Origin of the sequence: Micromonospora sp. KC721 (genome assembly GCF_004348355.1) — a bacterium.
GTDB lineage: Bacteria > Actinomycetota > Actinomycetes > Mycobacteriales > Micromonosporaceae > Micromonospora.
Map to the genome: position 1 here is coordinate 1 of NZ_SMJY01000025.1, position 45,089 is coordinate 45,089.

Genomic DNA, 45,089 nt, shown 5'->3' on the forward strand with positions numbered 1-45,089 from the left:
GGGGTCAGAGGTCGAGGAGGAGGGTGCGGGGGCCCACGTTGACGCTCTCGACCAGCATGTGGGCGCGGAAGCGGCCGGTCTCGACCCGGGTGCCGCGGGCGCGTAGCGCGTCGACGACCGCGGTCACCAGGGGCTCGGCGAGCTCCGCGGGGGCGGCGGCGGTCCAGCTCGGACGCCGGCCCCGGCGGGCGTCGCCGTACAGGGTGAACTGGCTGACCAGCAGAATCGGGGCGCCGGTGTCGGCGACGCTGCGCTCGTCGTCCAGAATACGCAGTTCGTGGATCTTGCGGGCCATGCTCTGCGCGATCTCCGGGGTGTCCGAACGGGCCACCCCGAGCAGCACCAGCAGCCCGTCGGCGATCTCCCCGACCACCTGGCCGTCGACCGTGACGCTCGCCCGGGACACCGTCTGCAGCAGCGCACGCATCAGGTCGTCACCGGTTCGATGATGCCGCGTTCGACCAGGTGCGCCACGATCGGCCCGGCCGCCTCGGCCAACTCCTGCGGCGGCACGTCGTGCGCGGCGGCCAGCAGCGCGAGCTGGGCCAGCACCAGCGGGTCGATCTCCTCGGTCCAGCGCAGCCCGTGCGGCATGGCCAGCGTCTGCCGGTCCACCGCCCAGCCGTCGTCGCCCATGGTGGCCTCCTGACGCAGTTGCAGCCCCTCGGCGGCCCGGTAGCGCTCGGCGAGCAGCGCGTCGGTGTCGCGTACCCGCAGGAAGTCCTGGCGGTCGAACCAGGCGGCGATCCGGTCGCCCATCGGCGGCTCGACCCGCTGGCGTAGGTCCTCCACCCGGACCACCGGGTCCGCGTGCCCGGACCGGCGCAGCGACACGATGCCGAAACCGATCGCCTCCACCTTGTGCGCGTCGAACCAGTCCAGCCAGGCGGCCATCCGCTGCGGGTCGGCGGTCTCGCCGACGTCGGTGAGCCACAGGTTGACGTACGCCATCGGGTCGGCCACCTCGCGCTGGATCACCCAGGCGTCGCATCCGGTACCCGTGAACCAGCCGGCCACCCGCTCGCCCCAGTCCTCGCCGGCCACGTGCACCCAGTTCGCCAGGTACTGCATGGTGCCGCCCTCGGTGAGCAGGCCCGGCGCGGCGGCGGCCAGCTCCGCGCCGATCGTGTCGCCGACCCGGCCGGAGTCGCGGTAGACGTGGGTGGTGGTGCCGGGACCCACCACGAAGGGTGGGTTGCTCACCACCAGGTCGAAGCGGCGGCCGGCGACCGGGGCGACCAGGTCGCCGCGGAGCAGCTCCCAGTCCTGGTTGTTGAGGGCGGCGGTGGTGGCGGCGAAGCGCAACGCCCGCTCGGAGATGTCGGTGGCGGTGACCCGGCGGGCGTGGGTGGCCAGGTGCAGCGCCTGGATGCCGGAACCGGTGCCCAGGTCCAGCGCGGTCGCCACCGGTCGGCGCATGGTCGCGCCGATCAGTGTCTGGGTGGCCCCGCCGATGCCGAGCACGTGCTCGGCGTGCAACGGCCGGCCGGGACGGGCGCTGGCCGGCAGGTCGGCCAGCACCCACCAGTCGTCCCCGTACGGCTCCAGGTCGACCCCGGCGCGCAGGCCGTCTCCGTGCCGCTCGACGATCCCGCCGGCCAGGGCGTCGGCGATCGGCAGCGGGGCGAGCGCGGCGGCGACCACCGCCTCGGACTCGGTCTGGCCGCAGATGAACACCCGGATCAGGGTCGCGAGCGGATCGCGGTCGGCGGTGGCGCGCAGGGCGGCCCGGAAGTCGTTGCGGGCGATGCCGCCGGTGGCCGCCGGGCCGAGCCGGCCGGCGATGCCGTTGGAGGTGAAGCCGGCCCGGTCCAGCGCGGTACGCAGCGCCTGGACGCCGGCCGGGGAGAGCAGCATGTCGTGTCGTTCCACGTCGACATCCTGCCTGGCCGAGGAGTCGCGGCGGCCGGCACCTGTTACATCCATATCGCTGCCTGGATAGATTCGCTGTTATCTCTTTCATGCATCTCGATGGATGGCTAGCATTCCCCCCAACATCCGTCGATGGGCGTCCCCGCGGCCAGGAACCGCCGGACGCACCGGTAGGGAGTTCAGACGATGTCGACCGTGCCCGTTAACCGGCGCCACGTGATCCGCGCGTTCGCCATGACGGCCGCGGCGGCGGCCCTCACCGCCGCCGCCACCACCCCGGCCCTCGCCGCCCCGACCGGCGAGATCCGCCACGCCTCCGCCCCGAACGCGATCAGCGGCAGCTACCTCGTCGTCCTGAAGACCGACGCCGTCGGCGCCGCCAACACCCGCGCCGCCCGCAGCGCCGTGCCGGACCGCGCCACCGCCCTCACCAAGCGGTACGGGGGCAGCGTCGGCGACGTCTACAGCGCCGCGATCACCGGCTTCAGCGCGAAGATGAGCGCCGCCCAGGCCCGCCGGCTGGCGGCCGACCCCGCCGTCGCGTACGTCGAGCAGGACCAGGTGTTGACCGCCCAGGCCACCCAGACCAACCCGCCGTCGTGGGGTCTGGACCGCATCGACCAGCGCTACCTGCCGCTGAACCGCAGCTACACGTACCCGAACACGGCCTCGAACGTGCGGGCCTACATCATCGACACCGGCATCCGGATCACCCACACCGACTTCGGCGGCCGGGCGACCTGGGGCACCAACACCGTCGACAGCAACAACACCGACTGCAACGGCCACGGCACCCACGTCGCCGGCACCGTCGGCGGCACCGCGCACGGCGTGGCCAAGGGCGTCCGCCTGGTCGCCGTCAAGGTGCTCAACTGCTCCGGCAGCGGCACCACCACCGGCGTCGTCAACGGCGTCAACTGGGTGACCGCCAACGCCGTCAAGCCGGCCGTGGCCAACATGAGCCTCGGCGGCGGCGCCAGCACCACGCTGGACAACGCGGTCAACAACTCGATCCGCTCCGGCATCACGTACGCGCTGGCGGCCGGCAACTCCAACGCCAACGCGTGCAACTCGTCGCCGGCCCGGGTCGCCGCCGGCCTCACCGTCGGCGCCACCACCAGCACCGACGCGCGGGCGTCCTTCTCGAACTACGGCACCTGCGTGGACATCTTCGCCCCGGGCGCGAACATCGTCTCGGCGTACCGGACCAGCGACACCGCCACCAGCAGCCTCAGCGGCACCTCGATGGCCGCGCCGCACGTGGCCGGCGCCGCCGCGCTGGTGCTGAGCGCCAACCCCTCGTACACCCCGGCACAGGTGGGCAGCTTCCTGACCAGCAACGCCACCACCGGCGTGGTGACCAACCCGGGCAGCGGCTCGCCGAACCGGCTGCTCTTCGTCGTCAACTGACGACCCGCCCCCGCGCGGCCCGGTGGACGTCCCCCCGTCCACCGGGCCGCGTCGCGTCGGTCAGCCGACCGGCAGCGCCGGGGTCGGCACCGGGGTAGGGTTCGGCGCGGCGGGCCAGGCCCGGGCCGTCCCCTCGACGTGGACGCCCACCTCGGCACCGACCGGTACCGGATCCGCCTCGTCCCAGATCCGCGCGGTGACCCGGGTGCCGTCGGCCAAGCGCAGGGCGACCAGGGCGTCGTGACCGTGGAAGTCGTGGCGCAGCACGGTGGCGGTCACCGCCGCTCCGCCCGCGGCGGCGGTCAGCCGCAGCTGTTCCGGCCGGACCAGCACGGTCACCGGGCCGTGCGCCGCGCCGATGATCGGTAGGGTCCCCAGCGGGGTACGGGCCGCGTCGCCGGAGGCGACCGCCGGCAGCAGCACCGCGTCCCCGACGAACCCGGCCACCCACTCGTCGGCGGGTTCGCGGTACAGCGCGGTCGGGGAGTCCGCCTGCACCACCCGCCCGGAGCGCAGCACCGCCACCCGGTCCGCCACCGACAGGGCCTCACCCTGGTCGTGGGTGACCAGCACCGCGGTCGCGCCGTCGGTGCGCAGCGCCTCCCGGATGTCGTGCCGCAGGCCGGCGCGCAGCCCGGCGTCGAGCGCGCTGAACGGTTCGTCCAGCAGCACCAGCGACGGCCGTGGGGCCAGTGCCCGCGCCACGGCGACCCGCTGCTGCTGACCGCCGGAGAGCTGGTGCGGCATCCGGTCGCCGTACCCGGCCAGCCCGACCAGGGCCAGCACCTCGTCGACCCGGTCGCCGCGCCGGGCGGCCCGGTCCAGGCCGTACGCGATGTTGGCGGCCACGCTCAGGTGCGGGAAGAGGGCGCCCTCCTGCGGCACCACGGCGATCCGGCGGCGGTGCGCCGGCAGGTGGCGACCCGGGCCGGCCACCTCCTGCCCGTCGACCCGGATGGTGCCGGCGTCCAGCCGCTCGAAACCGGCCAGGCAGCGCAGCAGGGTGGTCTTGCCGCAGCCGGACGGGCCGAGCACCGCGGTCAGCGCGCCGGCCGGGACGGTGAGGTCGACCCCGTCCAGCGCGGTCACCGGGCCGTACCGTTTGCCGACGCCGGCCAGCACGACCTCGCTCATCGATCCTCCTTGTCGAGCAGGCCGCTCCGGGCCGCCAGCCACCAGGTCGGCAGCGCCGAGATGGCCACCAGCAGCGCGGCGTACGGCGCGGCGGCGGCGTACGCCCCGACGGAGGTGGCCGTCCACAGCTCGGTGGCGAGGGTGTCGGTGCCGGTCGGGCGGAGCAGCAGGGTGGCCGGCAGTTCCTTCATGCCGGTGAGGAAGACCAGGGCCGCCCCCGCCCCGATCCCGGGCAGGGTCAGCGGCAGGGTGACGGTGCGCAGCACCGCCAGCGGCCCGCGCCCCAGCGAGCGGGCCACCTCCTCCAGCCCGGGCGGGGCCTGGCCGGCGGCGCCGGCCACCGCGCCGACGGCCAGCGGCAGGAAGAGCGTGGCGTAGGCGAGCGCCAGCAGCCACGACGTCTGGTAGAGCGGTCGGGCCACGGTAATGCCGAAGAAGATCAGCGACAGTCCGATCACCACGCCGGGCAGCGCGTGGGCGAGGTAGGCGAGCCGGTCCAGCGCGGTGGCCAGCGGGCCGGGGGCGCGGGCGGTGAGCAGTCCGAGCGGCAGGGCCAGCAGCATGGTCAGGGCGGCGCCGGCCAGCGACAGCCCGAGCGAGTTGCCAGCGGCGGCGGCGACCTCGGCCAGCGCGCCGGGGCGGGACACCCCGCTGAGCAGCCGGCGGGCCAGGCTGACCGCGGGTACCCCCAGCGCCAGGGCGGCGACGGCGAGCAGCGCCGCCAGGGCCGGCCAGCGGGCCGGACCGAGCCGTAGCCGGGCGGCGGGGCGGCGGGCTCCGCCGAGCCGGGCGTACCGGGCGCCGCGCCGCCGGGTCGCGGTCTCACCGGCCAGCAGCAGTACGGTCAGCGCCACCAGGACGCTGGAGAGCACCAACGCGCCGGTGCGGTCGAAGCCCAGGTCGAAGGCGACGAAGATGGCCCGGGTGAAGGTGTCGGTGCGCAGGATCGACACCGCGCCGAAGTCGGCCAGCACGTAGAGCGCGACCAGCAGTGCCCCGGCGGCGGTGGCCGGGCGGATCTGGCGCAGGGTCACGTCGGTGAAGGTGCGCCAACTGCCCCGACCCAGCGAGCGGGAGACCTCCTCCTGCGCCGGGTCTGAGCCCTTGAGCGCCGCGGCGACGGGCAGGAAGACGTACGGGTAGGAACAGAGGGTCAGCACCAGCGCCGCCGGCCAGAACCCTTCGAGGCGGTCGACGGTGGAGACCCAGGCGAACGCGGCGATGTAGGTGGGCACGGCCAGCGGCAGCGCGGCGAGCACCGCGAAGAACCGCCGCCCGGGCAGGTCGGTGCGGGTGACCAGCCAGGCGGTGGCCACCCCGAGTACCACGCAGGCGGTGGTGACCACGGCGGCCAGCCCGAGACTGCGGGCGGCGAGCAGCCCGACCCGCCCGGTCCACAGTTGCGCGCCGAGCCGCCCGACGCCGGCCTCGGCGGTGCGTACCGTGAGATAGACCAGAGGGATCAGGGCCACGGCGACCGCGGCGGTGGAGGCCGCGAGCAGTGCCGGGCGTGGCGCCAGTCGGCGCGCCCACCCGCGTACGCCGAAACGGGCCGGCCCGATCCGGGCCGGCCCCGCCTCGGGGGTGGTGGTGGTCATGCTCAGGGCACCAGGCCCGACTCCGTGATCATCTTGATGGTGACGTCGAGGGTGTCCAGGTCGTTCAGGTCGATGTCGGGGGTGTCCAGGTCGGCCAGGGGCGGCACTCCGGCCGGCGCGGCGACCCCGGTCACCACCGGGTACTCGAAGGTCTGCTCGGCGAAGTACCGCTGCGATTCGGGGTTGAGCAGGAAGTCGACGAAGGCCTTGGTGTCCGGGTCCTCGGCGGAGCGCTTGAGCACCCCGACGCCGGCGACGTTGACCAGCGCGCCGGTGTCGCCGCCAGGGAAGAAGTGCAGCTTCACCTTGAGCCCGTCGGGCGTGGTGCCCTTCTCCTTGGCGACCTCGCCGACGTAGTAGTGGTTGACCAGGCCGACCGGGATCGTCCCGTTGTCCACATCCTCGACGATCTTGACGTTGTTGTCGCGGATCTGCGGCTCGTTGGCCTTGAGGCCGGCGAGGAAGTCCTTGGCCTTCTGGTCGCCGTGCTGCACCCGGATCGCGGTGACGAACGCCTGGAACGACGCGTTGGTCGGGGCGAGGCCGATCTTGCCCTTCCACTTCGGGTCGGTCAGCTCGAACACCGACCTGGGCAGCTCGGCGGCGGGCACGGTGTCGGCGTTGTAGGCCAGCACCCGGGACCGGGCACTGACGCCCACCCACTGGCCGGTGCGGGCCCGGAAGGTCTGCGGCACCTTCTCCAGGTCGGCGGCGGGCAGCGGGGCGAACATACCGCGCTTGGCGACCGCGCCGAGGGCGCCGGCGTCCTGGGCGAAGAAGGCGTCGGCGGGGGACTTGTCGCCCTCCTCGAGGAGCTGGGCGGCGAGCTGCGCGGTGGTGGCGTACCGGGTCTTGACCGTGATGCCGGTCTGCTCGCTGAACCTGTCCAGCAACGGCTTGACCAGCGTCTCGTTACGGCCGCTGTAGACCGTGATCGTCTTGTCGCCGGGCTTGCCCGGATCCCCGGCGTCGTCGCCGCCGGAGCCGCAGGCGACCAGACCGAACGAGAGCAGCCCGGCGGCGGCGACGGCCGCGAGGGGCCTGCGGGCGGGGACGGGCACGGTGCACTCCTTCAGCTCGCTCGACGGGCGCTCCGCCGACCGGCCTGAAGTTAGCACAGCCTAACCTCACACCGTATTGGCCCTGCTGGGGCGGGATGAACGACACACCGGTGGGTCCCGGCTTGGTGATCGACTCCGTTTGCGCCACGGGGGGTGTTCTTTGCCCCGGACACCACCGGTCGGCGCAAACGGCGTCGGATCAGACTGGCTCGGCGTCATGGGGCCAGTTCGACGTCAAGATCCAGTCGAGGCCATCCTCGCCATCTGTGTCCAGATGGGGAGCGCGACGCAGGCCGGCGCGTGCGGCGACCTTCAGCGACGCCACGTTGTCGGGTCGGACTCTAGCGATGATCGGATGGTCGGGCAGGTGAGCGGTTGCCCAGTTGACGACGGTGGTGGCGGCCTCGGTGGCTACTCCGTTGCCCCAGGCCAGCGGGTCAAGGCGGTAGAAGAAGTTCAGGATGGTGCGGTCGTGCAGCCGCATCAGCTTGATGCCGCAGAAGCCGAGCGGCTGGCGGGTCCGCAGCTGGTCGTGGACGGTCCAGTAACCGAAGCCGTGCTGGTTCCAGTGCTCGTTCCAGCGTTGGTAACGCTGCTCAGCTTCCGCGCGTGTGGCAAGCGCGTCAGCGGGATTGTGGGCGTACGCCCTTGGGTCGCTGTGGATTCGATAGATGGTGCCGATGTCAGCGCGCGTCGGGCGGCGCAGCGACAGTCGAGTAGTCAGCATTTCTTCGTTGTCGACCAGGTCGGCGTGGCGCATGTTGTGATCTTCTCCTTCGAGAACGGCTGTCCACAGGGGCACGCCTGTCGCTGCGTGTCTGGTCCATCCGCCATGGCTGGCGAGGTCTGGTGAGGGACCATGACTGCCATGACGCTCTCCCTGCCCATCGACCCCGCGGCGAACGACCTGCTCAACCGCAGCCCACTGGCGCTGCTCACCGGCATGCTGCTGGACCAGCAGATCCCGATGGAGAAGGCGTTCTCCTCGCCGTACGTGCTGGCCCAGCGGCTCGACCGTGACCCGGACGCCCGGGAGTTGGCCGAGTACGACCCGGACGCGCTGCTGGAGATCTTCGCCCGCCCGCCCGCGTTGCACCGCTTCCCGAAGGCGATGACCACCCGAGTCCAGGAGCTGTGCCGGGCCCTGGTCGACCGGTACGACGGCGACGCCGCCCGGCTCTGGGCCGACGTCGCCGACGGCGGGGATCTGCTGCGCCGGGTCGGTGAACTCCCCGGCTTCGGTCGGCAGAAGGCACAGATCTTCGTGGCCCTGCTCGGCAAGCGCTACGACGTCCGTCCGGCGGGCTGGCGGGAGGCGGCCGGCGCGTACGGCGAGGAGGGCGCGTACCGGTCGGTGGCGGACGTGGTCGACCCGGAGTCGCTGCGCCGGGTACGCGAGTTCAAGCAGGCCGCCAAGGCCGAGGCGAGGGCCGCGGAGGGCTGACGGCCCGGCCCGGTGCGGCCACGCCCGCCGCCGGGGTGGCGGTTCAGGCGGCGGTGGGCCGGGACAGCGATGCCAGCGCGCGCCGCACGTCGGCGAGCGAGACGGTGGCGGAGTCGTCCAGGTCGGCCAGGCCGGCCTCGATCCACTGCCGCATCAGGGTGGTGACGCCGATGCCGCGGGCCTCGGCTGCGGCCCGTACCCGCTCGTACGTCTCCAACGGCAGGCGTACCGAGCGGCTGACCATCGGCACGTCGGTGTCGGGGGTGGGCAGTTGCGCCGGCTGGCTCTCGTCGATGAGTTCGGCGAGCGCGTCGCCGCCGTCGTGGAACCGCTTGGTCGCCTCGTCACGGTGCATGGTGACCGTCTCCTCGTCGCCGGTCCCTCCGCACCGCCTCGTCGTAGCGCTTGGCCTCGACGTCGCTCAGCTCGCGGGCGGAGAGAATGTCCCAGTCGTTGTCGGTGCCGTCGGCCTCGGTGAGCAGTACGGCCAGTCGTCGGCCGCGGTGGCTGGCCGCGTAGACGACCATGACGTCGTCACCCAGGTGGCGGATCACCCGGCGGGTGCTGTGCAGCGCCTCCCAGACTTCCCCCGGTGTGACGTCGTAGACCCGCAGGTTGGCCAACGCCTCGGCGGTGAAGCTGAACCGGCTGCCCACCAGTGGAGCGTACCACCGGCGTAACACCCACACGATTCGGATGGATTGTCGCTGATCAAGGCGGGCCGGTGACAGGATGGGGCGTACCCCTCGAGGAGGTCCGTGTGAAGCGTCAGGCGTACCAGCCGATCCTGATCACCGACGCCGCACGCAGCCAGGACGACCAGCTCACCAGCCGGCAGAAACGCTACGTGCTGATGATGGGCGTCCGGGTGGCCTGCGTGATCGTCGGCGCGATCCTGGTCGGCGCGCAGGCCCCGCTGCTCTGGCTCTGGCTGCCGCTGGTCGCGCTCGGGATGATCCTCATTCCGTGGCTGGCCGTGCTGCTGGCCAACGACCGGCCGCCGAAGGAGCAGCACCGGCTGGCGGGCCGGTTCCAGCCCCGCAGCCGGGACGAGACGCCACCGATGAGCCTGGCGGCCGAGGAACACCCCCACAAGGTCATCGACGCCGAATCCTGACCGGCGCGTCTGCCGGTCGGCCGGCGCGGACGTCAGCCCGCCGTCGGGCGCGGACGTCAGCCCGCCGGCCGGGCGCCGACCAGCGAGACCGCCAGGGCGCCCAGGTCGCTGGCCCGGGTCAGCGCCGCCCGGGGCGGCGCGCCGGCCAACCAGGCCGCCAGCAGTCCCGCCGCGAACGCATCCCCGGCGCCGGTCACGTCGACCACCGCCACCCGCCGGGACGGCACCACCTCCAGCGTCGCGTTCCGGTCGTACCAGACCGCGCCGGCTCCGCCCCGCTTCACCACCACCCGCCGGGCCGCGGCCGACAACGCCCGTGCCTGCGCCTCCGGATCCAGCCCGCCGGCGAGCACACCGGCCTCGTCGGCGTTGACCAGCAGCAGGTCCACGTCGCGTACCCAGGACAGGAACGCCGCCGCGCCGGTCCGCCGCAGCGGCGTCGCGGAGGCCGCGTCCACGCTGGTGGTCAGGCCGCGTCCGCGCGCGGCGGCCAGCGCGGCCAGCCCGGCCGGTCGGGACGCGGCATCCAGCAGCGGGTACCCGGACAGGTGCAGGTGCGCGGCGTCGGGCGCCGCCGCCAGGGCCTGTTCGACGTGCCCGACGGTCAGCCGCAGGTTCGCGCCGCGCTCGGCGACCATGGTGCGCTCGTCGCCGGTGGCCAGCACGATCACCGTGCCGGTGGGGACGTCCGGGCGTACCTCGACCGCGCACCGCACCCCGACCCGCTCCAGCTCGGCCACCCGGTCCCGGCCGGCGCTGTCGTCGCCGACCGCACCCACCAGCGTCACCGGCACGCCCTGCTCGGCGATCCAGGCGGCCGTGTTCGCCGCCTGGCCACCCCCGACGACCCGGATGCCCGCCGCCGTGTCCGAGCCGGGGGCGAGCGGTCCGGCCAGCACCGCCACCACGTCGGTGATCAGGTCACCGACCACTACGATCCGGGACGGGCGGGTCATGCCCGGTCGCGCCCGGCGGCGGCCACCGCGATCCGGCCGGCCAGATCGGCGTTGCGCAGGATGATGCGTACGTTGACCGCCAGGCTCGCACCCTCGGTGGCCGAGTGGAAGTGGGACAGCAGGAACGGCGTCACCGCCTTGCCGGTCACCCCGTTGCGGGCCAGCCGGGCCAGGCCCTCGGCGAGGGTACGGTCGTGCAGCTCCGGGTCGAGCTGCTCGTCGACCGGCAGCGGGTTGGCCACGATCAGCCCGCCCTGGTGCACACCCTGCCGTGCCCGGGCGGCCAGCACGTCCGCCACCTGCTCCGGGGAGTCCACCGACCAGTCCAGGTCGAAGCCGGCGTCGGTGAGGTAGAAGCCGGGGAAGCGTCGGGTGCGGTAGCCCACCACCGCGACCCCGAGGGTCTCCAGCCGTTCCAGGGTGGCGCCCACGTCGAGGATCGACTTGACCCCGGCGCAGACCACCGCGATCGGGGTGCGGGCCAGGGTGGTCAAATCGGCGGACTCGTCGAAGCTCTGGGCGGCCTCGCGGTGCACCCCGCCGAGCCCGCCGGTGGCGAACACGCCGATCCCGGCCGCGGCGGCCACCGCGCTGGTGGCGGCCACCGTGGTCGCGCCGTCCGCGCCGGTCGCCGCGGCCACCGCGAGGTCGCGCACGGAAAGCTTGCTCACCCCGTCGGCGGCGGCCAGCCGGGTCAGCTCGGCGTCGTCCAACCCGACGACCAGTTCACCGCCGATCATGCCGATGGTTGCCGGGACCGCCCCGGCGTCCCGTACCGCCTGCTCGATCTCCCGTGCCACCCGCAGGTTGTCCGGGCGGGGCAGGCCGTGCGAGACGATGGTGCTCTCCAGGGCGACGACGGGACGACCGGTGCGCAGGGCGGCGGCGACCTCGGCGCCGGGACGGATGTGGAAGTTGGTCACCTGGGTACCGTACGGGCCGCCGTTGGGCGGGCTGCGGTGGACCAGGTCTTTCCGACCTGCCAGACTAAAAAGTTGGAGGTGCGATGTGAGTGCTCAGATTCTTGAGCGTCCAGAGCTGAAGGACGCCGACACCGGTCCCGAGATGTTCCACTACGTCCGTAAGGAGAAGATCGCCGAGAGTGCCGTCATGGGCACCTACGTGGTCGCGCTCTGCGGCGAGACGTTCCCGGTGACGAAGGCCGCGAAGCCCGGGTCCCCGGTCTGCCCGAAGTGCAAGGAGATCTACGACTCGTACGCCGACTGATTCGAGGGCGGCCGGCCAGGCCGCCCACCCGAATCAGCGTGGCGTCGAGTGGGGCGACCGACCGCCGCTGGTTATGCTGAGCCGGCCTTCGCGGCACCCGATGCGCGAGGGCCTTTTCATGGGCGGCGGCACCCGTGGCCCTCGGCCGGGGTCCGCCTGGTGCGGTCGGAGAGGAGCTACGCGTGGCACCCCGGTTGCCTGCGCTCGACACGTTTCCGCCCCTGCGTGCCTGGCAGCGCAAGGCGATGGTGGAGTATCTGCGTCGTCGGACCGAGGACTTCACCGCGGTCGCCACCCCCGGCGCCGGTAAGACCACCTTCGCTCTGCGGATCGCCGCCGAGCTGCTCGTCGACGGCACCGTCGAGGCGGTGACCGTGGTCGCCCCGACCGAACACCTGAAGACCCAGTGGGCGCAGGCCGCCGCCCGCGTCGGCATTCAGCTCGACGCCGCGTTCCGCAACGCCGACGTGCACTCCGCCGCCGACTTCCACGGCGCGGTCGTCACGTACGCCCAGGTCGGCATGGCCCCGCAGGTGCACAAGCGGCGCACCCTCACCCGGCGCACCCTGGTCATCCTGGACGAGATCCATCACGCCGGCGACTCCCGGACCTGGGGTGACGGGGTCAGGGCGGCCTTCGAGCCCGCGGTACGCCGCCTCATGCTCACCGGTACGCCGTTCCGCTCCGACGACAACCCCATCCCGTTTGTCAGCTACGAACGCGGCGGGGACGGTTTCCTGCGTTCCCGCGCCGACTCGGTCTACGGTTACGCGGACGCCCTGCGTGACGGTGTCGTCCGGCCGGTGCTGTTCCTGGCGTACTCCGGCGAGACCCGGTGGCGGACCAACGCCGGGGACGAACTGGCGGCGCGGCTCGGTGAGCCGATGACCCAGGATCTCGTGGCGCAGGCATGGCGTACCGCCCTGGACCCGGCCGGGGACTGGATGCCGCAGGTGCTGCGCGCCGCCGACGCCCGGCTGACCGTGCTGCGCAACGCCGGCATGCCCGACGCCGGCGGCCTGATCATCGCCAGCGACCAGCAGAACGCCCGCTCGTACGCCCGGCTCATCGAACAGGTCACCGGCGAGAAGGCCGCGGTGGTGCTCTCCGACGACGTGGGCGCCTCCGCCCGGATCGCGACGTTCGCGGCGTCCGAGCAGCGCTGGCTGGTCGCGGTCCGGATGGTCTCCGAGGGTGTCGACATCCCCCGGCTGGCTGTCGGCGTGTACGCCACCAGCGCCAGCACCCCGCTCTACTTCGCCCAGGCGATCGGGCGTTTCGTGCGGGCCCGTCGCCCCGGCGAGACCGCCTCGGTCTTTCTGCCCAGCGTCCCGCACCTGCTCGGTCTGGCCAGCGAGATGGAGGCCGCCCGCGACCACGTCCTCGGCAAGCCCAAGGATCGGGAGGGCTTCGACGACGACCTGCTGGAGCGGGCGCAACGGGACGAGCAGGCCAGCGGGGAGTTGGAGAAGCGCTTCACAGCGCTCTCCGCCACCGCCGAGCTGGACCAGGTGATCTTCGACGGCGCGTCCTTCGGCACCGCAGCCCAGGCCGGCACGCCGGAAGAGGAGGAGTACCTCGGCCTGCCCGGCCTGCTCACCGCCGACCAGGTCTCCCTGCTGCTGACCAAGCGGCAGGCCGAGCAGCTCGCCGCCCAGCGCCGTCGGGCCGCCGCCAGGGCCGCTGAGCCGGCCGCTGCGGCACCGCCGCCGCCCGCGCCGATGAGTGCCGCCCAGCGCCGGGTGGCGTTGCGACGCCAACTGAACGCCCTGGTGGCCGCCCGGCACCACCGGACCGGCCAGCCGCACGGAAAGATCCACGCCGAGCTGCGCCGGCTCTGCGGCGGCCCGCCCAGCGCCCAGGCGACGATCGAACAACTCGAGGAGCGCATCGCCACCGTCCAGACCCTCTGATCCCGGCAGGGCTGTGCGCGCCGCCGCGCCGAGCTACGCGGATTGCGGCATGGTGCGGCGTCCCAGGGTCGGGTTGCCGCGACGTGCCGCACCCGGAGTGGATCACTTGGGTTGCGGCGTGGACAGAGGCCTGGCGGAGGCAGAAAGCCGACCGGAGGGGCCCTGTCGGGCCACCTCCGGTCGGCTATGTCGTCGCTCTTGCGATTTGCGGACTCAGTTCGCCATCAGATCGGCGCCTCGCCAGCTGAACTCCGGGTCCGTCGCGTACTTCACGGTGATCTTCACGAGATCCTCCGCGTACTTGTTCGCGTGGTGCCCACAGAACACCAGTTCGCTCCCACCCGCCAGAGTGATCCGGAGCTTGCCGGCAGCATTGCAGCGGTCGCACCGTTCATCGGCGGCTGGGGGAGCCACCGTCTCGGGCGGCGGCGTGAGGGTCGGGGTCATCGCCTTCCTCCTCTGGTCGTCACCGATGAACACTCTCTTCGGTCGTTGCTCACTCATCGTGCAACACCCTTGCCAAGCCCTGCCTTCCCTGTGTGCCCCCGGGCGACCGAGGTCACACATGGCAGGACGACAGTGTGCCGTGTGCCAAGGGTGCCACGTCAACGATCACAAGCGGGTAATCGACCGGTCACCTTTGGGTGTTCTACGGCTGGTGGTCAAACCGACACGTTTAGTTGACGAAAGGGGTCAGTCTAGGTAGTCGCGCAGCACCTGGGAGCGCGACGGGTGCCGGAGCTTCGACATCGTCTTCGACTCGATCTGCCGGATCCGCTCCCGGGTCACCCCGTACACCTGGCCGATCTCGTCCAGGGTGCGCGGCTGCCCGTCGGTCAGGCCGAAACGCAGACGTACCACGCCCGCCTCGCGCTCGGAGAGCGTCTGCAAGACCTGCTGGAGCTGGTCCTGCAGCAGTGAGAACGAGACGGCGTCGACCGCCACCACGGCCTCCGAGTCCTCGATGAAGTCACCGAGCTGACTGTCGCCTTCGTCGCCGATCGTCTGGTCCAGCGAGATGGGCTCCCGGGCGTACTGCTGGATCTCCAGCACCTTCTCCGGTGTGATGTCCATCTCCTTGGCCAGCTCCTCCGGGGTGGGCTCGCGGCCCAGGTCCTGGAGCAGCTCGCGCTGGATCCGGCCGAGCTTGTTGATCACCTCGACCATGTGCACCGGGATGCGGATGGTGCGGGCCTGGTCGGCCATGGCGCGGGTGATCGCCTGGCGGATCCACCAGGTCGCGTAGGTGGAGAACTTGTAGCCCTTGGTGTAGTCGAACTTCTCGACCGCCCGGATCAGGCCCAGGTTGCCCTCCTGGATCAGGTCGAGGAACGCCATGCCCCGGCCGGTGTAGCGCTTGGCCAACGAGACCACCAGCCGGAGGTTGGCCTCCAGGAGGTGGTTCTTGGCGCGCTCGCCGTCCCGTGAGATCCAGAGCAGGTCCCGCTGCATCTCGCGGGTGAGCTTCTCCTCGCCCTCCTCGGCCGCGCGCAGCCGCTCGGCGGCGTAGAGCCCGGCCTCGATCCGCTTGGCGAGCTCCACCTCCTGCTCGGCGTTGAGCAGCGGAACCTTGCCGATCTGCTTCAGGTACGCCCGGACGGAGTCGGCGGACGCGGTCAGCTCGGCGTCCCGGCGAGCCTGCTTGAGCGCCTCGGACTCCTCGTCGTCCCACTCGAAGTCGTTGTCGCTGGCGGAGTTGGCGGCGTCGGTCTCGGCGGCCTGGGCCAGCTCGGCCGGCTCCTCGACCACCACGTCCTCGATCTCGGCCGCGAGCTCCTCGGGATCGATGTCGCCCTCGGCGCCCTCGCCCTTGACCTTGCCGGCGGCCTTGGTCGCGTCGGCGGCGGCCACGGTCGCCTTGGTGGCGCGGGTGGATCGGCTCGCCTTCGCGGCCGGCGCGACGGCCTTGGCCACCCCGGCGGTGGTGGCCTTGCGGGCCGCCGCCTTCCGCGGGGCGGGGGCCGGGGCCTCGTCGGCGGCGGGCGCCTGCTTCGGAGCGGGCGCGGCGGCCTTCTTGGTGGTCTTGGCGGTGGTGGCCCGGGACGCCGGCGTGGCGGACCGGGCGGCGGCGACCCGACGGCGGGTGCTGGCCGAGCCGTCCACGACCACGGTCACGCCCGCCTCGGAGAGCGCCCGCAGGATCTTCTTGGCCTGGGCCGGGGTCACCTCAGCGGACTCGACGGTGCGCGCGAGCTGCGCCGACGTCAACTGGCCGCCGGCGCTCTGCGCGTGTGCGATCAGAGTATCGGTGAGTGAGCGAACGTCGGCGCCGGTCTGGCGGGGTTCTGTCACGAATGACCTTCCGGAGGCGAAGAGCGAGCACGGCCGGGTCGTCCGGCGCAGCGTGGGGCACCACGCCGGGCGATGTCGTTGAGAGACCCCCGTGTCCCGGGCCGGCCGTCGGTGGCGGTCCGTGGCGCGTGGGCAGGGTGAATTGTAACGCCGTCTGCGGCGATCATCCTGCGGCGCACGGCGAACCGGCGGCGGGACCGCCGATTGGGCGCAGTTGTGGACTTTGTAAGGATGATAACCGCGCGTACGGCGGCAGGTCCCGGACGCGCGGGAAGGGGTACGGATCATGACTCGTTCGGCGCCGGCGCCGACGGAACTGCTCGCGATCGCGGTCGACGTCGCCCGGGAGGCGGCGCGGACGGCGTACCGGATGCGCGCCGAGGGGGTCTCGGTCGCCGCGACCAAGAGCACCGTCACCGACGTGGTCACCGCTGCCGACCGGGCGGTGGAGCGGCAGGTCCTCGACACCCTGGCCAAGCTCCGCCCGGACGACGCGGTGCTGGGCGAGGAGTACGGCGCGGGGGAGGGCGCGGGCTCCTCCGGTGTGCGTTGGATCGTCGACCCGATCGACGGCACCGTCAACTACCTCTACGGCATCCCGTACTGCGCCGTCTCGCTGGCCGCGGAGGTCGACGGCGACATGGTCGCCGGGGTGGTCCGCAACCTGTACACCGGTGAGGAGTGGACCGCCACCGCCGGCGGCGGGGCCTGGCGGGACGGGCGACGGCTGCGCTGCTCCACCGAGACCGACCTCGGCCAGACGCTGGTCGCCACCGGCTTCGGCTACGACTCGGCCCGGCGGGCGCACCAGGCACGGGTGGTCGCCGAGTTGATCCCGCACGTGCGCGACATCCGACGCCTGGGCGCCGCCTCGCTGGATCTGTGCCTGGCCGCCGAGGGGCGGGTCGACGCGTACTACGAGAAGGGTCTGGCCGCCTGGGACCTGGCGGCGGGCGGACTGGTCGCGGCCGAGGCGGGGCTGCGGGTCGGCGGGCTGGCGGGCCGCCCGGCCGGGCCGGACCTGGTGCTCGCCGCGCCACCGGCGCTGTTCGCGCCGCTACACGACCGGCTCGCCGCCCTGGACGCCTCCGGTGGCCCGTGACCGTCCGGCCTGAGTGAACACCCCGGCGGCGGTGTCCCGGGACACCGCCGCCGCGGTCACTTCCCGACCGGCATCGGGCAGGTGCCGGGCGGCGCGGTCGGCGAGCCCAGATCGCCGAGGGACTGATTGACCTCGGTGGTGGTGGCCAGTTGCTGGAAGTCGCTGCCGAGCACCACGTCGACCGTGTCGTCCTGGCGCTCGACCTCGAACTTCGTGTCGGCGTTGCCGAGGAAGTACGCCAGCAGCAGGTGCGCCGAACCCACGCCCTTCGGGCCGAACCGCAGCACCGCCACGCGGTCGACCTGCTTCTTCTGGTCGGTGACCTTCTTCACCTGGAACTGCCGGTTACGGAACTCGTCGGCGACCTCGCCGGCCAGGCCGGGGCGGTCAGTGGCGTTGATGACGTTGAGCTTCACGTCCTTGCGCTCGCGCAGCGCCACGTCGGCCAGTGGCCAGCCCTCGGGACAGCCGCCGTTGGCACCCGCCCCGCTCTGGCTGTCCTTGACGATCGCGACCACCACGAAGACCAGGGCGACGACCGCCAGCAGACCGACGACAACGAGTGCTCGCACTCGCGCAAAGCTCATCTGGGTGCTCCCCGGACAGTGGTGGGTGGCGGCGGTCGGCGGTCGGACCCACCGGCCATCGGGTACGCCGCTGAGGTTAACGGGTGTCCGACCGTCGCGTGGAAACAGTCCGACATGCCGGCGCGCCACCCGGGAAGCGGGTACTACTACCCCTATCTTCGTGTCGCCTGAGTCACATTGGGAACAACTCGGGGCGCTGGGGCGTACATCTCAGCCGCGAGGGCGGTATACATGCCTCGCCCGTAGGGGGGTAAGGTTCCGCGCTCGCCGGGGAGTCCTCTGGCGGCACCGGTCCGAACGGCCGTCGGGTCGGGTGACCGACACATTGGTGGCCGGCCAGTGGGAACCGAAACAACGTCGCCCGGCGTTACACCGGCAGCGACAATATCGATATGGGAGAGTGAACCGATGGCCACCGACTACGACGCCCCGCGTCGCGACGAGGTCGACCTCGGCGAGGACAGCCTGGAAGAGCTCAAGGCCCGGCGGGTCGACTCACAGTCGGGTGCCGTGGACGTCGACGAGGCCGAGGTGGCCGAGAGCTTCGAGCTGCCCGGCGCTGACCTGGCCGACGAGGAGCTGACCGTCAAGGTCCTTCCGATGCAGCAGGACGAGTTCCGGTGCGGCCGCTGCTTCCTGGTCCACCACCGCAGCCAACTCGCCGTCGAGCGCAACGGTGAACTGATCTGCCGCGAGTGCGTCTGACCCTGATCCGGGCGGCGGCCTCCTCACCGGGGGCCGCCGCTGCCCGAGCTGCCGTGCGCGCGTGGCGGGAAGCTGCTTGACTCGTTGACGGGCGGTCGGCACGCCGACGCAACCTCGGGAGGTCGGGCGGATGAGTGGACGGACGGGCCGGTTCGAGGCGGACGGTCCTCGAGACGGCACGCAGCCGGACGGCACGGCCGGCGAGGCGCCGGCCAGCCGGTCGGCCGAGGGGCCCGACGAGGGGGCGGCGGCGGTCGGTGCCGACCGGCCCGGCGAAGGGACCACGACGGGCCGGACCGACCGGGCCGACGACGATCTGGGCGCGACCGTCGCGGCGCTGACCGCCGACGACATCGAGCCGGCACGTCGGCGGCAACTGCTCACCCGGCTGGTGGGCCAGGCCCGCTCACGGGGGCTGGGCGACCTGTTCAAGCCCAGGGCCGCGCTGCGCTGGATGAGCGACACGATCGCCGACATCGCGCCACACGTGCCGATCCGCGACCTGGCCACCCTGCGCCGGCACTTCCCCGGCCTGGACGACGAGGCGCTGGCGGAGCGGCTGGTCCGTAACGCGAGCCGGGCCACCGCCGGGGTGGGCGCGGCCGGAGGTGGGGTGGCCGCGGTGGAGTGGGCCGTCACCCCCGCGCTGCTCTCCGCGCCGGTGCTGCTGGCCGCCGAGACCGTCGCCGTGGTGGCGGTCGAGCTGAAGCTGATCGGGGAGCTGCACGAGGTGTACGGCCTGCCGCTGCCCACCGGCGGCACCCAGCGGACGGTGGCGCTGGTGCAGTCCTGGGCGAGCCAGCGGGGCATCAACCCGATGCTGCCCGGGGTAGGTGTCGGCGCGGTGCTGGGCACCGCGGCCCGCAAGGAACTGCGGGACACCCTGCTGCGGCGCTTCGGCCGCAACCTCACCACCCTCGGCCCGTTCCTCACCGGCGCGGCGGTTGCCAGCTACCTCAACCGCCGGGCCACCCGCGCCCTGGCCGACCAGCTCCGAGCAGACCTGCGGCGGCAGCGTACGGCGCTGGGCGGCGGGCGACCCGCCCTGCCCTGAGAATCAGCCGGCGTCCCGGGCGGCCAGGATCGCCCCGGCCAGCTCGGCCGGACGCCGGCTGCTCACCACCCAGAACGGCGTCGGGTCGGCCGGGTCGTCCAGGACCACCTGCACCGCGCCGGCCACCCAGGGACGCTGCACGACGAACGCGAGCGGATCGGCGCCGACGCCGAGCACCTCCCGCCGCCCCGCCGCGTCCAGCGGAACCGCGTCGGCCACGTACCGCACCGGCAGGTGGGCGTCGTCGACCCAGAGCTGCCCGTCGCGCACCTCCACCCGGACCCGGCCCCACCACCACAGGGCCGCCGCGGTGGCCGGCGGCAGCACCACGAACGGCAGCCACGACCGGACCCCGGAGGCACCCATCCACACCTCGAACGCGAGCAGCGTGGCCAACGCCAGACCGGCCAGCCAGAACCACCAGGGCAGCCGGAGCCGTTCGGAGTACCGCCCGGCCGCCGCGGTGCGTGGCGCCGACGACGACGCAGAAGACGACAGGCTCACTCCTGCCAGGGTACGGCGCGCGACCCGCCGCGCACCGGGCAGGATGGCAGGGTCACTCCGCGAATCGGACGGAAGAGGGAGACCGTGACCCACGTCGTACCCGTGCCCGTGCGTCAGCTCGATCCGCAGCTGCCGTTGCCCGCGTACGCCCACCCCGGCGACGCCGGTGCCGACCTGGTGGCCGCCGCGGACGTCGAGCTTCCTCCCGGCGGCCGGGCCCTGGTTCCCACCGGGGTGGCGCTGGCGCTGCCCGAGGGGTACGTGGGCCTGGTCCACCCCCGCTCGGGGCTGGCGGCCAGACTCGGTGTGACGGTGCTCAACGCGCCCGGTACGGTCGACGCCGGCTACCGGGGTGAGATCCTCGTGAACCTGATCAACCATGATCGGGACACACCGGCGAAGATCTGCCGTGGCGATCGCATCGCGCAGCTCGTTGTGCAGCGGGTGGAGCGGGTCGATTTCCGGCCGGTGGCCGAGCTGCCCGGGTCCCGTCGCGGGACCGGCGGACACGGTTCGACCGGAGGACACGCCGGGCTGACGCAGTCCGTCGGCGACCCGACCGCGCGGTCGCAGCTCGCCGACCGGGCAGGCGGACAGACGGAAGAGGTGGCAGGGTGAGTGCGAACAGCGGAGGGTGGGCGAAGTGATCTTCAGCCGCAAGCGGGCCGGTGACGGGCGGCGCGCCCGTGCCGAGCGGGCCGCCGAGGTCCCCGACTCGTACGACGCCGAGGGGGCGAGCGCCCCGTCGCGCGGTCCCTACGACATCGCCGAGGCGCCGGACGGCGTGCAGCGGCTCGACCTGGGTAGCTTGCACGTCCCGGCGGTGCCGGGGGTCGAGGTCCGGGTCCAGGCCGACCCGCAGGGGGTGATCCAGCAGGTCGTACTGGTGCACGAGGAGAACGCGCTCCAGCTCGGGGTCTTCGCCGCGCCGAAGTCCGAGGGCATCTGGGACGAGGTGCGCGAGGAGATCCGCCAGTCCCTGTTCGCCGACGGCGCCGCCGCCCAGGAGGTGCAGGGCGAGTACGGCACCGAGCTGCATGCCCGGGTGCGGACCCCCGACGGCCTGACCGACCTGCGCTTCGTCGGTGTGGACGGCCCCCGCTGGATGGTCCGGGGCGTCTACCAGGGTGCCGCTGCCACCGACCCGGCCTCCGCCGGGCCGCTCGCGGCGTGCCTGGAGGGCCTCGTGGTCGACCGCGGCCAGGAGGCGAAGCCGGTCCGGGAGCCGCTGCCGTTGCGGCTGCCCCGCGAGGTCGCCGACCAGGCGGCCACCGCCGAGAACGATGCCGTGCCGCCCGCCCCACGGCAGGCCTGACCGGCGCACACCCATGGTCGTCGGGCGTGGCGTCGGTCCACCGACGGCGTCGGGCCCGACGCCGTCCGGCGGGAGAGGACGGGCCGGCTCTGGCGAAGCGGGCTACGCTGTCGGGACGGGGCCGGCGCCGGGATCGTCCGGCCAGCGTGGAGAGGGTGGCGCGGAGGTCATGTCGACCGACGAGAGCCGGGGGTCGCTGCGGCGGATCCTGCGACGGTTCACCGCGAGCGAGGCCGAGATCGAAGCGCAGGAGCTCCAGCGCGAGAGCGCCGAGTCCGGTGGCACACCGGCGCGGCAGTGCTGCCGGGGCGAGGTGGTGTCGGTGAGTGGGCGGCTGCGTACCGTGGTCTACACCCCCCGGACGAACCTACCGACGCTGGAGGCGGACCTGTACGACGGCAGCGACGTGGTGACACTGGTCTGGCTGGGCCGGCGGCACATCGCCGGCATCGAGCCCGGGCGGCACGTGACCGCCCGGGGCCGGGTCGCCGTCCGCGACGAGCGCAAGGTCATCTACAACCCGTACTACGAGCTGGAGCCGCCGAAGTGACGACCGGACAGCCCTCGGCCGCCGAGCCGGGTACCGCCGCCGCGGACGACGAGAAGCTGCCCAGCATCGCCGAACAGATGGCCGACCAGCTCGGCGGCTGGCGGGGGCTGGTCGAGTCCAGCGTCCCGGTGGTCGTCTTCGTGGTGGCGAACATCATCGGCGAGCTGCGCCCCGCCGTGATCGCCTCGGTGGCTGTCGCGATGCTGATCGCGGTGGTCCGGCTGGCTCAGCGGCGCCCGATCCGGCACGCCGTCAACGGGTTGTTCGGCGTCGCCGTCGGCGCGGCCATCGCCTGGCGGACCGGCGACGAGCGGGACTTCTACCTCCCCGGCATCCTCTACGGCATCGCCTACGGGGTGGCGCTGCTGGTCTCGGCGGCGATCCGGCAGCCGATCGTCGGCTGGATCTGGTCGGTGCTGGTTGCCAAGGGGCGCTCCGAGTGGCGTGACGACCCGCGCCTGGTGCGTACCTTCACCGGGCTCACCGTGCTCTGGGGCGTGGTGTGGCTGGCGAAGGTGGGCGTGCAGGCCGGGCTCTACCTGGCCCACCAGGACACCGCGCTGGGGGTGGCCCGGCTGGTGCTGGGGTACCCGCCGTACGCGCTGCTGCTGCTGATCACCGTCTGGGTGGTCCGCCGGGAGACCCGGCAGACCGCGGCACAGCCGGTTCCCGGCGCCTGACCACCCGCGGCGGCTCAGCCGTTGCCGCGGGTCCGCTCCACGCTGTCCGGCCCGAGAATGACGGCGCGGACGTCGTCCTCGACGTCGGCGGTGCAGACGAAAACCAACTCGTCGCCAGCCTCGATCGGGTCGTCGGGGCTCGGCACCAGCACCCGCTTGCCGCGGACGATGGCCACCAGGGCGGCGTCGCGGGGAATCGGCACCGCGTGGATCGGCTGGCCGACGTAGGGTGCGGTCGGCGGCAGCGTGATCTCGACCAGATTCGCCTCGCCCTGTCGGAAGGTCATCAACCGGACCAGGTCGCCGACGGTTACCGCCTCCTCGACCAGGGCGGCCATCACCCGTGGCTTGCTGACCGCCACGTCGACGCCCCACTGCTCGGTGAAGAGCCACTCGTTCTCGGCCCGGTTCACCCGGGCGACCACCCGGGGCACCGCGAACTCGGTCTTGGCCAGCAGCGAGACCACCAGGTTGACCTTGTCGTCGCCGGTCGCCGCCACCACCACGTCGCAGCCGGCGATGTTGGCCTCCTCCAGGCTGGTCAGCTCGCAGGCGTCGGCCAGCACCCAGTCCGCGGCCGGCACCCGGTCCGGGCGCAGCATCCGGGGCTGGCGCTCGATCAACATCACCTGATGGCCGTTCTCGATCAGCTCCTGGGCGATCGAGCGGCCCACGTTCCCGGCGCCGGCGATGGCGATGCGCATGGCTCAGTGCCCTCCTTCGGGCGGTGCCGCGGCCACCGCGGTGACCGAGGCGGCGATGTCGTCGGTGACCAGCACGTGGAGCTGGTCACCCTCCTGCACGACGGTGGAGGCCGTGGGGAGCGTGCCGATGCCGAACCGGGTGAGATAGGCCACCCGGGCCCCGGTCGCCTCCTCCAGCTGGTGCAGTGGCCGGCCCACCCAGTCCCGGTGTACCGCAACCTCCATGATCGAGACGGTGCTGGTCGGGTCGCGGAAGATCTCCACGTTCCCCTCCGGCACCAGTTGCCGCAGTATCCGGTCGGCCGTCCAGCGGACGGTCGCCACGGTCGGGATGCCCAACCGCTCGTACACCTGGGCCCGGCGCTGGTCGTAGATGCGCGCCGCGACCCGGGAGACGCCGAACGTCTCGCGAGCCAGCCGGGCCGAGATGATGTTGGAGTTGTCGCCGCTGGAGACCGCGGCGAAGGCGTCGGCCCGCTCGATGCCGGCCTGGCGCAGCACGTCGCCGTCGAAGCCGGCCCCGGTGACCGTGACGCCGGCGAAGTCGGGGCCGAGCCGGCGGAAGGCGTCAGCGTCGTGGTCGATCACCGCCACCGAATGGCCCCGGGACTCCAGGCTGTGGGCGAGGGTCGACCCGACCCGGCCACAGCCCATGATCACGACATGCACGGTGTCCCTCCCAAGGTGCGTCCCCGTCGACGGCGCAGACGTCGACAACCGAGCCTGCCACGTCCCGCGCGACGGCGGGGGACCGAACGGTACCGCGTCGGCCTGCGGCATCTGCTCAGGCACCCCTGAGGGCCAGCACGGGATGGCCGTACCCTTAGCGCTTGTGGCCAGTCCCACCTCGCTGCTGAAGCGGCTCCTCGTCGGTCGACCGTTCCGGTCCGACCGGCTCCAGCACACCCTCCTGCCGAAGCGCATCGCGTTGCCGGTCTTCGCTTCCGACGCCCTCTCCAGTGTCGCGTACGCCCCGGACGAGATCCTGCTGACGCTCTCCATCGCGGGCGCGTCGGCGTACTTCTTCTCGCCGTGGATCGCGCTGGCGGTCGTCGTGGTGATGCTGACCGTGGTGGCCAGCTACCGGCAGAACGTGCACGCGTACCCCTCGGGCGGCGGGGACTACGAGGTGGCCACGGTCAACCTCGGTCCCCGGGCCGGCCTGGCGGTGGCCAGCGCCCTGCTGGTCGACTACGTCCTCACGGTCGCGGTCTCGGTCTCCTCCGGAGTGGCCAACCTCGGCTCGGTGGTGCCCTTCGTCGCCACCCACAAGGTGCTCATCGCGGTCAGCGCGGTGGTGCTGCTGACCGCGATGAACCTGCGGGGCCTGCGCGAGTCGGGTCGGGCCTTCGCCATCCCGACCTACGGCTTCGTCATCGTGATGGTCGGCATGATCGCGACCGGGTTGATCCGCGTGCTCGTGCTCGGCGAGGACCTGCAAGCCCCCAGCGCCGGGTTGGAGATCCAGGCCGAGCACAGCGTGACCGGCTTCGCCCTGGTCTTCCTGCTGCTGCGCACCTTCTCCTCCGGCTGCGCCGCGCTCACCGGCGTGGAGGCCATCTCCAACGGCGTGCCGGCCTTCAAGGCCCCCAAGAGCCGCAACGCGGCGACCACGCTGCTGCTGCTCGGCACCATCTCGGTGACCATGCTGGTCGGCATCATCTGGCTGTCCCGGCTGACCGGACTGCAGTTCGTCGAGGACCCGAACCTGCAGATCATCTCCGGTCCCGAGGGGTACGTGCAGAAGACCGTCACCGCCCAGCTCGGCGAGACCGTCTTCGGTGCCGGCTCGCTGCTGCTCTACGTGGTCGCCGCGATGACCGCCCTGATCCTCTTCCTCGCCGCGAACACCGCGTTCAACGGGTTCCCGGTGCTCGGCTCGATCCTGGCGCAGGACCGCTACCTGCCCCGCCAGCTGCACACCCGGGGCGACCGGCTGGCCTTCTCCAACGGCATCGTCTTCCTCGCCGTCTTCGCGATCGTGCTCATCGTCGGTTTCCAGGCCGAGGTCACCAAGCTCATCCAGCTCTACATCGTCGGGGTGTTCGTCTCCTTCACGCTCTCCCAGGCCGGGATGATCCGGCACTGGAACCGGCACCTGAGCCGTGAGCGGGACCCGGGGGCCCGCCGGCGGATGATCCGCTCCCGGGCGATCAACACGTTCGGCATGGCGATGACCGGGACGGTGCTGGTCATCGTGCTGGCCACCAAGTTCCTGCTCGGCGCGTGGATCGCCATCGCCGCGATGGGGGTGATCTACGTGCTGATGCTCGCCATCCGCCGGCACTACGACCGGGTCGCCGAGGAACTGGAACCGACCGAGGTCCGGGGTGTGCTGCCCGCCCGCAACCACGCCATCGTGCTGGTGAGCAAGCTGCACCAGCCGACCCTGCGGGCCATCGCGTACGCCCGGGCCACCCGGCCGGACACCCTCACCGCGGTCACCGTCAACGTGGACGAGAAGGACACCCGCCAGCTCCAGCAGGAGTGGGAACGGCGGGAGTTGCCCGTCCCGCTCACCGTGATCGACTCCCCGTACCGGGAGATCACCCGGCCGGTGCTGAACTTCGTCGCCAACACCCGCCGGGAGTCGCCCCGCGACGTGGTCACGGTCTTCATCCCCGAGTACGTCGTCGGCCGCTGGTGGGAGAACCTGCTGCACAACCAGAGCGCGCTGCGCCTCAAGGGGCGGCTGCTCTTCGAGCCGGGCGTGATGGTGACCAGCGTGCCGTGGCAGCTCGCCTCCACCGCCAACAAGAACCTGGACCGCCTCGACGAGAACCTGACCCGGACCCCGGCCCGGGGACCCCGGGTGGTGCCTCGTGGCGCGCTGCCGCCGGGCGACACCGGCCCGAGCGACGGGGACGGCCGGTGACCACCCGACGCCCGACGCCGACCGGGGCCGGGCGGCCCGGGCTGGAGGAGGCCGAGCGCGTCGAGCTGACCGTGGACGCGGTCGCCCCGGGCGGGCACTGCGTGGCCCGGGTCGACGGGCAGGTCGTCTTCGTCCGGCACGCGCTGCCCGGCGAGCGGGTGGTCGCCGAGATCACCGAACTGCACCGGGGGTTCGCCCGTGCCGAGGCCGTCGAGATCCTGGACGCCGCCCCCGACCGGGTCGAGCAGCCGTGCCCGTACGCGAAACCGGGCCGCTGCGGCGGCTGCGACCTGCAACACGTCACGCCCGCCGGCCAACTGCGCTGGAAGACCGAGGTGGTGCGCGAACAGCTCACCCGCCTCGGTGGGCTCACCGGCGCGCAGGTCGACGCGCTCGGCGTCACCGTCGCGGCGCTGCCCGGCGGGCCGCTCGGCTGGCGCTCCCGGGTCCGGTACGCGGTCGACGCCGCCGGCCGGGCCGGACTGCTCAAGCACCGCTCGCACGAGGTGGTGCCGATCGACCGCTGCCTGATCGCCCACCCGGCGATCCAGGAGCTGCCGGTGCTCACCGGGTCCGGCGCGCGCTGGCCGGACGCGGAGGCGGTGGAGACGGTCGCCTCCACCGGCGGCGACGTCACCGTCGCCACCGTCACCGAGGGGGCCACCGCGGCGGTGCGCGGACCCGACCGGGTCCGCGAGCGCGCCGCCGGCCGGGAGTGGTCGCTGCCCGCGACGGCGTTCTGGCAGGTCCACCCGGCGGCGGCGGACACCCTCATCGACGCGGTGCTGGAGTTGACCGACCCGCAGCCGGGGGAGCGCGCCTGGGACCTCTACGGTGGCGCCGGGCTGTTCGCGGCGGCTCTGGCCGGTCGGGTCGGCGACGCCGGTCGGGTCGTCCTGGTCGAGGCGGCCGGGGACGGTGTCGCCGCGGCCCGGGAGAACCTCGGTGACCTGCCGCAGGTGGAGGTGGTGGCGGCTCGGGTAGAGACCGCGCTGGCCCGCCGCCGGATCACCGGCCCGGTCGACGTCGTGGTGCTCGACCCGCCGCGCTCCGGTGCGGGCGCGGCGGTGGTGCGCGCCCTGCTGGCCGCCGGGCCACGGGCGGTGGCGTACGTGGCCTGCGATCCGGCCGCCTTCGCGCGGGACGTGCGCACCGTCACGGCGGCCGGTTGGCGGCTCGCCGCCCTACGCGGATACGACCTGTTCCCGATGACCCAGCACGTCGAGCTGGTCGGGCTGTTCCTGCCCGGTGATGATCCACGGTCGGGTCGCGGAGTGTCGCGTGGCCGATAGACTCTCCGGTCATGAGTGTTGAAGAGGGTACGGCCAACCACGGTCGGCTGCTGAACGCGGTGCGCGGGCCGCAGGACGTGAAGCGGATGACCGCCGAGCAGTTGGACATCCTCGCCGCCGAGATCCGTGACTTCCTGATCGCCAAGGTGTCCCGCACCGGTGGGCACGTCGGCCCCAACCTCGGTGTGGTGGAGCTGACCCTGGCCATGCACCGGGTCTTCGACTCTCCCCGGGACCGGCTCCTGTTCGACACCGGCCACCAGGCGTACGTGCACAAGATCCTCACCGGTCGGCAGGAGGGCTTCGACAAGCTCCGCCAGCGCGGCGGCCTCTCCGGGTACCCGAGCCAGGCCGAGAGCGAGCACGACCTGGTCGAGAACTCGCACGCCTCCACCGCCCTGTCGTACGCCGACGGGCTGGCCAAGGCGTACGCGCTGCGCGGCGAGCAGCGCGCCGTGGTGGCCGTGGTCGGCGACGGCGCGTTGACCGGCGGCATGTGCTGGGAGGCGTTGAACAACATCGCCACCGCCGGCAACCCGCTGGTCATCGTGGTCAACGACAACGGCCGGTCCTACTCGCCGACCATCGGCGGGCTCGCCGACCACCTCTCCTCGCTGCGGCTCAACCCCGGCTACGAGAAGGTCCTGGACACCGTCAAGGACGCCCTCGGCAACACGCCGTTCGTCGGCAAGCCGATGTACGAGGTGCTGCACGCGGTCAAGAAGGGCATCAAGGACGCGGTCGCCCCGCAGGCGATGTTCGAGGACCTGGGCATCAAGTACGTCGGCCCGGTCGACGGGCACGACCTCGCCGCCGTCGAGTCGTCGCTGCGCGCGGCGAAGAACTTCGGCGGCCCGGTGATCGTGCACGCGGTCACCCGCAAGGGCTACGGCTACCGCCCGGCCGAGGAGGACGAGGCGGACTGCCTGCACGGCCCGGGCGGCGCCTTCGACGTCGAGACCGGCAAGTTGCTCGCCGCCCCGTCGGTGAAGTGGACCCACGTCTTCGCCGACGAGCTGGTCACGATCGCCGACGAGCGGCCCGACGTGGTCGGCATCACCGCCGCGATGGCCGAGCCCACCGGCATCGCCACCCTGGCCCGCAAGTATCCGGAGCGGGTGTACGACGTGGGCATCGCCGAGCAGCACGCCGCCACCTCGGCCGCCGGCCTGGCGATGGGCGGTCTGCATCCGGTGGTGGCGGTCTACGCGACCTTCCTCAACCGCGCCTTCGACCAGGTGTTGCTGGACGTGGCGATGCACCGGCTGCCGGTGACGTTCGTGCTGGACCGGGCCGGTATCACCGGGCCGGACGGGCCGAGCCACTACGGCATCTGGGACATGTCGGTCTTCGGGGTGGTGCCGGGTCTACGGATCGCCGCACCCCGGGACGCCGCCAGCCTCCGCGAGGAACTGCGTGAGGCGGTCGCCGTCGACGACGGCCCGACGATCCTGCGCTTCCCGACCGGTACCGTCGCCGCCGACCTGCCGGCCCTGCGCCGGATCGGCACGGTCGACGTGCTGGCCGAGTCGGCACGGACCGACGTGCTGCTGGTCGCGGTCGGTTCGTTCGGGCAGCTCGGCATGGAGGTCGCCGCCCGGGTCGCCGAGCAGGGCTACGGCGTGACCGTGGTCGACCCGCGCTGGGTGCGTCCGGTCCCGGCGGAGCTGGTCGAGCTGGCCGCCGCGCACCGGCTGGTCGTCACCGTCGAGGACGGCGTCCGGGTCGGCGGGGTCGGCGACGCGCTGGCTCAGGCGATGCGCGACGCCGACGTCCGGGTGCCGCTGCGCGACCTCGGCGTGCCCGCCGACTGGCACCCGCACGGCACCCGCGCGCAGATCCTCGCCGACCTGGGCCTCACCGCCCAGGACGTGGCCCGGGACGTCACCGGTTGGATCTCCGGCCTGGACACCACGCCCGTCGAGCCGGTCCACCTTCCGGCCCGCGACGCCAGCGCCCACTGACCCGTACGCCTGACGGGCGGTCCCGGTGCGCCCGGGGCTGCCCGTCAGGCGTGCCTCGGGGCGGTTGCGCTGCGGCGGTGGCCACCGGACGGCCCATGCCGCCGGGAGGGTCAGCGGCCGCCGACGGAACGGTAGTGGGTCTTCTCCGCGGTGGCCAGGCTGAACGACTGCTTCGCGGCGGGCATCGGCACGACCACCAGGCCGGGGCGGTCCACCAGGCGGGGTGTGCCGGGCGGCACCGACAGGGACGAGTCCCGGCTGCTGCGCCAGGTGAGCACCACCAGCGGCTGCCCCGGCACCGGCAGCGGGTACGCCTGCAACGGGTTGGACCGGTCGGCGGGGGAGACCACCGGGGTGCCGCCACCGGCCGGGCGGTAGATCACCGCCGTCATCGTGCCGGCGTCGCTCTCCCAACTCAGCTGCTCCAGGTCACCCGGGTCGTCGCCGCCGCCGAGCGCCATCTCGCCGATGCCCCGCACGGCCAGCTTCTCCATCGGCCACGACTCCGGCACTGACGCCGGGGCGTCCCGGTCGCCGATGCGGCGGGGAATGCTGCCGAACGGTCCTCGCTCGCCGGCCAGCACGCAGGTGTCCAACCCGTTCAGCGCCCGCCTGCCCGAACCGGTCTCGTCGCGGACCAGCGGGTGACGCGGGTCGCTGGTCGCGGTGCCCAGGTCGAGCAGCCGGTCGGCGGCCCGCCCGCGCGGCAGCGACTCGGTACGGCGCAACGTCGCGGTCACCGGCACGGCCGCGCACTCGGGCACGGCGACCGGCGCGGTGAGACCGTCGGTGATCCGCAGGGCGCGCCCGTCCGGACCGAGCAGCCGTTGCACCCGGTTGGAGACCAGGTAACGGCGTCCGTCGGCCGACGGCACCGGCAGCACGTCGGCGTAGGCGAGGTAGCCGCGATCGGTGTACTCGGTGGCCCGGTCCACGGCGTACCGGCCACCGGAGCCGGCGAGCTGCAGTAGCCAGGACGCCGCCTCACCGGGCACCTCGGCGGCGACCAGCGCCAGCGGGGCCCCGCCGACCTCGCCGGACCAGAGGATGCCGGAGGAGGGCAGGTGGGCCCGGTCCCCGATCGGGGACCGCCAGGCGCGAACCGCCTCGGTCACCGCGTCGGTCGCGGCGGTGTCCTCGGCGAGCGAGCCGCGTGGCGGCCAGACCGGCAGTGTGCCGTCCAGACTGTCGTAGCCCATCCGCAGCTGGCGAGCCTGACGCTCGGCGATCGGACCGCACGCGGTCACCGCCAGCACCAGGGCCAGCAGTGCGGTGACCGTCGTGCCGCGGCGGCGGACTGACCCCACCTGTACGCCCCCGATCGCCTCGCCGTCGTTGTCGGAAGCCACATGGTACGCAACGGCCGCGCCGATGGCTGAATCGGCTGATCTGGCCCGACCTTGGATCGCGTCCGCTCGGTGCTGCTTCGGAGGCCGCGTCGAATGGTCACAAGGGACACGGGCGTGGATTTCGACGGATTTATCGGCTCCGGTAGACTCCGCCGACTGTGACGTCTGTCGAGCCCCGTGCCGCCTCCGCACCGGACCCCGACGGCTCCACCGGCCTCGGCCGTGGCGCCACCGCCACCGCGACGGTGCCACCACCGGTGGCGTCCCCGCTCGACACCGCCCCTGCACGGGGCCGGACCACCTCGCCCACGGCCACCGCCCCGGTGACCGACGCGCCCACGGCCACCGCCCCGACGATTGACGCGCCGACAACCGATGCGCCCACGACCGCCCCGACGACCGACGCGCCGGACGGTGGCGGCCGGGTGGTCGGCGTACCCGGGGAACGGCCGGACCCGACGGCGGGCGACGGCGCGACGGCGGCCCGCCGCAAGGATCTCGCCGTCTACGGCACCTTCCTGCTCGTCGCGTTCTGGGTGACCAGCCAGATCTGGGTCGACCCGGCCGGTCGGGTCGCGTCCCTCTACAGCAGCGACCCGGCGCAGGTGCAGTTCTTCATGGCCCACTCGGTACGGGTGGTGCTGCACGGCGAGTTCCCGTTCTACACCGACCAGTTCAACTATCCCGACGGCGTCAACCTGATGGCCAACACGGCCGTGCTGGCGCTGGGCATCCCGATGGTGCCGATCACCCTGCTGTTCGGACCGGCCGTGTCGTTCGTGGTGCTGGTCACCGTGGCGCTCGCCGGCACCGCGTCGGCCTGGTACCACGTCTTCTCCCGGCACCTCGTCCGCCGCCGGCTGGCCGCCGCGGTCGGCGGCTGGTTCTGCGGCTTCTCACCGGCCATGCTGTCGCACGCCAGCTGGCACCCCAACATCATCTCGCAGTGGCTGCTGCCGTTCATCGTCTGGCGGGTGATGGTGCTGACCCGCTCGACCCGCCCGGTACGCGACGGCGCGCTGCTCGCCCTGCTGGTCACCGTCCAGGCGTTCATCAACGAGGAGATCCTGCTCTTCACCGCGCTGGCCTGCGGCGTCTTCCTCATCGCGATGGTGGCGCAGCGTCCGGCGCTGTGGTCGGCGGCGTGGCGTCCGCTGGCCAAGGGGCTACCGGTCTGCACCCTGGTGGCGGGCTCCCTGCTGGCGTACCCGCTGTACATCCAGTTCGCCGGGCCGATGGCGTACCACGGGCTCAGCGACGCGGTCCGCGACTACGGCAACGACATCGCCGCCTTCTTCGCCCCCGGGTCGCCGACCTTCGGCGGCCACGAGCGGGCCAACGTGAACCTGGCCCCGAACTACTCCGAGGAGAACGCCTTCTTCGGGTGGAGCCTGTCGCTGATCGCCGTGGGCATCGTGGTCTGGCTGCGTCGCGAGGTGCTGGTGCGGGCGCTCGCGATCACCGGGTTCTTCTTCGCCGTGCTCTCCCTCGGCGAGCGGGTGTCCTGGTGGGACCGGGAGCTGTTCACCGGCCCGTGGGAACTGCTGGTCCGGTTGCCGCTGCTCGACGCGGTGGTGCCGACCCGGTTCGGGCTGATCACCAGCGTGGTGATCGGGATGCTGCTGGCGCTGGCCGTGCAGCGGGCCTGGACGCTGCGCGGCACCGAATGGCGGCACGCGAAGACCGTCACGGTGGCCGCGCTGGTCCTGGCGTTGCTGCCGATCGTGCCGATGCCGCTGAAGGTGACCTCCCGCCCACCCGTGCCGGACTTCATCACCTCCGGTCGGTGGCGGGAGTACGTCGGTGCCGACCAGACGCTGGTGCCGGTGCCCGTGCCGAGCATGGGCAACACCCACGGCATGCGCTGGGCCGCCTCCACCAACCTCGACTTCAAGATCCCCGGCGGCTACTTCCTGGCCCCCCGCAACGGCAACACCGGCGATCCGGGACGCTTCGGTGGTCGGCCCAGCGGCATCGGCGAGCTGCTCAACGAGGTGGCGACCACCGGCCGGGCCCCGAAGCTCAACGACCGGCAGCGTCGGCGCAGCCTGGACGAGCTGCGCCACTGGAACGCCGCCGTGCTGGTCCTGCCGGTCGGCCAGCACCACGTCGAGCCGCTGCGCAACACCGTCGAGCAGCTCGTCGGCCCCGGCCGCAAGGAGCTGGACGTCTGGGTGTGGGACGTCCGTCCGCTGTCGGCCCGCACCCCGGCGGCCTGACCCGTACGTCCCACCGGGCGCGGGGGGTCCTGCTCATTAATCACTCGACCGCCCCGACGACCTGAGGGACACTCCCCCGTGATGACGCAACGAACCGATAAGCCTCCCACCTGGGACGAGCGCACGCAGCTGATCACCTTCTTGGACTACGCCCGTGACACGGCGCGAGCCAAGTGCGAGGGCGTGTCCGCGGAAGACGCCCGCCGCGCCCCGCTTCCGAACTCACCGCTGATGACCCTGTGCGGGCTGATCAACCATCTGCGGTGGGTCGAGCACCACTGGGTCCAAGTGGTGTTCCTGGGGGAGGAACCAGCGGGTCCGCTCACGCAGGCGAGCGACGACGACCCCGACCCCGAGATGCGGACAGCGGTCGGCATCCCGTTGCCCCAGCTTCTCGCCGAATATGAAGAGCAGAGCGAACGCTACCGTCGTCTGCTGTCCGACCACGACTTGAACTCGAGGGCCCAACGCCCCATCGGCGGCGGCCGCCAGGTGGACCTCCGTTGGGTGATCCTCCACCTCATCGAAGAGACTTCCCGACACAACGGGCATCTCGACATCGTGCGAGAGCTCGTCGACGGACGGACCGGCGTCTAAGCTCCGTCGGCTGGGCATGCCAACGAGCCGAACCCGCGACGGTCACATGACCCGCCGGACCGGCCCTAAGGCGTGTTTCAAAAGTCGTGGTGGCCGGTGAAGGTCACGGCGTGGCGTGATCGATAACTGAAGAGGTCTCCGGTAGACGGTTCAGCGACCAAGCTAGAACTTCATACCGGAGACCTCGTGGCCACCTTAGCGGTGACGAGGCGGCACGACCTCACCGACGCGCAGTGGCAGCGGCTCGCTCCGCTGCTGTCTGCCGTGTCGGGTAACGGTCGTCCGCCGAAGTGGGAGAAACGGCAGCTCATCGATGGGATCCGGTGGCGGATCCGGATCGGCGCGCCGTGGCGTGACGTCCCCGCCGAGTACGCGCCCTGGCCCACCGTCTACGGCCTGTTCCGCCGCTGGCAGCGAGACGGAACCTGGGACAAGATCCTGTCGGCGTTGCAGGCCGCCGGTGATGCGCAGGGCCGGATCGGGTGGACGGTGAGCGTGGACTCGATGACCAGCCGCGCCCATCAGCACGCCGCCGGCGCCTGAAAGGACGGCCACCTGCAGAAGGAACCGCCCGGCGGGGTGCACGACGAGCCGGCCGATCACGCGCTGGGCCGTTCCCGTGGCGGACTGACCACCAAAACGCACCTGGCCTGTGAGCCGACATGGCCTACACCAGCCGCGGCAATCGCCGCTACCTGCGCACACGCGGTATCAAAACCTGCATCCCGAGCAAGAAGGACCAGGACGCCCACCGCAAAGCCAAAGGCTCCCGCGGCGGACGCCCACCCGCCTTCGACCGAGACCTCTACCGGCTACGCCACGCCGTCGAGAACGGCATCGCGCGTCTCAAACGCCACCGCGGCGTCGCCACCCGCTACGAGAAGCTGGCCGTCCGCTTCCAAGCCGTCCTCACCATCACCATCATCACCGAGTGGCTCTGACCTGCTTATGAAGCACGCCTTAGACCACCCGTCGCACATCAGCTGTCGGATCACAACGCCAGCTTCCGAGCAGCGAGTCCCCGCATAGAGCAGCATCTGGGCCGCGTTCGGCTCCGTCCCTTAGCCGGGCGCTGTCATCTAGCGGGTGGCAACTATCCGCGCTGGCATGTTGTTGCTACCGTTCGCGGTCAAGACGCAAGAGACAGGGAGTTTGGCATGGAACCGGTTTCAGGCGTGTCGGCCCCTGAGCCTGATCCAGCATCGGGAGTTCGTGTTTCAGGCGCGCTGGTTAGGATCGCCGAACACTCCGTGCCAAAGCTTAGCCTGATCGACATCAGGGCACGGGTTCGAGGACCTCACGGTCTTCCTCGGGAGCGGGCTCGGACAACCTTCCGATTACCTCAGGCGCGACACAGCGCTTACTGATCACACAGGCGGTGCCCCAGGCAGGGTGTCAAGTTTCTGCGGCTTGAAGTATCCCAGTCGAAGACCGTACGTACCTTGGTGCAGGATGTCGGAGCCGTAGGGCGTCAAGCCCGTGGGGCTGCCGTCGATAGCGCCGGTGTAATTGCCGTCCGGTGTCATTCTTCGATGTTCGCAATTATCTTTGTACCAGGCCCATGCAAGCCACCCAACTTCCCGCTGCGTAAGGTTGATAAGCAGATTCTGGTAGCGGAATTCGGTGCGTGGCGGGTTATCGAGATTTGTTCCGTCTAGCCCGTAGAAGCACTCGTTGTCGTTCGCAAATTGCTTGTTGGCGATCTCGCCGAGAACGATGGGAAGTTTCGCCCCAATCGCCAGATTCACATCGGCGGACCCGTCGTAGTCATCGCCCCAGTAGGCATGTGCGCTGAGCAGGATGCTGTGCAGCGGGTCGTGATCGATCAACTCCTGGCCGGCGCTCAAAAAAGCGTTGACCGATGAGCCGCAGTCCGGTGCGTCGATCATGATCGGCATTCGAAGCCCTTTGCTGCGAATGCTGGTGATCGCCTTCTTGTACGCAACCTTGAACTTATCCAGGGCTGCAGGTGACCAATTTTGCCATCGGTACCAGCCCAACTCGTTGGCGAGGTTGATGATGAGATATCGCTCATGTCTCTTCAACATCCCAAGCACGTCCGGCCGAGTCCACCAGCTCATCAGCTCACTGTTGACAAGCTCGGGGTCCTCTTTGCACGTGCAGTCGTGCAACTCCACGATGGGCACGAGGCGGCTGGTCCGGCACTTCTCAAGCACGCGGTCTAGGTCGGCCGTGGCGTACGGGGGACGCGACGCGGCAGGATATTGCGCATACCACTGAATCCTGACGCAATTTGCGCCCGTCTTCGCCAACTCCTCCAGTTTACCGTAGGGGCGACTAGCGGGAAAATCCCAGTCATCGACGAGCGGGATGTTGATACCCTTAAGTACTATCTTCTTATGGTCATTGCCGCGTAACCAGTACCTACCACTGTCGTCGAGGCCGTAGCTCTTGTTGGACACATATAGCACCGGGCTGGGATCGGTCGGTAAAGGTGTCGGCATCATTGTTCACCCTCCGTGGTGTCAACTTTAGAACGACGGGCTACCGGCCGCTGGACGCTGCCGTTTCGTCGCGTATCCAGTGCAGGTAAGCGGCGTTGGAGCCGCCTTCCTCGACCTCGATACCCTGTGTAGTGGTCTCCACACTCATCAGCTCGCCTTGCTGGCGGAACCGCGTCTCCTCCAAGGTGACGACTTCCTCGCCGTCCTTGAACGTCTGATCGCGATCCCGCCCCATGTCGTGCCGGTGCTCCGGCTGCATCTGGAGCAGTACGCCGGGCGGGAACGCCTGTTCATGAGTCGGGACGGCTCGCCGCTGCGGGGGAACACGCTGTACCAGGCGTTCGTGCGGGCGCGGAAGCGGGCCGGGTTGGATCACCTCACCGTCCACGACCTGCGGCACACCGGGCAGACCCTCGCGGCGCAGACCGGGGCCACGCTGGCGGACCTGATGAAGCGGCTCGGGCACTCGTCCATGGCGGCCGCGCGGCGGTATCTCCACGCGGTTGACGGCCGCGATCAGGAGATCGCCAAGGCCCTGTCCGACCTCGCCGCGGACGGCGATGCCGCACGGCTGCCCCATCGCATAACCATGTGAGGCTGGCCGGGATGTCGCACGAGCATCGCACGTAGGCCGGTTGCGAAACTCTGACCAGGGGAAATGTTCACGACTGAAAATCGGAAGGTCGGCGGTTCGACCCCGCCCCTGGCCACATAGCCTTTCGCCGGGCTGCAGGAGCGCCGATCAGCGGAAACGCCGGTCGGCGCTCTGCTTTGCGCCCGGGAGCGCGCAGATCGTGCCGTCGTAGCATCAACGGTGACCACCGATCAGCAGCGTGAGGATGCCATGCAGGTGAGGCCGGCCGGAGTCGGCACGAAATCCACGGACCGGTTGGTGTTGACCGTTCCGCAGCGAGGCGACCTGGTGGAGCTGCACCAGCTGTACGCGGATCCGCAGGTGTGGCGGGCTGACCCGGTGAGCCGTCACGTCACCCGGCATCAGACCGAAGCCATGCTCGATCGCTGGCAGGCGGCCTGGCGACGTGACGGTTTGGCATGTGGGTCGCCCGCAGCGCCGAGCAGGCAACGCACGGGCAGCTGGTGGGGATCGGTGGCGCCTTCATCCGTGGTGGCGTGGCCCGGAACCTCGGGTTCCGCCTCTTTCCGGCCTTCTGGGGCCAGGGATACGCCCAGGAGATCATCCGTGCTGCGGTCAGCGCCGCTCGCGAGGTGCGGGGCGACCTCCCGCTGACCGCGTACCTGCTCGAGGGGAACACGCGCTCGCAGCGAACGACCGAGCGGGCTGGGCTGCGCCTGGTGTGGCGTGGCCCGGACGCGGGCAATCCTGACCCGCAGGCCGTACGGCTGCTCTATGCGGATCAAGACCTGTCGCCGGCGTTGCTGAAGGCACTGATGGACGATTAGACTTTTGAAACACGCCTTAGTCGACCAGGGGCCGGACGTCCCAGAGCCACACGTCGTCGACCCGCTGCGCCGGCCCCAGCAGGCCGGTCATCAGCTCCCGCAACACCGCCTCGCGCGGATGGTCGCCCAGCACCACCACCGACGCCTTCCAGAACCGCAGGTCCGCCACTGCCTGGCGGCGGTTCTCCTCGGTCAGCTCGGGCACCCGGCCGGCGTCCATGGTGGTGTAGATGAGCGTGCTGGTGGGCCGGTTCGGTGCGCCGAAGACCCCCTCACCCTTCTCGTTCGGGCCGATGAAGTACCCGCCCGGCACGGGGAACTCAAGGCCGGTCAGCGCGCTCCAGCGCAGCGTGGACAGGCCGTGCACGTTGCTCGGGATGGGCACCGGCACCAGGGTGCGCCCCGCCGGCACGTACGGCCGCCAGCCGCCGGCGGTGATGAAGCGCGGCGGGGGATCCACGTGCTGCGCCGGCAGCGGGCGCGGGAACAGCGGCAGCACGGCGAGGGCGACGGCCGCGTACCCGACCGGCCGGATCCAGCGGCGGTGGGCCGGCACGGCGGGCGGGGATTCTCCGGTGGCGTCCTCGGCGGCCGGGCGGGGGGCCGGCGCCGGCCGTCGGCCGTACCCGGCCGCCGCGTCCCACGCCAGCGCCAGCAGCACGCCGACCGCCGCCGTGGTCACCAGCGCGAGCCGGGTCGGCATCATCATCTCCACCAGCGGCACGTCGTCCGAGATGTACGCCCACGGGCCGTCGACGGTGGTCTCCACCCCGTTGAAGCGCACCTTCGGGCCGATCGCGCCGAGGGTGAAGAGCACCACCAGCACCCCGCAGATCCGGGCGGCCAGCGAACGTCGCCACAGCAGCAGCAGCGAGGCGAGCGCGACCAGCACCAGCGGCCAGCCGAACCAGGTGTTCTGCTCGGTCAGGCCGATGGTCTTCTCGACCGCCTCGTCACCGGCCACGGTGTCCCGGGCGAAGGTGACGAAAGCCATCAGGTCCTCGCCCCAGTTGTGGAACACGCCGCCCTGTAGGCCACGGTAGGACTGCGGGCCGTTGAACTGGAACCAGATCGGGTAGCCGGCCAGCAGCAGGGCCAGCCCGCCGCCCAGGCCCAGCGCGGCCACGAAGCCGGCGGCGCGCTCGCGCGCGGCGCGCGGTCGCTGCACCGCGTACGCCACCACGATCACCAGGCAGGCCAGCGCGGTGAGCAGCAGCATCTCCTCGTTGATGAAGATCTGGTACGCCACCAGCAGGCCCAGCACCACCCCGTCGCGCCGCCACCGGCCGTCCCGCCCGAGGCGCAGCACCCGGGCCACGATCAGCGGCAGCAGGAAGTTGGAGACGAAGTTCGGCTGCCCGTTGGCGTGGTGCACGATGCCCGGGGCGAAACCGAGGAAAGCGCCGCCGACGAACGCGCCGGCCCGCGACCGCACCAGGTGCCGGGAGAGCACCCAGTACGAGGTGGCCGCCGTCGCGGCGAGCGCTCCACCCAGGTAGAGCGCGTAGGTCACCTGCGGCCCGAACAGGAGGGTGACCGGCGCCAACGGGATGGTCATGCCCAGCAGCGAGGTGTTGGCGATCATGTTCACCCCGTTCGGGGCGTTCTGCCGCATGCTGAACAGCGGGTTCTCCAGGTGCCGCACCGAGTACGCGCCGTGCGAGAAGAGCCACTCGAACCAGCTGTGGTCGGTCGGAAGGTGCGAGGAGACCCGGTGCTGCACGTCCATCCAGTAGTTCAGGCACACGAAGACGCCCAGCAGCACGTAGGCTCCGATGGCCAGCACGTCGGCCCGTCGGGGCCGCCACCGGGGCCGTCGGGTCGGGTCGGCCGCCACCGCCTCCGGTGCGGACGTCGGGTTCAGCGAGGGATCAACCACCGGCACAGCCACGACGGGCCATCGTACAGGCGGCGACTGGTCCTCCTTTCGGCCCGTGGCCGGGCACGCAGGGGAAGTGTTTCCACCGGGCGGCTCGACCCTGGTCTGCTCGCGGTCCACCGATCAGTTCGGGGTGTGGCGGCTGCCGTCCTGATCGCCGGCCGGCCCGGCGGGTGGGGCGTGACCGACGTTTGGCCGGCGGCACTAGGTTGTCGGGCAGGTCGGCAAGGAGGTCGGGATGCGGGTGCTGGTGGTCGAGGACGAGCGGAACCTCGCCGACGCGATCGCGCGTGGGCTGCGTAAACGCGGGATGGCGGTCGACGTGGCGTACGACGGCGACGCCGGTCACGAGGCGGCCTTCGTCACCCGGTACGACGTGGTGGTGCTGGACCGGGACCTGCCCGGCATGCACGGCGACCAGATCTGCGCCGAGCTGGCCGCCTCCGGCACGTTGACCCGGGTGCTGATGCTGACCGCCAGCGACAGCGTCGCTGACCGGGTCGAGGGGCTGGGTCTGGGCGCCGACGACTATCTGCCCAAGCCGTTCGCCTTCGACGAGCTGGTGGCCCGGGTGCAGGCGCTCGGACGGCGGGCCACCCCCGCCCTGCCCCCGGTGCTGACGCTGGCCGACGTGGTCATCGACCCGGCGCGGCGGGTGGTCACCCGGGCCGGGGTGCCGGTCGACCTGACCAACAAGGAGTTCGGCGTGCTGGCCGAGCTGGTCAAGGCGCGGGGCGCGGTGGTCTCCAGCGAGGAGCTGCTGGAGCGCGTCTGGGACGCCAACACCGACCCGTTCACCACCATCGTCCGGGTGACGGTGATGACTTTGCGCAAGAAGCTCGGCGACCCGCCGTTGATCGAGACGGTGGTCGGTGCCGGCTACCGCGCCGCCGGGGAGGCCCGGTGAGCGCCCGGCGGGGACGCCCGGTGCGCGCCTGGCGGGGACCGGTCCGTCCGGCGCGCGGGTCGCAGGCCGGGGTGGCGCGGTGACCCGCCGGCTGCGGCCGACCCTGCGGCTGCGGTTGACCCTGCTCAACGGGGTGCTGCTGGTGGGTGCCGGAGCGATCCTGCTGGTGCTGGCCTGGCTGCTGGTCCACGACGCGCTGCGCCCCACCGACGAGCTGCGCTCCGGCACCACCGTGGTGCTGGCCGACGGCCGGTCTCTGGACGCGGCGGTCTGGCAGCGCCAGCTGGTCGACGCCGCGTCGCGGGACCTGCTGGTCAAGGGGCTGCTCGCGTTGCTGGTGATCAGCGTGGTCGGGGTCGCCGGGGCGTACCTGGTGGCCGGTCGGGCGTTGCGTCCGCTGCACCAGGTCACCGCCACCGCCCGCCGGCTCGGCGAGGCCACCCTCGACCAGCGGATCCGCTGGTCCGGGGCGGACGACGAGGTGGCCGAGCTGGCCCGCACGTTCGACGCGATGCTGGACCGGATCGCCGCCGCCTTCGAGGCACAGAAGCGGTTCGTCGCCAACGCCTCACACGAGCTGCGTACCCCGCTGGCGGTGATGCGGACCGAGATCGACGTGACGCTCAGCGACGACGAGGCGGACACCGGCGAGTACCGGCGGATGGCGACCGTGGTGCGCGACGCCTCCGAGCGGGCCAACAGCCTGGTCGACGCACTGCTGGTGCTGGCCCGCAGTGAGGCCCAGGCCGGGCAGGGGCTGGCCCGCCGCACCGAGTGTGACCTCGCCTCCGGTACGGCCAACGCGCTGTCGGCGATGGCTCGGGAGGTGGAGCGGATCGGGCTGCGGGTGCAGACCTCGCTCAGGCCGGCCCCGGTGACCGGCGATCCGGGGCTGTTGGACCGGCTGGCCGGCAACCTGATCGAGAACGCGGTCCGCTACAACCACCTGCACGGCCGGCTGTGGGTGCGTACCGGCACGGACGGGCAGCGGTCCTGGCTGGTGGTGGGCAACACCGGGTTCGAGGTGGACCAGGCCGACGTGCCGGGGCTGTTCGAGCCGTTCCGGCGCGGCGGTCGGGAGCGGACCGGGGCACGCGGCTCCGGGCTGGGATTGTCCATCGTCCGGGCGGTCTGCGACGCGCACGGCGGGACCGTCCGGGTCATCGCCCAGCGGGGCGGCGGGCTGGAGGTGACCGTCAGCCTGCCGGCGGCGGACGGGGTGGCCGCGACGTGAGGAAATGTGGGCCGGCGGAGGTCCAGCGCTGTGCGGTGGAAACCTCCTGACCGGGCTACCGGCCGTCGAAGACGTCGTCGAGCGGCTGCTGGCACGACTGGCGTCGATGGCTACGGCGTGGCGCTCCGGTAGACGTGGATAAGTCGGGCCAGGTGCGTCCCGGCCAGTCGTAGTGGCGTCTCACTTCGGGAGACCTGGGCGGCCAGTTCGGCTCCTTCCAGGGTGCTGATCACCGTATGGGCCAGGTCGCGGGCGTCCGCGTCGGTAAAGCCTGCTTCTCGTAGTTTCGCCTCCACCAGGCTTCGCCAGCGCGCGAAGGCCTCGGCGGCGGCGTGCTGGATGTCGGGCGCCCGGGTTGCGGTGCCGAGCGCGGTGGTGGTGACCGGGCAGCCGTCGACCCAGTCCGAGCGGCTCAGGTCTCGCGCGAGGGTGTGAGCACATGCCTCGATTGCCTCGGCCGGATCGTCTGCGCTGGCGAGCATCCGGGTCAGGAATTCGGCGAACTCCTGGTCACCGTGTCGGATCGCCTCGACCGCCAGTTCCTGCTTGCCGCCGGGAAAGAAGTGGTAGACCGAGCCGAGGGTGGCATCCGCCTCCCGGGAGATCTGTTTGATCCCGGCCCCGTCGTAGCCCTGCCGCTGCATCAGCCGGGACGCGGTGCGCACGATCCGCTCCCGCGTGCCAACGGTGGTGTCGGGCGCGCTCGCCGGCGCACCGTCTGTCCTGGTTCTCACCCGTACAGCATATCGGATAGAGCGTTCGTTCTAGAGTCGTGCTACCGTCCGACGCGTAGATAGAGCGTTCGTTCTAGAGAAGAGGTTTGTTGATGGAGAGGCAGTCGGTGACCGTGATCGGTCTCGGTCCGATGGGCCGGGCGATGGTCGGCGCCTTCGTGGATAGCGGCCACCTGGTGACGGTTTGGAACCGGACCGCGAGCAAGGCGGAGGATCTGGTCGCCCGAGGCGCCGTCCGGGCGGACACTGTCGAGGCGGCACTTGCTGCCAACGAACTGGTGGTGTTGAGCCTGACCGACTACGCCGCGATGTACGACCTACTCGGGTCGGCCACCGGGGCGCTGCGCGGGCGGGTGCTGGTCAACCTCAGCTCAGATACCCCGCAGCGGGCCCGCGCGGCGGCGCGGTGGGCGGCCGAACACGGCGCTATCCACCTTGCCGGCGGCGTGCTGACACCACCGTCCGGCATTGGACAGCCCGAATCGTCCACCTTCTACAGCGGCCCCCGGGCGGCGTTCGAAACTCACCGGGAGACCCTGGCGGTGCTCACCGCGACGGACTACCGGGGAGAGGATCCGGGTTTGGCCCCGCTCTACTACCAGCTCACCATGGGCATGTTCTGGACCAGCATGATGAGCTGGCTGCACACCCTCGCGGTGGCCCGGGCCAACGGCATCACCGCCAGGGAACTGCTGCCCTACGCCACGTCCGCGCTGGACCTGCGGTACTTCCTGGAGTTCTACACCGATCGGATCGACGCCGACGAACACCCCGCCGACGTCGACCGGCTTTCCATGGGGGTGGCAAGCATCGAGCACGTCGCGCACACCACCCGCGACTCCGGGATCGATCCCACGCTGCCGGAAACCGTGCTGGAGATCTTTCGACGCGGCGAGGCGGCCGGCCACGGCGACCGCAGCTTCACCAGCCTGATCAACACCTTCACCCCGCGGCCCTGAGCCTGTCCGAACGTCGACAACACGCGGGCCCCACCCACTTCGTGGATGGGGCCCGCGTACCGGCCGAGGGTCAGCTCTTCTGCTGGATCTGCCCGCGCATCGTCGGCAGTTCGGCGGCGGCCTCCTGGCCGCTCTTGAAGTAGACGATGATCATGCCAAGGCTGCCCTTGTCGCTCCACACGCAGATGCCCAGCGGCACGCCCGACGTCTCGGCGTCGCCGCACTTGGCGAGCCCGCCGAGCGGGCCGGCGTCGACGCTCTTCATCTCCTTGATCTGCAGCTGGGCCTGGCCCGCGCCGGCGAGCGTGTCGTCCAGGGTCTTCGCCGGATCGGCGTTGCGGCCGGAGGCCGCCGCCACCATCACCAGGTTCTTCTGGTCCACGGTGCCGTAGAACGCGCCGGCCGTGCTGGTGGCGTCCGGCAGGGACTGGTTCAGCTGGGTCTCGAGTTCCTTGGCGCCGGCGAGCAGGCTCGGGTCGGTGGACTTGGCCCGGCCGGCGAGGGTCTCGGGCGCGACGACCCGGGTGTTGGTGGCGGCCTCGACCGCCTCGACGGCCTTCTTGGCCTCGTCCTTGACGGCGAAGAAGGCCACCGCGGCGCCGCCCAGGCAGAGCACCAGCACCGCGGCGAGCGAGATCAGCAGAATCTTGCCCACGTTGGACTTCTTGGCCGCCGGCGCGCCGGGCGTGCCCGGGTACGGCTGGCCGGGCGCGGGGTGGGCCCCCGGCTGCGCGGGCGGGAACGCGCCGGGCTGCGACGGGTTGTCGCCGGGCGGCGGGAACGCCGGGGTTTCCCCCGGCTGCTGCGGCGGCGGGTACGAGCCGTGGGGCTCGCCGCTGCCCGGCTGCGGGGGAGAGGGGTTGGCCGGCGGCTGGGACATCAGGGTCAGCTCCAAACGTCAGAATAGGACGGGTGATCTTAGGCCGGACCGGTGCCGGCGCGCTGCCCCACCCGTACCCGGCCGTCTGCCGCCGCGCGGCGGCCAACGGTGGTCCACACCGGACCCCGCAGTCGCCGTGACCTGCGTACCCGCCCTCAGGAGCGCTTCTCGATCTGGCCCCGGATGGTGGCGAACTCGGCCTTGGCCTTCTTCGCCGACGAGAAGAACATCACGATCATGCCGACGCTGCCCTCGTCGGCCCAGACGCAGACGCCGAGCGGGATGTCGGAACTCCTGCCGTCGCCGCACCGGGCCACGCCGCCCAGGGGGCCGGGCTCGATCGGGGCCACCTTCTTCAGCCCCAGCGAGCCGGACAGGCTCTTCACCGCGTCGTCCAGCTCCTTCTCCGGGAGCAGGACCGGGCCGGAGACCCCGGAAACCATCACCAGGTTCCGCTTGGCGGCGCTGCCGTAGAAGGCACCTACCGCCCCGGACTCGTTGGTGACGTCGCTCTTCATGTCGCGGACCATCTCGTCGGCGAGCCGGCGCAGCTGCGGTTCGGTGTTCTTCGCCCGGCCGGCGAGGGTCTTCGGGGCGACCAGCCGGATCCGCGGGGCCGGCTCGGCCTCCTGCGGGCTCTCCGAGGGGCTGGGCTCGGCGGCGGGGCTGGCCGACGCTCCCGGGGAGAGGCCCGGAGAAGGCGTGGTGCCGGGGCGGGCGTCGTCGTGGTCGGCGAGGGCGACGTAGGCCAGCGCACCGCCGCCCCCGCAGAGCACCAGCAGCCCGGCGAGGACCAGGGACAGGATCAGGCCGAGCCGGGACTTCCTCGCCGGTGGCGGGGCTGGCGGCAACCCGTACGCCGGGGTGCCGGCGAACCCGTCCGCGGGCACCGCCGGGTAGCCGCCCGGTGCCGGCGGCGTCGCCTGCCCCGGCAGGTAGCCGGCGTGCGGCGGGCTGGGCTGGCCGTACCCGACGGGCGGCGCGGAATGTTCACCGCCCGGTGGGGAGACCTGCGGCCACGGCTGGGTGGGCGGCGGGGTGCCCGCGCCGGGCGGCCAGCCGCCGGGCGGCGGAGGTTGGTGCGGGGG

General features: G+C 71.9%; 44 protein-coding genes, 1 tRNA gene and 1 pseudogene. 24 read left to right on the plus strand and 22 right to left on the minus strand.

Annotation, left to right across the window (positions count from 1 at the left end):
• Positions 1-4 precede the first annotated feature (4 nt).
• Together dtd and E1182_RS07145 are read right to left on the minus strand one after the other, a co-directional pair.
• The gene (gene dtd, locus E1182_RS07140; RefSeq protein WP_132262210.1) at positions 5-427 is read right to left on the minus strand and encodes a D-aminoacyl-tRNA deacylase; all 423 of its coding nucleotides are present in this window, start codon (positions 425-427) and stop codon (positions 5-7) included.
• Positions 427-1,872, minus strand: a complete 1,446-nt coding sequence (locus E1182_RS07145; protein ID WP_207921299.1) for a methyltransferase — start codon at positions 1,870-1,872, stop codon at positions 427-429. The genes dtd and E1182_RS07145 overlap by 1 nt, the downstream gene beginning before the upstream one ends.
• A gap of 186 nt (positions 1,873-2,058) precedes the next feature.
• Between E1182_RS07145 and E1182_RS07150 the strand changes: the two genes are divergently transcribed.
• A complete protein-coding gene (locus E1182_RS07150; RefSeq protein ID WP_132262212.1) occupies positions 2,059-3,282 on the plus strand; it encodes a S8 family peptidase in 1,224 nt (407 codons plus the stop codon).
• 60 nt (positions 3,283-3,342) lie between these two features.
• On the opposite strand, the gene E1182_RS07155 is transcribed toward E1182_RS07150, so the two are convergent.
• From E1182_RS07155 to E1182_RS07170, 4 genes are all read right to left on the minus strand, one after another.
• On the minus strand, positions 3,343-4,416 hold the full coding sequence (locus E1182_RS07155; RefSeq protein WP_132262215.1) for an ABC transporter ATP-binding protein: 1,074 nt from the start codon (positions 4,414-4,416) through the stop codon (positions 3,343-3,345).
• On the minus strand, positions 4,413-6,014 hold the full coding sequence (locus tag E1182_RS07160; RefSeq protein WP_132262217.1) for an iron ABC transporter permease: 1,602 nt from the start codon (positions 6,012-6,014) through the stop codon (positions 4,413-4,415). The genes E1182_RS07155 and E1182_RS07160 overlap by 4 nt, the downstream gene beginning before the upstream one ends.
• A 2-nt stretch (positions 6,015-6,016) precedes the next feature.
• A complete protein-coding gene (locus E1182_RS07165) occupies positions 6,017-7,075 on the minus strand; it encodes an iron ABC transporter substrate-binding protein (RefSeq protein WP_132262219.1) in 1,059 nt (352 codons plus the stop codon).
• Between the two features lie 199 nt (positions 7,076-7,274).
• The gene (locus tag E1182_RS07170) at positions 7,275-7,835 is read right to left on the minus strand and encodes a GNAT family N-acetyltransferase (RefSeq protein WP_132262221.1); all 561 of its coding nucleotides are present in this window, start codon (positions 7,833-7,835) and stop codon (positions 7,275-7,277) included.
• A 99-nt stretch (positions 7,836-7,934) separates the two neighbouring features.
• On the opposite strand from E1182_RS07170, the gene E1182_RS07175 reads away from it, so the two are divergent.
• Positions 7,935-8,519: an HhH-GPD-type base excision DNA repair protein gene (locus E1182_RS07175; RefSeq protein WP_132262223.1), complete on the plus strand. Its 585-nt coding sequence runs from the start codon at positions 7,935-7,937 to the stop codon at positions 8,517-8,519.
• A gap of 43 nt (positions 8,520-8,562) precedes the next feature.
• Here E1182_RS07175 and E1182_RS07180 read toward each other — a convergent pair whose 3' ends face one another.
• Both E1182_RS07180 and E1182_RS07185 read right to left on the minus strand, forming a co-directional pair.
• On the minus strand, positions 8,563-8,874 hold the full coding sequence (locus tag E1182_RS07180; protein ID WP_132262225.1) for a hypothetical protein: 312 nt from the start codon (positions 8,872-8,874) through the stop codon (positions 8,563-8,565).
• Positions 8,864-9,175, minus strand: a complete 312-nt coding sequence (locus E1182_RS07185) for a hypothetical protein (protein ID WP_243706079.1) — start codon at positions 9,173-9,175, stop codon at positions 8,864-8,866. The genes E1182_RS07180 and E1182_RS07185 overlap by 11 nt, the downstream gene beginning before the upstream one ends.
• Before the next feature lie 104 nt (positions 9,176-9,279).
• On the opposite strand from E1182_RS07185, the gene E1182_RS07190 reads away from it, so the two are divergent.
• Positions 9,280-9,636 carry a DUF3099 domain-containing protein gene (locus tag E1182_RS07190; protein ID WP_132262229.1) on the plus strand — a complete coding sequence of 119 codons (357 nt, stop codon included), beginning with the start codon at positions 9,280-9,282 and terminating at the stop codon, positions 9,634-9,636.
• A 56-nt stretch (positions 9,637-9,692) separates the two neighbouring features.
• On the opposite strand, the gene E1182_RS07195 is transcribed toward E1182_RS07190, so the two are convergent.
• On the minus strand, positions 9,693-10,592 hold the full coding sequence (locus E1182_RS07195; protein WP_132262231.1) for a carbohydrate kinase family protein: 900 nt from the start codon (positions 10,590-10,592) through the stop codon (positions 9,693-9,695).
• A complete protein-coding gene (locus tag E1182_RS07200; protein ID WP_132262234.1) occupies positions 10,589-11,515 on the minus strand; it encodes a pseudouridine-5'-phosphate glycosidase in 927 nt (308 codons plus the stop codon). Before E1182_RS07200 ends, E1182_RS07195 begins: the two co-directional genes overlap by 4 nt.
• Positions 11,516-11,600: 85 nt before the next feature.
• Here E1182_RS07200 and E1182_RS07205 point away from each other — a divergent pair, with 85 nt between their 5' ends.
• Positions 11,601-11,819, plus strand: coding sequence for a DUF3039 domain-containing protein (locus E1182_RS07205; protein WP_132262236.1), 219 nt, complete (start codon positions 11,601-11,603; stop codon positions 11,817-11,819).
• A 182-nt stretch (positions 11,820-12,001) separates the two neighbouring features.
• Positions 12,002-13,732, plus strand: coding sequence for a DEAD/DEAH box helicase (locus tag E1182_RS07210; protein ID WP_132262239.1), 1,731 nt, complete (start codon positions 12,002-12,004; stop codon positions 13,730-13,732).
• 213 nt (positions 13,733-13,945) lie between these two features.
• On the opposite strand, the gene E1182_RS07215 is transcribed toward E1182_RS07210, so the two are convergent.
• Both E1182_RS07215 and E1182_RS07220 read right to left on the minus strand, forming a co-directional pair.
• Positions 13,946-14,179, minus strand: coding sequence for a hypothetical protein (locus E1182_RS07215; protein ID WP_088964796.1), 234 nt, complete (start codon positions 14,177-14,179; stop codon positions 13,946-13,948).
• A 246-nt stretch (positions 14,180-14,425) separates the two neighbouring features.
• Positions 14,426-16,024: an RNA polymerase sigma factor gene (locus E1182_RS07220; RefSeq protein WP_132262241.1), complete on the minus strand. Its 1,599-nt coding sequence runs from the start codon at positions 16,022-16,024 to the stop codon at positions 14,426-14,428.
• Between the two features lie 286 nt (positions 16,025-16,310).
• On the opposite strand from E1182_RS07220, the gene E1182_RS07225 reads away from it, so the two are divergent.
• The gene (locus tag E1182_RS07225) at positions 16,311-17,126 is read left to right on the plus strand and encodes an inositol monophosphatase family protein (RefSeq protein WP_132262244.1); all 816 of its coding nucleotides are present in this window, start codon (positions 16,311-16,313) and stop codon (positions 17,124-17,126) included.
• Between the two features lie 56 nt (positions 17,127-17,182).
• Here E1182_RS07225 and E1182_RS07230 read toward each other — a convergent pair whose 3' ends face one another.
• Complete coding sequence (locus E1182_RS07230) at positions 17,183-17,698, minus strand: LytR C-terminal domain-containing protein (RefSeq protein ID WP_207921304.1); 516 nt, start codon at positions 17,696-17,698, stop codon at positions 17,183-17,185.
• 423 nt (positions 17,699-18,121) lie between these two features.
• On the opposite strand from E1182_RS07230, the gene E1182_RS07235 reads away from it, so the two are divergent.
• Together E1182_RS07235 and E1182_RS07240 are read left to right on the plus strand one after the other, a co-directional pair.
• Positions 18,122-18,418, plus strand: a complete 297-nt coding sequence (locus E1182_RS07235; protein ID WP_046565779.1) for a DUF4193 domain-containing protein — start codon at positions 18,122-18,124, stop codon at positions 18,416-18,418.
• Between the two features lie 130 nt (positions 18,419-18,548).
• Positions 18,549-19,472, plus strand: coding sequence for a hypothetical protein (locus E1182_RS07240; protein ID WP_243706080.1), 924 nt, complete (start codon positions 18,549-18,551; stop codon positions 19,470-19,472).
• Positions 19,473-19,475: 3 nt separating this feature from the next.
• Here E1182_RS07240 and E1182_RS07245 read toward each other — a convergent pair whose 3' ends face one another.
• Positions 19,476-19,970 carry a DUF3093 domain-containing protein gene (locus E1182_RS07245; protein WP_132262289.1) on the minus strand — a complete coding sequence of 165 codons (495 nt, stop codon included), beginning with the start codon at positions 19,968-19,970 and terminating at the stop codon, positions 19,476-19,478.
• 90 nt (positions 19,971-20,060) lie between these two features.
• On the opposite strand from E1182_RS07245, the gene dut reads away from it, so the two are divergent.
• The 4 genes from dut (at position 20,061) to E1182_RS07265 (ending at position 22,521) form a co-directional block, all read left to right on the plus strand.
• Positions 20,061-20,594, plus strand: a complete 534-nt coding sequence (gene dut, locus E1182_RS07250) for a dUTP diphosphatase (RefSeq protein ID WP_132262249.1) — start codon at positions 20,061-20,063, stop codon at positions 20,592-20,594.
• 25 nt (positions 20,595-20,619) lie between these two features.
• Positions 20,620-21,291: a DUF3710 domain-containing protein gene (locus E1182_RS07255; protein WP_132262252.1), complete on the plus strand. Its 672-nt coding sequence runs from the start codon at positions 20,620-20,622 to the stop codon at positions 21,289-21,291.
• 169 nt (positions 21,292-21,460) lie between these two features.
• On the plus strand, positions 21,461-21,841 hold the full coding sequence (locus tag E1182_RS07260) for an OB-fold nucleic acid binding domain-containing protein (RefSeq protein WP_132262254.1): 381 nt from the start codon (positions 21,461-21,463) through the stop codon (positions 21,839-21,841).
• On the plus strand, positions 21,838-22,521 hold the full coding sequence (locus tag E1182_RS07265) for a DUF3159 domain-containing protein (RefSeq protein ID WP_132262256.1): 684 nt from the start codon (positions 21,838-21,840) through the stop codon (positions 22,519-22,521). Before E1182_RS07260 ends, E1182_RS07265 begins: the two co-directional genes overlap by 4 nt.
• 14 nt (positions 22,522-22,535) lie before the next feature.
• On the opposite strand, the gene E1182_RS07270 is transcribed toward E1182_RS07265, so the two are convergent.
• Positions 22,536-23,225, minus strand: a complete 690-nt coding sequence (locus tag E1182_RS07270) for a TrkA family potassium uptake protein (RefSeq protein WP_132262258.1) — start codon at positions 23,223-23,225, stop codon at positions 22,536-22,538.
• A gap of 3 nt (positions 23,226-23,228) precedes the next feature.
• Positions 23,229-23,894, minus strand: coding sequence for a TrkA family potassium uptake protein (locus E1182_RS07275; protein ID WP_132262260.1), 666 nt, complete (start codon positions 23,892-23,894; stop codon positions 23,229-23,231).
• Positions 23,895-24,057: 163 nt separating this feature from the next.
• On the opposite strand from E1182_RS07275, the gene E1182_RS07280 reads away from it, so the two are divergent.
• Genes E1182_RS07280 through dxs form a run of 3 tightly spaced genes read left to right on the plus strand, consistent with a single transcriptional unit; the run spans position 24,058 to position 29,356 of the window.
• Positions 24,058-26,100 (plus strand): APC family permease, encoded by a 2,043-nt coding sequence (locus E1182_RS07280; RefSeq protein WP_132262262.1) that lies wholly within the window; start codon positions 24,058-24,060, stop codon positions 26,098-26,100.
• Positions 26,097-27,392 (plus strand): class I SAM-dependent RNA methyltransferase, encoded by a 1,296-nt coding sequence (locus tag E1182_RS07285; RefSeq protein ID WP_132262264.1) that lies wholly within the window; start codon positions 26,097-26,099, stop codon positions 27,390-27,392. The genes E1182_RS07280 and E1182_RS07285 overlap by 4 nt, the downstream gene beginning before the upstream one ends.
• 11 nt (positions 27,393-27,403) lie before the next feature.
• Positions 27,404-29,356 (plus strand): 1-deoxy-D-xylulose-5-phosphate synthase, encoded by a 1,953-nt coding sequence (gene dxs, locus E1182_RS07290; RefSeq protein ID WP_132262266.1) that lies wholly within the window; start codon positions 27,404-27,406, stop codon positions 29,354-29,356.
• Positions 29,357-29,466: 110 nt separating this feature from the next.
• On the opposite strand, the gene E1182_RS07295 is transcribed toward dxs, so the two are convergent.
• Positions 29,467-30,663, minus strand: coding sequence for a hypothetical protein (locus E1182_RS07295; RefSeq protein ID WP_132262291.1), 1,197 nt, complete (start codon positions 30,661-30,663; stop codon positions 29,467-29,469).
• 467 nt (positions 30,664-31,130) lie between these two features.
• Here E1182_RS07295 and E1182_RS07300 point away from each other — a divergent pair, with 467 nt between their 5' ends.
• The 3 genes and pseudogenes from E1182_RS07300 to E1182_RS07310 all read left to right on the plus strand — a co-directional run bounded on the left by E1182_RS07300 (position 31,131) and on the right by E1182_RS07310 (position 34,462).
• Positions 31,131-32,924, plus strand: a complete 1,794-nt coding sequence (locus E1182_RS07300) for a hypothetical protein (RefSeq protein WP_132262294.1) — start codon at positions 31,131-31,133, stop codon at positions 32,922-32,924.
• 81 nt (positions 32,925-33,005) lie between these two features.
• On the plus strand, positions 33,006-33,521 hold the full coding sequence (locus E1182_RS07305; RefSeq protein ID WP_132262268.1) for a DinB family protein: 516 nt from the start codon (positions 33,006-33,008) through the stop codon (positions 33,519-33,521).
• A gap of 186 nt (positions 33,522-33,707) precedes the next feature.
• Positions 33,708-34,462, plus strand: a pseudogene (locus E1182_RS07310) (IS5 family transposase).
• Between the two features lie 426 nt (positions 34,463-34,888).
• On the opposite strand, the gene E1182_RS07315 reads toward E1182_RS07310, so the two are convergent.
• Positions 34,889-35,944 (minus strand): cellulase family glycosylhydrolase, encoded by a 1,056-nt coding sequence (locus E1182_RS07315; RefSeq protein ID WP_165942543.1) that lies wholly within the window; start codon positions 35,942-35,944, stop codon positions 34,889-34,891.
• A 199-nt stretch (positions 35,945-36,143) separates the two neighbouring features.
• Between E1182_RS07315 and E1182_RS07320 the strand changes: the two genes are divergently transcribed.
• The 3 genes from E1182_RS07320 (at position 36,144) to E1182_RS07325 (ending at position 37,408) form a co-directional block, all read left to right on the plus strand.
• Positions 36,144-36,581, plus strand: a complete 438-nt coding sequence (locus tag E1182_RS07320) for a tyrosine-type recombinase/integrase (protein ID WP_207921300.1) — start codon at positions 36,144-36,146, stop codon at positions 36,579-36,581.
• Between the two features lie 34 nt (positions 36,582-36,615).
• Positions 36,616-36,696 (plus strand) — tRNA-Phe (locus E1182_RS30940).
• Between the two features lie 343 nt (positions 36,697-37,039).
• Positions 37,040-37,408, plus strand: a complete 369-nt coding sequence (locus E1182_RS07325) for a GNAT family N-acetyltransferase (protein ID WP_132262272.1) — start codon at positions 37,040-37,042, stop codon at positions 37,406-37,408.
• Between the two features lie 16 nt (positions 37,409-37,424).
• On the opposite strand, the gene E1182_RS07330 is transcribed toward E1182_RS07325, so the two are convergent.
• Positions 37,425-39,299, minus strand: coding sequence for a hypothetical protein (locus tag E1182_RS07330; protein WP_132262274.1), 1,875 nt, complete (start codon positions 39,297-39,299; stop codon positions 37,425-37,427).
• A gap of 226 nt (positions 39,300-39,525) precedes the next feature.
• On the opposite strand from E1182_RS07330, the gene E1182_RS07335 reads away from it, so the two are divergent.
• Together E1182_RS07335 and E1182_RS07340 are read left to right on the plus strand one after the other, a co-directional pair.
• A complete protein-coding gene (locus E1182_RS07335) occupies positions 39,526-40,194 on the plus strand; it encodes a response regulator transcription factor (RefSeq protein ID WP_132262276.1) in 669 nt (222 codons plus the stop codon).
• 79 nt (positions 40,195-40,273) lie between these two features.
• Positions 40,274-41,428 (plus strand): cell wall metabolism sensor histidine kinase WalK, encoded by a 1,155-nt coding sequence (locus E1182_RS07340; RefSeq protein WP_132262278.1) that lies wholly within the window; start codon positions 40,274-40,276, stop codon positions 41,426-41,428.
• Positions 41,429-41,538: 110 nt separating this feature from the next.
• Here E1182_RS07340 and E1182_RS07345 read toward each other — a convergent pair whose 3' ends face one another.
• The gene (locus E1182_RS07345; protein WP_207921301.1) at positions 41,539-42,162 is read right to left on the minus strand and encodes a TetR/AcrR family transcriptional regulator; all 624 of its coding nucleotides are present in this window, start codon (positions 42,160-42,162) and stop codon (positions 41,539-41,541) included.
• Between the two features lie 107 nt (positions 42,163-42,269).
• On the opposite strand from E1182_RS07345, the gene E1182_RS07350 reads away from it, so the two are divergent.
• Positions 42,270-43,121, plus strand: a complete 852-nt coding sequence (locus tag E1182_RS07350; RefSeq protein ID WP_207921302.1) for an NAD(P)-dependent oxidoreductase — start codon at positions 42,270-42,272, stop codon at positions 43,119-43,121.
• 70 nt (positions 43,122-43,191) lie between these two features.
• On the opposite strand, the gene E1182_RS07355 is transcribed toward E1182_RS07350, so the two are convergent.
• Both E1182_RS07355 and E1182_RS30945 read right to left on the minus strand, forming a co-directional pair.
• Positions 43,192-44,001, minus strand: a complete 810-nt coding sequence (locus tag E1182_RS07355; protein WP_132262282.1) for a hypothetical protein — start codon at positions 43,999-44,001, stop codon at positions 43,192-43,194.
• Positions 44,002-44,156: 155 nt separating this feature from the next.
• A partial coding sequence (locus E1182_RS30945; RefSeq protein ID WP_165942544.1) for a hypothetical protein occupies positions 44,157-45,089 on the minus strand: 933 nt, incomplete at its 5' end.

Bases quoted from the DNA above. Each gene is read 5' to 3' on its own strand.
- E1182_RS07155 (WP_132262215.1), bottom strand. From the start codon at position 4,416: ATGAGCGAGGTCGTGCTGGCCGGCGTCGGCAAACGGTACGGCCCGGTG.
- E1182_RS07270 (WP_132262258.1), bottom strand. From the start codon at position 23,225: ATGCGCATCGCCATCGCCGGCGCCGGGAACGTGGGCCGCTCGATCGCC.
- dtd (WP_132262210.1), bottom strand. From the start codon at position 427: ATGCGTGCGCTGCTGCAGACGGTGTCCCGGGCGAGCGTCACGGTCGAC.
- E1182_RS07305 (WP_132262268.1), top strand. From the start codon at position 33,006: ATGACGCAACGAACCGATAAGCCTCCCACCTGGGACGAGCGCACGCAG.
- E1182_RS07195 (WP_132262231.1), bottom strand. From the start codon at position 10,592: ATGACCCGCCCGTCCCGGATCGTAGTGGTCGGTGACCTGATCACCGAC.
- E1182_RS07335 (WP_132262276.1), top strand. From the start codon at position 39,526: ATGCGGGTGCTGGTGGTCGAGGACGAGCGGAACCTCGCCGACGCGATC.
- E1182_RS07170 (WP_132262221.1), bottom strand. From the start codon at position 7,835: ATGCGCCACGCCGACCTGGTCGACAACGAAGAAATGCTGACTACTCGA.
- E1182_RS07215 (WP_088964796.1), bottom strand. From the start codon at position 14,179: ATGACCCCGACCCTCACGCCGCCGCCCGAGACGGTGGCTCCCCCAGCC.
- E1182_RS07225 (WP_132262244.1), top strand. From the start codon at position 16,311: ATGACTCGTTCGGCGCCGGCGCCGACGGAACTGCTCGCGATCGCGGTC.
- E1182_RS07175 (WP_132262223.1), top strand. From the start codon at position 7,935: ATGACTGCCATGACGCTCTCCCTGCCCATCGACCCCGCGGCGAACGAC.
- E1182_RS07235 (WP_046565779.1), top strand. From the start codon at position 18,122: ATGGCCACCGACTACGACGCCCCGCGTCGCGACGAGGTCGACCTCGGC.
- E1182_RS07160 (WP_132262217.1), bottom strand. From the start codon at position 6,014: ATGACCACCACCACCCCCGAGGCGGGGCCGGCCCGGATCGGGCCGGCC.
- E1182_RS07355 (WP_132262282.1), bottom strand. From the start codon at position 44,001: ATGTCCCAGCCGCCGGCCAACCCCTCTCCCCCGCAGCCGGGCAGCGGC.
- E1182_RS07240 (WP_243706080.1), top strand. From the start codon at position 18,549: ATGAGTGGACGGACGGGCCGGTTCGAGGCGGACGGTCCTCGAGACGGC.
- E1182_RS07325 (WP_132262272.1), top strand. From the start codon at position 37,040: ATGTGGGTCGCCCGCAGCGCCGAGCAGGCAACGCACGGGCAGCTGGTG.
- E1182_RS07150 (WP_132262212.1), top strand. From the start codon at position 2,059: ATGTCGACCGTGCCCGTTAACCGGCGCCACGTGATCCGCGCGTTCGCC.
- dxs (WP_132262266.1), top strand. From the start codon at position 27,404: ATGAGTGTTGAAGAGGGTACGGCCAACCACGGTCGGCTGCTGAACGCG.
- E1182_RS07260 (WP_132262254.1), top strand. From the start codon at position 21,461: ATGTCGACCGACGAGAGCCGGGGGTCGCTGCGGCGGATCCTGCGACGG.
- E1182_RS07180 (WP_132262225.1), bottom strand. From the start codon at position 8,874: ATGCACCGTGACGAGGCGACCAAGCGGTTCCACGACGGCGGCGACGCG.